Source organism: Mucilaginibacter agri (genome assembly GCF_009928685.1).
GTDB lineage: Bacteria > Bacteroidota > Bacteroidia > Sphingobacteriales > Sphingobacteriaceae > Mucilaginibacter > Mucilaginibacter agri.
In genome coordinates this window covers 1-57,671 of record NZ_WWEO01000040.1, presented here as the reverse complement: position 1 = coordinate 57,671, position 57,671 = coordinate 1, and the positions used below count along the sequence as shown (strand labels likewise).

The window sequence follows — 57,671 nt, the reverse complement described above, 5'->3', positions numbered from 1 at the left end:
TTATTGCCATTATGGCGGTATATAACCTTATGCTGTTATTGATAGTAAAAGACCGTAGCTACCTGTATTATGTGCTGTATATTATCTTTTTAGGGCTTAATCAGATGCTACTGAGGGGCTATGGCACCAATCTTATATCGGGCGATAAAACTATAATCAACACTATGGTTATACCAATATGCCGGGTTCTTTTTGGGTACTCTATATTGCTCTTTGTTTACGAGTTTTTGCAGATCAAACAAAATGGCAAAAAATCGCACAAATTTTACTGGTCGTTGTATTTGCTTTATACGGCGGCGCTAATCTGCATTATACTGGGCTACACACACATCGCTTATAACCTTATCAGCATAAGTGCTTTTGTTATTTCGATAGCGTTAATAAGTATTGGCATTGCACTTTATTTAAAGGGCTTTAAACCGGCAAAATACTTTCTAATCGGGTGGACGCTATTTTTCATTTCTATTATCCTTTCTATCGCCCGCAATCAGGGTTTAATTACTTACGATAACTTTACCGGCAATATCATACTGTACGCTTCGGCTCTTGAACTTATTTTATTTTCTGTGGCCCTGGCAGACAAGATCAACTTTTATCGTCAGCAGAAAAATGAGTCACAACTTGCGGCCCTCACCATTGCGCTGGAGAATGAGAAGCTGATAACCGAGCAAAACCTCATACTCGAAAACATGGTAAATGCCCGTACCCGCGAACTGATTGAAAGCAACCAAAACCTTTCTAAAAGCATTGAACATCAGAAAGCAGCGCAGAAACAGCTGGTAGAAACTGAAAAGATGGCTTCATTGGGTCAATTGACTGCAGGCATTGCCCACGAAATAAACAACCCCATTAACTTTGTAAGTTCTAATGTAAAGCCCCTCCGAATGGACTTTCTGGAAGTTTTTAACTTGATTGAGAAATACAGGGACTTTGAGCGAGATCCATTAAACAAAGCATTATTAGATCAGATAATAGAGTACCGCGAGCAAATAGATATCAAATATATACAAGAAGAGATATTAACCTTATTGGAAGGTATTGAAGAAGGTGCAAACAGAACATCAGAAATTGTAGATAGCCTACGCACCTTTAGCCGCACAGATTCGCAAAGCCTTAAAATGGCCGATATCAATAAAGCGATACTTAATGCACTGGTTATTTTACGAAACACAACCCCTACTTACATTTCGGTAACGCCGGTTTTAAACCGGCTCCCTCCTATCAACTGCTATCCGGGTAAAATTGGACAGGTACTTATTAACGTTATTACCAACGCCATACAAGCCATTAAGAGTAAGCCCGAACATTATAATGAGACTATCTCTATTATTACTAATGACCATGCAGAGTACATCAGCATAGAGATTACCGACACTGGCGGAGGGATGACCGACGATGTTAAACAACGCATTTTCGATCCGTTTTTTACCACCAAAGAAGTCGGCGAGGGCACTGGATTGGGGCTCTCCATTGTATTCGGTATTATCGAAAAACATGAAGGTAGTATCGAAGTGGTATCCAAACCATGCGAAGGAACCAGCTTTTTAATCAAACTACCTAAAAATCTGGCTTAATAACAAATGCGCTAATTACAGGTTCTCGGTAAGCAACTTATCCGGATTAGGGACAAAGTTTAAGAATGAATCGAAATTTTCGAGATACTCTGTTTGATTGAGGCGGTAATAAAATGCCCCTTTTTTTGAGGATTGTTTATCCTTTTCGGGCAGCTTAACAAGCAAGCCGGTAGACAGCACTTTGCGGCTAAAGTTGCGATCGTCAAATTCGGCCTGGAAAATACCTTCGTAAAGCGCCTGAAGCTGTGGTATGGTAAAACGCTCTGGGAGCAGGTGGAACAATATAGGATGCAAAGCGGCCTTATAACGCAATTGCTTTTTAGCCATACGCACCATATCACCATGGTCAAATATCAACTCGGGTAAGTCTTTGATCTCAATCCATTCGGCGTGGAACTCGTCGACCAGTTGTTGCTCGTACTTATTAATGTCAATTAGAGCAAAGTAGGCAATTGACAGGGTGCGTTCTACCGGGTCGCGATCTGGCGAGCCAAACACATGCAGTTGCTCCAGATATACATTTTTAAGGCCGGTACGGTATTCGAGCACCCGGTTAGCTGCGTCATCGGGCGTTTCATCGGGCTGCATAAAACCGCCCATCAGGCTCCATTTATTTTTATAAGGTTCGATAGACCGTTTTACCAGCAATAATTTGATACTCTGGCCGTCGAAGCCAAAAACAATACAATCTACAGCCACTAGTAATCTTTTCTGACCGGTATATCTCTGCATAAAAAAAGCCTTAATAATTAGTTTTACAAGTCTATAAATAAATACGAATTATAAAAACACATATTTAAGCTAATTACTGTAACATTTTGAACGTACTATGCCCAAAGCGTTACTCCCTGTTACACTGGGCAATAACATACACCCTTACTTATTTTAAAAGCAACTACGGGTTGTATACTAATAAATTTGCTGAGTATTTTATTTACTACTTACGCTCGAAACTATTAACCACCTTATTTTTTACAGGTGTTTTTTTGTCGGCGTATAAGTAAGCAACGGTTGGAGCTTTAACCATGTAGCCATGCTGCCATACCTCTTTGTAGGTACTATCTTGTGAGCGACGGAACCAGCCGTAAGAATAACGGGATAACTTAAGCTCTTTAAACCAGCATGCAACAGTATCTGCTTTGTTAACGGGATTAGTAGTGGCAACAGCGGTGCTGTCTGTCTTAGACTTTGCCTGGGCACAGAATGCGCCTAATAATAGAATGATAAGTAAAGGAGATTTCATAAAGTTTGGGCATTTAAAATAGTTGCTATAAAAATAATAATAAATACTATTAAGCACGAGAACAATATGTAACCTTTTATCCCAACTCCTCGTTAAAGTGCCTCATTTTAACACAGACCCAGAAATCACACCTTAATTTAGGACTAGTTTTTTGGCACTAACAGAAATTGGCACACATTACTGTGTAGAGAAATGTGTATCCGACCGTAATTGTCTCTGACTGATGTTACTATAATAAGGAAGATCTTGAAAAAACCAATCGATTGGCTTGCCGCAAGTTTCTACCGTTAAAACCTAAAAAAATCCCTGATATACCGGATCCGGAATCCGGGCCAATTTATCAGGGATTTGTATCAATAACGGTTTAGGCTATGTTGCGTAAACGCTTTAGATATTAGTCTACCGTTAACACACCATCAATATTTGACAGCGTTTTGCCAACAGGCAGATGCGTAATATCCAACGTTGAATATTGCCAGCTTTGGTCTCTCTTTTGGCAATTTGCCGATAAGATAACCACTTCGCCGCTTGAAGTAATGGTATAGCTGCCGCCCGGTACATAACCGTTGCTGCCACCGTTGCCAGGGTTATTTACCAGAAAACCATCCAGGTTTTCGATATTAGCCTGGCTAAGGCTGGTTAAATCCATACCGGCTGGGATGCTGGCCTGATCGCGTTTTTTTGAATTGCAGTACAGTGTACTTTTGATGTTGTTTGAGGTTTTGGTGTAACTTCCACCAGGAACAAATGCTGACATAGTTGTAGGTTTTTAAGGTTCATAAAATTATCCCCTCTAGTTCAGGAATTTGGGGTCTTTCCTTTGTCGGTTTAAACCTGAGCTGCTCAACCGGTTGTTTCGAACTGACAATACAAAGTTGCAGCAAACCAACACGCCAGGGAAGCGTAAAACTACCGGGATTTAATTATGCGTAATTGTACGGTGGAAGAAAGCTTTGTTGACAGGACTTGAGCACACGCGCCAGCGATGGGAGGCACTAGCAACGGTTCTTGCGCCTATACGATAAACAGTTAAATAAATATCGCTTATAAAGGCACAAGTACTCTGCCTTCAAACCTAACGCGGCATACTTGCGCCAGATTGGGGAGCGACCATGATGAGATCTTAAATTCTAGTCAGAATCATCGGTAATTCCTATTAACCACCATTTTCCACCTATCCTCAGACTTGGAAACAGCTTTTAAAGGGAATATAATCCAATTAAGTTGAACAGGCTTTTGAGTTTTAAACTTTTCAAGAAACAGATCAAAAGATTCGGTAGCATTAACCGTTGCATTCAGTTTTAATTTTTTACCACTATCACTTTTAACTTCCTTTATAGAATTGATTAATAACAAGTTAAGCAACAATAATGAGCAGAAATATATCATTGGTTTAATTTCTTATTATAGTTTCCTCAGGGTCTCTCGCAGAGGACTTTGAGCATGTTGTAAATTTAGGTTTCAAGCGAACTCTATCCAACTTATCGTCCCAAATGAGGTTTTGTCTATTTTTCTTATACCACTTCATCCAATTATTGTAATCGGAAGTTGTAGGATAAAAACGGCCATAATAATTGCCGGTTGATTGCGAATTTATACTCGTAAGTTCTTCGAAAAACATAATCGCCCCGTTCACTTTAGCAGCATTCACATTTTTGTCATGCTTTATACGCTGTTTAATAATGGTTAAATTGTCATTAAATACTTTACATGCTTTTTCATTATTGCCTTCTAAGTCAATCATCCAAATCGACAGTAACAATATTGTCTTATAAATCATAGCCATACTCCATTGTCTTTCAACTTTCTCAACACAGTTGTTATAGTTTTATCTCCCGGCTACCGCAAGCGTCCTACTTGTGGCCGATTACATGTTATAAGACCTACTCTTTTTCCACAAGGGAGCCTTATATCTTAGTCTTTGTTGAATGTGTAGTCGCTGTTAAAATTAATTGATGACAAAACTCCGTTTTTGAAATGATAATATTGCCATATTCCGTCTACCCCTGATATCAGTTGCACGGTGCTTATTTTTTGCGTATAACGATTTATATTTTTTTCAAAATATAAATCGAGAAAATCTTCAAGCGCCATTCCAATATGAACATAATTAGGAAGCGTTATTTCTTTATCAGACATTCTTGCTGACACTATTTCAAAAAAACCGGTATCGCTTCTTTTAAAGAATTTAATAAAGCTATTCTTATAGGCCAGTCTCATTAATTCGTACGAATTAAGCGACGGATCTTTAGCTATTTCTTTAGTCAAAGTCAATTGGGCGTTTAGCATTTTAAGACTATCTACATCCCTAATTTTTCCAAATGGATAATAAACAGTTCTGTTCATTATCACTAAACTTAAAGTGTCTCCTTTCCTTGTAATTTGAGATATTCGGAGGCTCTTCCTCGTAATCCATACAAGATTATCGAAAGAACCATTATAACTCAAGTTGCGTTCTGACAATGCCGGTTTAACCAATAGACTTTCTTTCTTTTTTATTCCTATCCGAACAGCTTAAAAAGAACAAACAGATAACGATATATAAGATATTGACTTTCATTCTTATTGATTATACCCTTCGAGCCCTTAAAAAAACCTCCTAATTAGCAAACGCATCTAACGCTATAGTTGGCCTGCCTAAATTACTATAAGCACCCATCGTGTACCCAGCCCAATTGGCATAGCTTTCTGGCTCCCAATATAAAACACCAAGGCCTTTGTTGTTGGGCAAACTATTTACTTTAGCAGCAAGATCACTTATAAAGAGCTTAGTGGTGGCAGGCTGGTTAACGTCCATACCTACTTCGCAAATCATTACCGGCGTATCGTAACGCGCTATCATATCCTTCATATTGGCCAGGCACATATTATTATAATCGGCCCAATCTACAGTTGTTGGGTATAATGACATGCCGATAACGTCCCACTTGGCACCATTTTTCTTTAAGCCATCAAACACCCAGCGGAACAGTGCATTATCATACCCGTTAGAAATATGTACAATTACTTTAGATGTGCTGCTTACCTCTTTAACAGCATTGTATCCTGCAGTAACTAACGTAGAAAAATTGACCATACTTTTAGATGCCTGCCCCTCGGGCCAAAGCATGCCATCATTCGTTTCATTGCCCACCTGTACGTATTCGGGTGTTATGCCTTTTACCTTGAGCGAATCCATCACGTTAACGGTATAATCGTGCATGGCGTTAACTACCCCGGCAAAATTGAGCCCAGCCCAGGCAAATGGTTTGGTTTGGTGGGCAGGATCGGCCCAACCATCGCTATAGTGAAAATCGACCATGATTTTGAGACCTAACTTTTTAGCACGTACCGCTTTAGCGATCATATCTTCAGTGTCGCACCAGCCATCTGTTGGGTTTACAAAAACACGTAAACGAATGGTGTTAATGCCTTTGTCTTTCAACACCTGGAAACAGTCTTTCTCTATGCCGATACTGTTGTAAAATTTAACACCCGACCCTTCCATTTGGGTAAGCCAGCTTACATCCGCCCCCTTCACAAAATCAGCCCGGATTTTGCCTGTCGAATCCTGATCTGATTTATCGGTGCCATCTCCCCCCTTTTTGCAGGCGCTGAACAAGGCTAGCAAAAAAGGTAGGCCCATTAATAATACTTTTTTTGTTGATGTCATTCTACACCTAAAAAGATTTCGTTATGCAAGCTGCTGCCATTACTTAACAAGTCTTTTTAATGACAAACGCATGTCAGCAAAAAGACTTATTAGTCATGAAAAGTGGAACATTAGCGTCTCTTCTCAAAACAGCAAATGCATGTAATTGATTAATTATCAGGCAACAAACACACAAAATATGGCAAAAATGACTTTTAAGTAGGAACACAGTGGTGCATGTGGAATATTGCACCATGCACCACTTCGGCTACTGAATTACAAATTCTTTTTTCAATTTGATATCTTCCGAAGAGCTTCCGATCATCACCTCAAACGCCCCTGGCTCTACCGTCCAGTTCATGTTTTTATCCAGCAAAGCCAAATCGTCGGGATGAAGCGTAAAGCTCACCTTTTTGGTCTCGCCCGGTGCCAGTTTCACACGCTCAAATCCACGTAAATCAAATTCGTAAGTGGTTACACTGCTTACCTTGTCTTTAAGGTAAAGCTGCACTACCTCGTCACCTTTTACCTTACCAGTGTTTGTTACTTCCACTGATACGTTAATATCGACCTGGTTGTTCGCTTTATCGGGGCTAACCTGCAAATTTTTATACTCAAAAGTGGTGTAACTTAAACCATAGCCAAAGGGGTATAGGGCGCCGTTAACACTGGTTTTTCCATAACCATTAGGTCCGGAAGTTGGTTGTTTTGCCTGCGAAGCCGGTTTAAAAGGAAAGTTTATTTCAATTTGCCCAACTGTTTTCGGGAAAGTGATGGGTAGTTTACCGCCCGGGTTGTTATCTCCAAACAAAGTTTCCGCAATAACCTTACCGCTCTCCGGCCCAGGAAACCAAGCCTCCAGGATTGCCGGCACATACCTGTTTTCCCAATTGATGGTAAGCGGCTGTCCGTTTACCATTACCATAACCACAGGTTTGCCCGTGGCCTGCAAAGCCTGTATCAGTTTAAGCTGGCGACCCGGCAAGTTAAGCCCGGTACGCGAAAGGCTTTCGCCTACCCGTTTGGCATCCTCGCCCACAACGGCAATCACCACATCAGCTTGTTTGGCTTTTTCGACTGCTTCGTTAATATCGGCCTGCTCTTTGTCTGTTAACGGCGTTTCAATGATCTCACTTTCGGGCCAGGTGGCATCAATAATATCGCAGCCCTTGGCGTAGGTAACAGTTGCGTTGTTCCCTACATAATTTTTTATTCCGTCAACCACGGTTGTAACCGGGTTATGCGATGGGCCATAACGGCTGATGGCGTAATTGGTTTCGGCTGCAAGCGGGCCTGTAACTAATATATTTTTTAATTTTTGTTTATCAAGCGGTAAAAGGTTGTTGGCATTTTTCAACAACACCATGCTCTCGCGGTTCATTTCTAAACCCATAGCGGTGGCATCCGTAGTGTGCACCAATTTATCGGCTGCCTTCGGATCACTTACATAAGGGTTATCAAACAAGCCTAGTTTAAACTTAACGCGTAGCACATCACCCACCCGCTCATCTATGGTCTTCATTGAAAGTTTACCTTCCCGTATCAATTCGCGAAGCGGCATAATATAAGTTTGCGGCATGGTGAAATTGGTACGCACGTTCAGGCCGGCTTCAACTACCTGCCTTACGGCTTCTTTATAATCTTCGGCCACGTGGTGTTTGCTGTACAAAAACTCGGCTGCTTCGCTATCAGAAACCACGTAACCTGTAAAACCAAATTTTTCGCGAAGCAACTCTGTTAAAAAGAAATGGCTACCCGTTACCGGCACACCATCCCAATCGTTATAACTACTCATTACGCCCAAGGGATGTGCTTCCTGAATTACCCTACGGAATGGGTAAAGATAGATCTGATACATTTCGCGTGGGGCCACATGCGGGTCTGTACGTGCATTACCGTCGCGTCCGCCCTTGGGCACGCTGTAAACGGCAAAGTGCTTCAAGGTAGAAGCTACGCCCTCGTCCTGGATGCCAAGTGTCATCTGCTTGCCTAATTCGGCAATGTGGAATGGGTCTTCGCCATAACACTCCACTACCCTGCCCCAACGCTGGTCGCGGGCGGGATCAAGTATAGGTGCATATACGTTGGTATAACCCAGAGCCTTAGCCTCGCGCCCAACCGTTTGGCCAGCTTTGCGTACGAGGTCTTTATCCCAGGTACTGCCAATACCTATTGGTGCCGGCAAAGAAGTTGCTCTATCGTGGTTTAAACCATGAATACCTTCATTAGTAAAATCAACCGGGATACCGATACGGGTTTGCTCTACAAACCAGTGCTGAATGGTATTGATGGCCTCCGCATGTTTGCTGTAAGGAAATGAGTATTGCGACTGTGCGTCATCAGTATAAGAAGTAAGGCTATTAAGTTCTTCGTCAATATTGGCGATGCCATCTTTCCAAACTTCGTTTCTCCATGATGGCACAGGCATCTCGTCTTTCAAAACGCGCTTATAGCCGTATAGCGTAGCCATTTGGCAGGTCTTCTCTTCTACGGTCATTTGCGACAGCAGGTCGGCTACACGCTTATCTATGGGTTGCTGCTGGTCTTCAAATATGTCTTTCTTTCCGTTCTTGTTGAAATCTATCCAGCCCTTGTGATATATATTGGTATTTTGGGCGGATACGCCTTGAACGGCACAAACGGCCAGCAGTAAAAGCAGGTTGTTTTTCTTTCTCATTGACTAGGTTTACAGGCAGAATTGCTACCCGCAATTAAATCAATTTATTAAAAACACACAACCGCCGCCGTGTAACTATTTTGATTTAGAAACCGTAATTATTCTCGATGGACTGATAACAATGGTATTACCGGCGGTAACATTCCAGGTGCTTTTGCTTTGAATGTAAGTGATAATCCGGAATGCTTTACCCGCCATGTCCGACGGAATCGTTAATTGTGCTGTGCCGCTGAGTTTTGCACTAACTGTTTTAAAAGCACGCACCACATTTACATGGCTGATGGTAGCACCGTTATTTTCGCCGCCTGTTATTTTATCCGTAGCGCGCTCCTGCACTAAGGCAACGTTCACAAGATCGTCATCGGTAACTGAATGCAAATCATATTTAATGTTCAGTTGATTATTGGCTATAGTAGCGCCAAAACTTATAGAATTGGATGGCCAGACCTTTAAGGAAGCTTTAATCAAAGCTCGTAATTTATCACCCTCCGAGCCAATAAGTTCCTGCTTGCCATTAAAAACAGCCTGAGGGGTATAAGTTTCGGCGTGAAATAATTGAGTATAATGGCGCTGGCGATCCGTATAATCATGGTCGCTATAAGGATCTTTCCAACTTTTATTATCCCAATAATCTACATGGAAGCTTAGAAAATAAACAGGCTTGGTGGCAAACTCTTTACTCAATTGCATCAGCGTTTGATCGGCGGGCGGGCAGCTAGAACACCCCTCCGAGGTAAACAATTCTACAACCGCAAACCCCATTAATACAACCTGCTTGTTATGGTCAGCGGTTTTAAAAGACGTTAAAAGCAATAGGCTAAGCAGCCCAAAACCAATAATTCTGTTTTTCATAGTACACAAATATATCGATTTGATATTGATGAGAGTGTTGCCTTCTATCTACATATCGCCATAATATTTAAGATAACAAGGTTCTTTTTGATACCTATTTATTACTACGACTCAATTACTGCCCAACAAACAAAAGGACTTCATTTTCATTGTAAGAAAATATATCACTAACGAAAATAACCATGACAACCATGACAACCCTGGCAATCCTAGGCGGCGGACCGAGTGCTATCTTTTTATATAAACGATTAATCGAAAATGCTTCCCGGGAAAATTTCGTAGTCGACATTTATGAAAAAGGTGATTGCATAGGCTGCGGCATGCCCTATAGTAATAATGGTGCGGCAGACGAACATATCACGAATGTTTCCGGCAATGAAATACCTGACCTGATTACCGGGGTGGCTGACTGGATTAAAACCGTTGAGAAAGATACCCTGAACAAATATCATATCGATCCGGAGCGTTTTAACGATTATAAAGTATTGCCGCGCCTTCTTTTCGGCAGGTATCTTTCCGAACAATTTAAATTGTTGCTGGAAAAGGCGAAACATGCTGGCATGGAAACCAACCTATACTTTAATACGCCGGTGATAGATATAGTCGATGATCCTAAAAAGGAAAACGTACGTGTTATTACAAACAAGAACGAGAAAGACTATGATCATGTTATTATCTGTACAGGGCACTTTTGGCCAAAAAAACACGAAGGCAAACTGCCGGGGTGGTTTGATTCGCCCTACCCTCCTGAAAAAATTGCCTTAAACGCCAATCATGCCGTTGCTATCCGAGGTTCTTCTCTTACGGCTATTGATGCCATACGTACCCTGGGGCGGCATAACGGTCGTTTCGAAAAAGATGAACGGGGCAAACTGTGTTTTTATGCCAATCCCGAAAGTCCTGATTTCCGAATCGTCCTGCATTCGCGCGACGGCCTTCTTCCTGCTGTGCGCTTCCATCTCGAAGACTCTCACCTTGGAAAAGACACTGTTCTGCCATCTGAAAAAATCTCAGCAAACCGTGCAGCCAATGATGGTTTTCTTTCATTGGACTATGTTTTTGAAGAAAACTTCAAGAATGGGATTAAGGAACATGATCCAGCCTGCTATGCCGAAATAAAAGACTTCAACATGGAGCAGTTTGTAGATTATATGATGGCTAAACGAGAAGAGAAAGATCCGTTTGAGCTGCTGAAAGCGGAGTATGCAGAGGCGGAACGCTCGATTAGGAAACATCAATCCATATACTGGAAAGAAATGTTAGCTATCCTAAGCTTTGCGATGAATTACCCGGCCAAATATTTCTCTGCGGAAGATATGCTCCGCCTACAGAAAACCCTGATGCCACTTATTTCGGTCGTCATCGCTTTCGTGCCTCAAAGCTCCGCCGAAACGCTAATGGCCCTACATGAGGCTGGCAGGCTAACTATGGTAAAGGTAGATGATGATGAACAACCCGAACCAAATAAAAATGGAGGAGCAAATTACGCAGGTAAACATTACGCTCTATTCATTGATTGCATTGGCCAGCTACACATTCCCTTTGAAGACATACCTTTCGAAGGATTGAAACGGAGCGGCAGTAAGGCACAGTTGGCATTTCGCGACCAAAAATCAGGACGACAATTATTTAATTCAAACAATAAAAATATTACTAAAGATATTGATGGAAATTATTATCTAACGGTTCCGGGCCTGGCAATCAATGATCATTTTCAATTGCTGGACGAATTCAACGCATTGAACGACAGGATCTACGTGATGGCGGTGCCCTTTATTGGCGGCTTCAATCCTGATTATTCCGGTCTTGATTTTAGCGAGGCCGCTTCCAAACTTGTGCTGGAGGGAATACTTGGCACACCTCTTGCAAAAGCTTCTTAAACAAATAAAACCATATACCTATGGCAACGTTAGAAAAATCATTAGAAGTATTGAATGATCTTATTGAGATCAACAACGACCGCGTAGCCGGTTTTGAAAAGGCAATCGCGGATATTAAAGACGAGAACGTAGATCTTAAAGCAGTGTTCCAGGAATATACTGCACAAAGTCGCCGTTTCAGCCAGGAGTTGACGCAGATTGTAGCCAATGAAGGCGGTGAGGCCGAAACCGGAACCAGCGCGGGCGGGAGCTTGCACCGTGCATGGATTGATGTGAAATCGATTTTTGGCGGTAACGACCGCGCCAGCATTTTAAGTGAAGCCGAACGTGGCGAAGACGCGATTAAAAAGGCTTACCAGCAGGCCCTATCAGAAAACGAGCTAAGCCCTGAAGCCCAAAGCAAAATAAGCGCGCAGGCTTCTGAGATCAACGCCGCGCATGATCGCATTAAAGCACTACGCGACGCCTCAAAATAAATCGTTAAACAATTTATCAAAATGACTGCCTCAGGGCGGTCATTTTTGTTAGATGAAGCTGTAAGTGTATCGAAATTCTTCCCCCGCTATTTCAAAGCCGACCAATTAATAAAACACTCCATAAATTATGAAAGCACTGATCATTAACTGCACACTTAAACGCAGTCCCCATTTTTCGAATACCGGCGCAATGGCCGAAAAAGCTGCACGGCAGCTTAAAGAACAGGATATTGAAACCGAGATCATTCGTCTTAACGATTTTAACGTGCTTACCGGTAACACCTCCGACGAAGGCGATGGTGACGAATGGCCGCAAATACTGGAAAAAATTAAAGCCTGCCAGATCTTTATTATCGCAACCCCGATTTGGATGGGCCATTTAGCCTCTACATCGCAAAAAGTAATTGAGCGCCTGGATGCCGTTTTCCGCGATGAAGACTTGATGGATAAAAATACTGGCCAATATATGCCTTACAATAAGGTAGGTGGCTGCCTAATTACCGGTAACGAGGACGGTGCACACAGCTGTGCGGCTCAGGTTTTGTGGTCGCTGCAGGAAGTGGGCTTTACCATACCGCCAAATGTGAACGCCTATTGGGTTGGCCTGGCAGGCGGCGAGAAGGACTATGTAGAAGCCGGCGGCGAGCGTTACCTTTATACAAATAAAAGCCTGCGCTATATGACCGCCAATCTGGCCTTTTTCGCAAAGTTGCTGGCGGCAAATCCGATTACAACAAATCTCAATGATGCTGCAAAAAAAGCAGAAGCGGAAAGTAACAACGAAGAAGCGTAACGAAATAATGGGCTAATGCGAACTTTTAGCCCCTTTTCTACCGATCGGCGACGCTTGTTCCATTTAGTGCTTTTGTTTCCATCGCAGTTTTTAAGACAGTTAATTGAAGCGATCTATATCGCCTAAGTATATAAAGGTAGGCCGACAGGTAACAAGAATCTAGGCTTTACAAGAGGTAAGTATGGAGATAATTAATAAAAAATCCCTTAAATCATCGATTTAAGGGATTTCAAGATGTAGAACTTGTCTACTTAGTGCGCCCACCTGGGCTCGAACCTATTTCCTTAAATCACTGTATTTCAATGATTTGCCTTTATTCTTGTTGTTTAAGGTAGTTACATAGGTAACACGCCCTATTGACTAAACAAATATACAAAAAACCATTAAATTACGTCAAATATATTTAAGCAGTTGCTTAAATGCTTATCTTTGACCCAATGGATAATTGCACCCGGATATTTGCAGACAGCAGGCAGATCAATATCTGCCGTAATGTGGTAAAAGAACATCAGCAGGCTTTTACGGATCTTTCACAAGTGGTGGCGTTAGCAGGTAATGAAGTTCGTTTGAAGATCTTATTCCTGTTGACACAAGAGAAGGAATTATGCCCCTGCGATCTGAGCGACATACTTGACATGACGATCCCGGCAGTGTCGCAGCACCTCCGCAAATTGAAGGATGGTGGCGTTATCCGATCACGCAAGTCGGGACAAACCGTTTTCTATTCAGTCGACCCTTCGCAGATTACCTTACTCCAACCATTCTTCCAGATTATACAAGAACCCTTAATCGAAGTCAGAGCGTGAAAAAAACAGATCATAAAGGCTGGATAGGTGGCTTGCTTGCTGCAATTGCCGGATCGCTTTGCTGTATCGCGCCTTTGTTATCCATCTTTGGCGGCTTAAGCAGCGCCGCTACTTATTTTAATTGGATAGCACCTTACCGGCCTTATCTGATCGGTATAACGATACTGGTATTCGCTTTTGCCTGGTACGAGCAATTGGTGTTTACGCCTATAAAAGAAAAAGACTGCTGCACACCAGCCAACCGTTCCTTTTGGCAATCTAAAAAGTTCCTGTTGATCGTTACCCTGTTCGCAGCGGTACTGACGGCCTTCCCTTATTATTTCCCAATGATCTATAAAGTGACCCCGAAGACAAAATTTGTTGATTTGCAAGGTAACTTAAAGTCCATTCGTATAGATATTAAAGGTATGGGTTGCGCGGATTGCACTAAACATATTGACGGTTCATTAATGGGCCTATACGGTGTGACGTCATCGAATACATCGTTTGAAAAAGCGCAAACTATTGTGCGATACGATCCGGCCAAAACCAATGCAGATAGTATCGATCATAAAATCAAAGCAATAGGCTATCAGCCAACGCTCATCAAAAACAATTAAATATGGCTGCTACCATCCAACTCAATTCGGTAATTATGTGTCCTAACTGTGGCTTTCAAAAAGAAGAAGAAATGCCGACAGATGCCTGTCAGTATTTTTACGAATGTGAAAGCTGTAAAGCCCGACTAAAGCCGCTGGCTGGTGATTGCTGTGTTTTTTGCAGCTATGGAACCGTAAAATGCCCGCCTATACAGCAAGGTACTTCCTGCTGCGGCTAAGTTAGTTTACGATCTCAAAAAAAGTGATCAGGTTACCATGCAGGTCAAGTGTGGGAAAATCACGGTTGCCCCAGGGCTGATCTTCTACTACTGTTTCGGCGTTATAGATTACGCCACTGGCTTTCATCTCCTCGTAAAGTTCATCGATCCCGGTTACTTCTATTCGGCAACTAGCAGTGCCTGCCAAAAAACTTTCCGCACCGGTACTGACGGGCCGTAAAACGAGCCAGAACTTATATCGCCAATCGTGGTCGCAAGCCGCCCAAAGGTGTATATCTAAACCATCACGCGTTAAAATAGCAAAGCGATCTTCTTGATGCCGCGCTTTAAAACCCATTTTACCTTCATAGAAAGCTACAGCTTCGGGAATGTTTACCACAGGTAAAGCCGGGATGCTTCCTTTTAATTTTGTCATCGTTTAAACCGCCGCTAAAGTATTAACATAAGCTATTGTATCCGCATCCAGTTTTGTTTTATCCGCACCCGCTTTCAACAGCAGTTGAATGCAATTGATCTGATGGTACTGGTTACCATTGTCACCGGAAGTTAATGTGTGTACTGCCCAGCCTATCGGTGTGGAGTTGAAGGTGATATCGGGTTGATCAATATTTGCTCCTTTTGCAATTAATACTTCAACTAATTGATCCCTTCCGCAAAAAGCCGCCCAATGCAAGGCCGTGGCCCCGTCATGATCGGTGTAAGAAAAATCCGCACCCTGCTCAATGTAGAATATTCCTAATTTCTCCGCGTGGAGGCTTGCTGCCGCGAGCAATGGGGTGTTGTTATCGCCTTTTGATTGATAACCATTAATGTCAGCATTAAACTCAAGTAAGATTTTTGCTATTTCAATAGCTTTTTCTTCAGTAATGATCTTAGCAAAAACCAAATCACATAGCCGATGCAAAGGATGGCCTTTCATCTCCGGCTGAGCATCGCTGCACGGAATACCCCCATTAGCCAGGCTTGGGTCGCCCTCAAGTACCGTTCTCAACGACACAAGATCCACCTGGTTAACTAATTTATATAATTCGCTGGCTTGCATTTTATATCATTATCCCAAAGCTAATTAAATTTTGATAATTTGTTTCTTGCTATTGAATATTAATCGTAATATTGCAATATAAACAATGGGCTTAACAAAAACAGAAATATTCACCGACGAACAAAACAGGTTAGCTGTGATGCTGAAAGCCATTGCGCATCCTGCACGTATCGCTATTTTACAGGAGATCATTAAATCGAATACCTGTATCTGCGGCGACCTGGTGGATGAACTGGGTTTAGCGCAGCCGACCATTTCACAGCATTTAAAAGAACTGAAGAACGCCGGTTTGATACAAGGCACCATTGAAGGCGTTAGCGTTTGTTACTGTATTAATCCACCGGTTTGGAACGAGCTAAAAGAACAGATGGGCAGTTTTTTTTCCGCCTTTGATGTGAAAGCGACCTGCTGTTAAAAAAATTTGAATACATCCATCGTAATATTACAATATTAAATAAATAGAAAGCCATGAATAAAGCAGAAGCGATTAACTGGAAAACCTTTAAAGATACCTTATTACAGCATCCTGATCTTGACCTGCAATTTCAATACGCAGAAGGCAAATTAGTTGATGCGGCCTACCATATCACCGAAATTAAGCAAGCGCCGATTACATCCGTTGACTGTGGTGGTGTAATGAATGCCTGGACAGAGATCATCGTCCAGCTATGGGTTCCTGAAGGCGAGCAACAGCTACGCTCCATGAAAGTTGCTAAGGCCTTATCAATCGTTGATATTGTTGAAAAAATGCTGCCGCTTAATCCGAACGGTACGGTGAAGATTGAATTCGGCAATTCCGAATTTGATACCCGCCAGATGTTTCCTAATGAAATGATCATTGATGGCAACGCTTTAACAGTTGACCTGCGCCCAGATGCAGTACAATGCAAAGCAATAAGCCGTGGTGGCAGTTGTGGTACGAACGATAACGGTGAAGAATGCTGTGCACCTGCCGTTGCCGAAAAACCGAAAATACAATTAGTGAACCTCGCTGCTGCTCCTGCTGAAGCTTGCTGCACACCAGGTGGCGGCTGCTGCTAATAAATTAAAGATGATACTCGACGAGGCCCAACCCTATAAAGATAAAGTGATCGAACTGCTGGCAGCTGAAAATCTGCCAGTAGCAGATCTGCCAAAAACACTCGACAACTTTATCGTAGCCATTCAAGATGGTTCAGTCGTAGGAGTTGGTGGCGTTGAAGTTTACGGGAAGTTCGGCTTGCTTCGGTCTTTAGCCACCCAATCAGACTATCGCGGAACAGGGATAGCAGCCAAAGTGCTGGCACGGCTGGATAAAGTGAGTAAACTTAAAGGCTTATCGGCTTTGTACCTCTTAACGGAAACCGCGCCTGATTACTTTGAACGGAAAGGCTTTGTTCGAATAACGAGGGTCGAAGTGCCCCAAGAAATACAGCAATCAACTGAATTTAGCCATGTTTGTCCGGTGTCGGCAATAGTGATGAAAAAAACATTATGAGCAAGAAAAATATATTAGTGCTTTGCACCGGTAACAGCTGCCGCAGTCAGTTAGCTGAAGGTTACCTTCGTTACTTTGCAGGCGATAAAGCCAACGTTTACAGTGCGGGTATCGAAACACATGGTGTCAATCCCAAAGCTGTGCAAGTAATGGCTGAGGATCATATCGATATTTCCGGGCATACCTCTAATCACGTGGATGAGTATCAGGCTATCTCATTCGATCAGGTGATCACCGTTTGTGATAATGCGAACGAAGCTTGTCCGTTCTTTCCCGGCAAGGTAGAACGTTTCCATGAGAATTTTCCTGATCCGGCCAAAGCAACCGGCACACCCGAACAAGTAATAAATGAGTTTCGCCGTGTGAGGGATATGATCAAAGTTTATGCTGCTGACTTTGTAAATGAACACGTTAACTAACTGTTTTTTTAACCAATTCTATCGTTAAATAGCAATAAACCAATTAATCTTAAAAACTAAATCATGAAACAATTTTCCTTTGTATTTTTAGCGGCTTTACTGGTAGTAAGTTCCGCTTTCGCCCCTGTGGGTGAACCTGTTTTTCCAGAACTGGCACAGTCATTCAAACTGCTCAAAAAGAGTAACGCTGTCACTTATGATCGTCAGGATGTACTTGGTGGCATACAACAGTTGGGAATAACGACCAGGGCCCGGAAACAGCCGGTGATCGTGGAATTTTTGGGCGATGACGGTTTTAGTGCGCCTGTAGCGATGGCGGTATTAAAAGCAGCACTGGCTTCTTACGGTATAAACGATGTTAAGATTGTCTTGGCAGGTTCGGCAACCTCTGCGAAAGTTGCACCCGCATTGGCAAAACTTGGCTTTAAAGTAAACGGCAATGAAATCAAATACAACGACCAGGGCGGTTCGGTAACATTAGAAACTACAGCATCTAATCCGCAAGTTATTCACGTACTGGCGCAGGAAAGTTCGGCATCGCTGCTGGCCAGCAAAGATAAGTTTGCGGTGAAATTACAATATGCGCCATTGGCTGCGGATGCAACTGATGAACAATACGAGGCACAGGCTAAATTGGTGACCGCAGAAATGCTTTTTGCCGCTTCTAAATTCAAAGAAAACTGGAAATAATTAATATTCAATTCACATTAAAACCCGATATACGCAATCAATTATGTCAGCAAACAATTGTGCCCCGGTGGCCGAACGTAAAAAACTAAGTTTCCTCGATAGCTATCTAACGCTTTGGATATTCCTGGCCATGGCCATTGGGGTAGCCGTAGGTTATTTCATTCCCTCGTCGTCCACTTTCATCAATTCGTTTTCCAGCGGAACGACCAATATTCCTTTGGCTATTGGTCTCATCCTGATGATGTATCCGCCACTGGCAAAAGTGAAATACGAGAACATGGGCGAAGTGTTTAAAGACACCAAAGTATTGAGCGCATCACTTATCCTCAACTGGATCATTGGGCCGGTTCTTATGTTTGTTCTGGCTATCACTTTGCTGCGCGACCATCCTGCCTATATGGTTGGGTTGATCCTGATCGGCCTTGCCCGCTGTATTGCGATGGTGGTGGTTTGGAATGAACTAGCCGAAGGTAACCGTGAATATGCTGCTGGCCTTATCGCTTTAAACAGTATCTTCCAGGTGCTATTGTATAGCGTTTATGCGTACTTGTTTATTACGGTATTACCGCCATTGTTCGGCCTGAAAGGTTTGGCTGTGAATATTACAATTGGGGAGATCGCCAAAAGCGTCGGTATCTACCTGGGCATCCCTTTCGCTGCGGGTGTCATCAGCCGTTATACGCTGATCAAACTAAAAGGTGAAGAATGGTTCCAAACCAAATATGTGCCTTTTATCTCACCGATCACCCTGATTGCTTTGCTGTTCACCATCGTTGTGATGTTCAGTTTGAAAGGTAACCTGATCGTGCAGATCCCTTTTGATGTGCTTCGTATAGCATTACCGCTCGTGATCTACTTTACGATTATGTTCGTGCTGAGCTTTTTTATTGGCAAGTCGTTCGGTGCGGATTACTCGCGTTCTACATCTATCGCCTTTACGGCAACCGGCAATAACTTTGAACTGGCTATTGCCGTAGCCATCGGCGTGTTCGGTATCAATTCAGGTGAAGCTTTTGCTGGCGTGATCGGCCCGCTCGTTGAAGTACCTGCCCTGATCGCTTTAGTGAACCTGGCCTTTTACTTCCGTAAGAAATATTATAACAAACCATTATCTGTAGCTAAATGAAAATAGCCCTTTTCTCTGATATACACGCCAACCTGCCTGCGCTGGAGGCGTTCTTTGCCGACGTAGAAAAACAACAACCTGATGCCATTTATTGCCTCGGTGATTTGGTAGGTTATAATATCTGGCCAAACGAAGTGATCGATGAAATACGTAAGCGTAATATTCCGTGCATAACCGGTAATTACGACTTTGGTATCGGCAGACATAGCGATGATTGTGGCTGCGCCTATAAAACAGACGAGGAGAAGGCTTTAGGTAAAGTATCAATCGCTTATACCAACGAAGTTATAAAAGATGAACAGCGCGCTTATTTGCGTACACTGCCAGCACATATCAGGTTAGAATACCAACTGAATGGCGACAAGCTTAATGTAATGTTCGTACATGGCAGTCCCCGTAAAGTGAACGAGTACTTGTTTGAAGACCGGGACGAAAAGAGCATGCTGCGCATTATGGAAACTGCGGATGCGGACGTGCTATGCTTTGGCCATACCCATCAGCCATACCACCGAATACTGACAGCGAATGACCAGTTTTATCACGCTATCAATATCGGTTCCGTAGGTAAGCCGAAAGATAAAGACCCGCGTGGCGGTTATGTGTTATTGCATATCAACGAGCATAGTTCTAAAACAACTAAGGATAGCATCCAGGTTGAGTTTATCCGCTTTGATTATGATATTGAAAAAGCAGCGAAAGCGGTTGAGGATAGCCCCCTACCTAACGAGTACGCAGACATGTTAAAGAACGGTTAAGATGAGGATTGCACTTTTTTCAGATATACACGCCAACCTACCGGCATTTGAAGCGTTTTTGACCGACCTGGGTAGCCGTAAAGTTGATGCGGTTTATTGCTTAGGCGATATGATTGGTTATAACATCTGGCCGAATGAAGTCATTGCGCAAATACGTAATCGTGGTATCGCTACTTTAGCAGGCAATCACGACCAAAAAATAAAAGGGCATGCCTATGAATTGGTGTCGTCTGATAACCGCGCTTACCTAAATACGTTACCGGCTCATATCAGGCTCGAATATTCAAACGTGAATATTGTACTGGCACACGGTAGCATTCGTAGCATTAATGAATACGTACTCGAAGACCTGGATGAAAGCTATGTGCTGGGGATGATGAGTGAAGCAAAAGCCGATGTGCTTTGCGTAGGCCATTCGCACTTACCATACCACCGGATCATTGGCGAAAAACATGTCGTTAATATCGGCTCGGTCGGCAAACCCAAAGATGGCAACCCCGACGGTTGTTACGTGCTATTAACTATAGAAGACAGTATCAAGGTTGAATTTATCAGATTTGCGTACGATATAGAAAGAGCCGCTAACGCTGTTGAAGCAAGCCCCTTACCGGACGAGTTGGCGGACAGGTTACGAAAAGCTTATTAGAGATCGACTTACATTTTCATGCCAGCCATGTTATCATTCCCGTTCTTGAAGGTCGCTTCGCTGTTCAATAAATAGGCTCCATTGGTAACGACAATGGCACCTGCATCTAAGCCGGATAGCACTTGCACATAGTTTTGATTGGCTTGGCCAGGTTTAATCATCCTTGGTGAAAAGCTGCCTTCTGCATTTTTTACCCATACCTTACTGCCTTTGCCGTCACTTAATACCGCAGATGTCGGAACAGCTAACGAACGTGCACCATTACCACCAAGTGAAATATAAGCCAGCATACCCGGCCGGATCAGCCCCTGTGGATTAGGAATGCTGACGCGGATCAGATCAACTTTGGACGCATCCGATAATTCAGGGTTAATGAACGCTACCTTGCCATTGATTACTTGTCCATTCAGATCAGGAAAGGAGACGCTTACCCGATCATTTAATTTATAGCTCCCGGCCTCACCGGCGTATAACTGGGCTTCCACCCATAAGCTGTTCAATGCCTGAGTTTTCAATACCATCATCCCCTCAGTCACATAATCTCCCTCGTGCACCGCTATTTCGCTTACAGTTCCACTGACTTGACTTAATACGGTGGTTGTAGCAGCTACTTTGTTTGAAGCGGCCAGCTTATTGATCTGTGCGGCGGTTAAACCCCATAATTTGAGTTTATTTTCAGCGGCGCTGATCAGTTGTAGGTAGTCTACATCAGGATTATGTAAAAGCTTTTGCTGCTGTTTAGCCAACAGGTATTCCTTTTCCGCTTCCTGCAAATCCTCGCTATATAAAGCATACACGGGTTGCCCGACGTCGACTTTTTCTCCAACGGTTCTTACGAATAGCTGCTGTACCCGGCCCGCTATTCTTGCACTCAATTCGGCAGCTGTGTTTTCATTAGTGGTTACTGTGCCAGTGAGCGTTTTTTCATTACCTGTATTTTGTTCGCGCACGGTATCGGTTCGGATTCCGGCCAATTCAATCTGCGTTGCTGTCAGGGTGAGTTTATCTGATGCGGTGTTACCTGAGCCGGTAAGTTCCACTTTGATCAGTTTCATGCCGCAAACCGGGCAATTACCAGGATGATCCTCATGTATCTGGGGGTGCATGGAACAGGTATAATAAGCTTTGGTTTGCTGCTGAACTACTTGCTGCGGTTTTTGCTTGCACGCAGTCGCTACTAAAATTAAGAGCAGCAATAAAATTTTCAATTTAGTCATGACTTTCCGTTTTAATAAAGCTTTCGCTGTCGGTTAAATATTGGGCGTTTGCTGCCAAGGTATCAGTAGCAGTTAAACCTTTTGTCACTTGTATTTGATTGTTAGTTATCGCACCGGTGCTTACCTGAATTGCCTGATATGCTGCTCCTTGTTTCAGCCATACGATCTGTGTCCGGCCCAGATCAATAACAGCAGAACGCGGTATCCACAAGCCGTTAGTCCGCCCGGTTTGGATTTCGGCTTTAAGTAGGCTGTTTATTTTTAGATTGTGATCCATGTTGTCGAGGTAAACCCGGATGCTTGTCGTCTTATCTCCATTCTGTAGAACAGGTTCAATGAAGTTCACCTTGCAGCTGATCTTTTTGCCCGGCAGATCGGGTAACGTGATCTTAACCGGCTGGTTCAATTTTAAAGCCGCCATATCCGAAGGGTCAATTTTGATGATCGCCCATAACTGATGCGGGTTAACCACATTGAACAAGGTTTGCCCCTTTTGGACATACATGCCCTCCTTGATGGCTAAAGGCAGGTTATTAGCAAACTCCGTTACTGGGCGCGTATCTGCCGTGCTGCCCATCTGGCCATGCGGCATATCATGTACATGGCCTTCATAAGGACTGTAAACCGGCAGGCTGTAATACGGCTTACCGCTTTTTATGACCTGCTTCACCTGTTCATAGGTCATGCCCTGTAACAATAGCTTTTGTTTGGCTGCATTCAGCAAGGCTGTTTCCGCAGGTGAATTTTTGCTGAGGTAGAGCAGGTCTTGTTGAGCCGTTACCATTTCCGGGCTGTAAATGTCGAAAATGCGCTGACCTTGGTGGATTTCCTGAAAGGCATATTTGATGTAAAGCTTTTCAATGCGCCCTGAAAAGCGAGAGGCGATATTATTGAACGTCCGCGTATCAAAATCAAGGTAACCGTCCGCCGAAATTGTGGTTGGTACTTCTTTTTGCTCGGGTGTAATCGTCTTAACCGAAGAAACGACCGTAGAATTGACCGGTTGCAACACGGTATTTAAACTAATGCCGGCACCTTCACTGGCCTGTCCAGATTTTTTAACCAGCGTCATGCCGCAGATCGGGCAACTACCGGGATGATCTTCGAGTACCTGCGGGTGCATCGGGCAGGTGTATTTGACTTCGCTTTTTGCCTGGTTCGCGACAGCAGTCGTTTTTGGATTCGTGCAGGCGCTCATGACGGCCACAAAAGCGATCAGGAGGATTTTAATTGCTTTCATATTCCCTTTCATAAGCTACCTGTAACGTTAACAATTCCTGTAATCGGTCTAAAGCCTCCATGCGTACGGTTTGCAGGCTTTTGATACCATCTAAAACCGACGGGAGATCGCCTGTATTTTGGTCATAGGCCAGCAGTGCCGTTTTATAGCTATTTTGCAAAGCGGGTATGATGTTCTGTTCATAGTTTTTCAACTGCCTTTTTTTGCTGCCCATATCCGTTCTTAATGCCGCGAGTTGACCTTGTGCCTGGTTGAGGATATCCAGTTTTTTCTGTTGCAGTTCCTCCACCTCATAGCGGATACCTTTAAGGTTCGCTTTGTATTCCTTAGCTGCCCAGGGCACAATTGGAATGGTTACGGTACCCATTAAAATATATTGATTCGCAAACCCGCCGTAACTTTGCATATGTCCCGCCTGAATGCCAAAATCGGGTTTGCGTTTGGCATACTCCATTTTTGCATTTAATTGTTGCAGGTCAATATTGCGGTTGATCCCTTTAATATCGCTCCGGCCGGCAGCAAGGCGGGCGGTGTCCGTTATGATGGTTTCGTAATCTTTTAAAATGATAGTAGTGTCCACCGAAAAAGCGGCTTGTTTATCCCGGTTCATCAAGGTATTGAGCATGATATTCTTCTGGCTGATATCGTTGGTCAACTGCTCACGGACGTTGTCCAGTTGAAAAAGCTCTGCCTTGGCCTTATAGATGTTCGGCAGCTTCTCCTTGCTATAGGTTAGCCGGATATTGGCATCTTTGAGCATATAATCCAGTAATTCTTTGGTGTGCTGTAACAGGGCCAGTTTCTTTTCCAAAACCACGCGTTCATAATAGTATTGTTTGGCCTGGGAAATGAGTTGATTTTTGAGAAAGCCCTTATCGGCTGCCGTTACCTGGGACTGGCCTTTCATATAATCTTCTTTGGCTTTTAGCTTGGCCGGGTTGGTAAACATTTGCTCTGCCTGTACCATAAATGAGCCGCCGCTGGGGTTCAGCTGGTAAGGCACCTGGTACTGGCCTGCGCTGATCTTAGGGGCATCCAAACTCCTTGCCCCCGTAGCATAAGCATTCTGTGCGCTGCCTTTGGCATCATAAGCCTGCAAGGCCGGGTTGGTGCTTACACGGGCGGTCACGCTGTCTAAAGGGAAGCGCTGTGCTTGTGCAAAGCCGGCCAGACCTAACAACGCCGTTAATATAATATAATACTTTTTCATTATTCCTTTACCTCCAATACTTCCAGTTTGCCATATTTCTTCAACTCATATTCCTTTACCATCAAAAAGATAAGCGGTGTGACGAGCAAGATATGTGTGGAAGAAGTTAATACCCCGCCGATCATCGGCAATACGATGGGTAACATGACATCGCTGCCTGTCCCGGTTGCCCACAGCACCGGTACTAAACCAAATAACGCCACGCAAACGGTCATCAATTTTGGCCGCAGGCGTTTTACTGCGCCGTTCATCACATATTCCCTTAAATCAGATTTAGTGATCGTTTCTTTACTGTTGCCCTTCAGGGCGACCATTTGTTGCATGGCATCGTTCAGGTATATGACCATCACGATGCCCGTTTCTACAGCGATGCCAAACAAGGCGATAAAGCCAACCGCAACTGCGACAGATAAATGCACGCCGAAGAAGTAAACCATATAAGCCCCGCCAATGAGGGCAAAAGGAATGGAGATCAGGCTAAAAAATGCTTCCCGGATAGAATGGAAAGCAAAGTACAGGCAGGCAAAAATGATAAGGAGGACAATCGGCAGTATCAGCTTCAAGGTATGCTCTGCCCGGATCAAATTCTCATACTGGCCGCTCCATTCGATATAATAGCCCTTTGGTAAAGTTTTAACCATCGCATTCAACCTGTCCTGGGCTTCTTTGACGGTACTGCCCAGGTCACGGTCACGTACGTTAAACAATACGGTGCCCCGTAATAAAGCATTTTCCGATTGGATCATGGCCGGGCCATTGCTGATCCTGATATCCGCCACGGATGATAGTGGTATGGGGCCATAGCCGGACGTTTGTACGAGCGTGCGTTTGATAGCATCCAGGTTGTTGCGGTAATCCTGCGCAAAGCGGACATTGACGCTAAATCGCTGCCTGCCTTCAATTGTCCTGGTCAGGTTCATGCCGCCTATGGCGCTTTCCACGACTTCATTGACATCATCCGCGCTTAAACCGTAACGACCGATTGCTTCTTTATTGACCTGGATATCCAGGTATTTGCCGCCGGTTATCGGGTCAACATAGAGGTCTTTGACGCCGTTCAAGCCGTTCAAAGCCTGCTTCATCTGATTTGCAAGTGTGTTGATGGTGTCCAGGTTCTGGCCGTAAACTTTTAGCCCCACATCCGTGCGGATACCCGTAGACAACATATTGATACGGTTGATGATAGGCTGTGTCCAGCCGTTCACCACACCGGGAATTTGCAGTTTGGCATTCAGCTCATTAATAATATCTTCCTTCTTAATCCCTTTTCGCCATGCTTCCCTTGGTTTCAACAGGATAATGGTTTCTGTCATGCTGATCGGTGAATTATCGGTAGCGGTATTCGCCCGCCCGGCTTTGCCCAAAACGTTAGCAACTTCAGGTACGCTTTTAATGATCTTGTCCTGTACCTGTAAAACCTGTTTGGCCTGGGCATTGGAGACGTCCGGCTGGGTAACCGGCATAAAGAGGATCGTTCCCTCATCCAGTGGCGGCATAAACTCGCTGCCTAAAGAAAGCAATAAGGGTATGCTAATTACTAAAGCAATGATATTGATACCTATGGTTGTTTTACGCCAGGTCACGCACCAATCCAGTACCGGGCGATAAACCCTTTCCAGGCCACGGTTCAGCGGGTTATGGTCGTCCGTCCTTAACTTCCCTTTCAGAAAGAAAGAGATGAGAACAGGCGCTAATGTCACTGCAAGTATGGCGTCAATGGCCAGTATAAATGTTTTTGTCCAGGCTAAAGGGCCGAACAATTTGCCTTCCTGTCCCTCCAGTAAAAAAACCGGCAGGAAGGACGCGACGATGATGAGCGTAGAGAAAAACACGCCACGGCCAACCTGCTTGCAGGAGGCTTCAATGATCTTTATTCTTTCTGCTGTGGTCATGATTTTTCTTGTTGTTGGGCGATGGATAAATTCCGGTGCGAGTTTTCGACCATGACGATGCCATTATCCACGATAACCCCGATAGCTAAAGCGATACCTGTTAAGGACATAATATTAGAACTGATACCAAAGAAGTTTAACAAAATGAAGCTGGCAGCAATGGTAATGGGTATCTGAATAATGATACTTAAAGCGCTTCGCCAGCTAAATAGGAACAGGATGACAATAATGGATACGGTGACCATTTCTTCTATCAGCGTATGTTTCACTGAATTAACCGCGCTTTCAATGAGTTCGCTGCGGTCATAAGCGATCTTGAACGTTACACCCGCAGGCAAGCCTTTTTGAATATCGGCCATCTTATCCTTAACGGCATGGATAACTTTGTCGGCATTTTCACCATAGCGCATCACGACGATACCACCTACGGCTTCTCCGTCGCCATTCCGGTCAAAGATACCCAGACGTTCATCGCCGCCCATTTGAACGGTGGCCACATCTTTGATCTTAACTGGTATAGCATTGATCACACCGATAGGCATGTTCTCGACATCCGCTAAGCTTTTAATATAGCCCAGGCCGCGAACGATATAGCCGGTGCCGTTCATTTCAAACTTACGCCCGCCCACATCATTGTTATTGCTTTTAACCGCTTTAAGCACCTGCGCTAAGGATATGTTGTAATAATTCAGCTTGTGCGGATCGATGCTGACCTGGTATTGCTTTTCAAAGCCGCCAAAAGAGGCCACTTCGCTTACACCGGATACGGTTTGCAGGCCTAATTTCACATACCAGTCCTGTAGGGCGCGCTGTTCGCCCAGATCCATGCCTTTGGCGTCGAGCGTGTACCAAAGCACATGGCCGACGCCTGTGCCATCCGGCCCCAATGTGGGTGTAATGCCTTCCGGCAATAAACGCTGTGCGTAGTTTAGTCTTTCCAATACCCGGCTACGCGCCCAGTACACATCGGCTTTATCCTCAAAAACGATGTACACAAAGCTCATCCCGAACATAGAGGTCGCACGAATGGCTTTTACTTTTGGGATACCTTGCAGGTTACTAACCAACGGATAGGTTACCTGGTCTTCCATGATCTGCGGGCTGCGCCCTTGCCATTCGGTAAAAACGATCACCTGGTTGTCCGACAGGTCGGGTATGGCGTCAATCGGATTTTGTTTGACCGCATAAGCCCCCCACGCAAACAGGGCAATGGCGATCAGCAGTACGATATACCTGTTTTTTAAGGACAGGCTGATCAATTGGTTTATCATCTTAATTGCTTTAATCAACCCTCCGCCAAACAGCGGAGGGTTGAATGAATTACATTTTCATTTTTTCTGCCGGTTTCTTTTTATCGGTCTTTTTAACCAGGGTCATACCACATTTCGGGCATTTGCCGGGTTTATCACTCAGCACTTCCGGGTGCATGGTGCAGGTGTACTGCACTTTTGGGGCAGGCTTTACCTTTTTAGTTTTAGTCGTGTCTGAAACAGCATTGGTGCCATTGGAAGCAAAAACGGTCGTGGCAGAAAACAGGATGGCAACAGCCATCAGCATTACTTTTTTCATGTGTTAAAAAATTGAAAATGAATAAATAGCACAGGCAAAGCCAATGCGTTAATTATGAATTAAGATGGATTCTAATTGAATTATAGCCGGTACAGGATTGTATGGCTATGAAAAGTACAGGTCAAATCCTGTAGGCGCAGTTGAGGGTATAGATGGGTATATCAGGGTCTCCCGGAGGAGCGTTCGCCTGGTAACCGGTACGAATGGCTGATTCCGAAAGGATGTTAACTGCAATCCCGTAAGCAGGCTCCGGCAATATAGCCGGTGTGATTGGGTTTAGCACCGTGGCGTTCACCGACACATGGCTATCCTTTATTTTAAAACTTTTGCTTTCATGTTTGCAGCAGTTATCCTTATCTGAATGATCGGCTGAAGCAAGGGTCAATGTTATGCCAGCAAGTTTACCGCAGCAATAAAAACGACTTATTCCGATACCCACAAGGGATAAAAGATAAATCGCCGTTAAAAATATGAGTGCGGTACGTTTCACAAATCGAAATTACAATTTTTTATTTAATTAAAGGCAGGTAACAAGAGCCGCCCGGCTAAGGGGCGGCTCTTGGTTTAGTTACACTTTACATTTAGTCTTGCATTCCCCGGAATCCTTACAGGTTTTACTGCAATAATCCTTGCAGTTTGGCCCGCAGCCTTTTGCGCATTTAGAACAGGTGAATTTGCTGTTGCAGCAAGGAGTATTGGCATAAGTAATCGATATAACAGATAATAGCATCACCATCGTGATGAAAAGAAACTTTTTCATGATTTGAATATTTAAGATTAATAATTAAACGATTTGTCAATCTAAGATTAACAGGGTTCGGATTTAACTATTAAACTTTCGGCGGGTTCCAGTCGTTGTCCTGGTAATCCGATAATTCACCTAAAGCAAAAAACCGGGTAGTCTGATCGTGCAAATCAATGATTGCTGGTGAAAGGGAAACAGATTGAATAATCCTAAACCCGCAGGCACTGCAAGATAGCATTGCATTACAGGTACCTTTGGAACAACTGTTATCTGAAGCCTGCTTTTGATGCTTACCGCAAGCCTTGTACGCACTTTTTTTGTAGCAGGACGCATGTACCTGAGTATGCAAAGTATTTGCCATCCGCGACATTGGGGATACCAACAAGATACATACGGTGAGGAAAACAGCGATCGCTTTCATTATGTGTTAAACTTTTATTTTTTAAAGATAGTGCAATAAATTTCACGTTATTACTGCGACAAGGTAAGGAAGTACGCTTTTATTATTTTATACTATTCGGACAAAAATTTATATCGTATTGTACTAAGTCTTTACTTTTAACAAGCTGGCATTAATAGCCACAACAACCGTGCTGACCGTCATTAATACGGCTCCCACTGCCGGGCTCAAAACAATCCCCTGATTATACAGCACGCCTGCCGCCAGCGGCAATGCGACCACATTATAACCCGTAGCCCAGGCCAGGTTTTGAATCATTTTACGATAAGTCGCTTTTCCGAATAATATCAGGCTAACAATATCCTTTGGATTACTGTTAACCAAAACAATACCTGCAGTTTCCGCTGCAATGTCACTGCCGGAGCCTACGGCTATCCCAATATCTGCCTGCGCCAGCGCGGGGGCGTCATTTACGCCATCGCCCGTCATGGCAACAAACTCACCTTTTTGCTGCAATTCTTTGATTTTATCCAGCTTCTGATGTGGCAGAACTTCAGCAAAAAAACCATCCATTTTTAACTGGTTGCTCACGCTTTCCGCCACCATTTGGTTATCTCCTGTTAACAGCAATGATTTAATGCCATTGTTATGCAGCGTCTGTATGGCGTCAGCTGATTCCGGGCGAATGGTATCCGATAATGCGATATAACCATATAATATCTCATTGATGATGACAAAGACAACTGTTTCGTTACCGTTAGCGACAAAGTCTTCAGGTTCGGAAAATTCGTGTTCTTTTAAATAGCCGGGGCTGACGACTTTGAGTTGCTTGCCTTCTACCAACGCCTCAATACCCTGACCGGTGATCGCCTTAAAATCTTTTACTTCGGGAATGCTTAATGAACGTTTTTTTATTTCGGCGAGGATTCCGGTGGCAATCGGGTGTTCTGAATTTTGTTCCAGCGCTGCTACGGTTCGCAACAGTTCGTTTTCATTTTGCTTTTTGTCATTACTTTGATGATCTATAACAACCACCCGGGCTACCTCGAATTTTCCAACGGTCAGCGTACCTGTTTTATCAAAAACAATGGTGCTGATCTTGCGGGAGTTTTCAAATGCTGTACGGTTTTTGATCAACAACCCGTGCTGGGCAGAAAGCGAAGTAGACTTGGCTACCACAAGCGGCACGGCGAGACCCAGAGCATGTGGACAACAGATCACGATCACTGTTACCATTCTTTCCATAGCAAAAGCCAGATCTTTGCCATCCGCAAGCCAAAAAGCAAAGGTACTAAGCCCCGCAATAAGGGCGATGACGGTTAGCCATTTGGCGGCCTTATCAGCCAGCAGTTGGGTGTTTGATTTGGCGTCCTGTGCATTTTTGACCAGGGTTATTACTTTGGACAGATATGAATCTGCGCCGCTATGCGTGACTTTAACCTTTAAAGAGCCGTTGCCATTGACCGACCCGGCAATCACGTCCTGTCCTTTAGTTTTCTGTACGGGTGTAGCCTCACCGGTAAGCATGGATTCATTCAGATAGCTTTCGCCATCCTCGATAATCCCGTCGGCGGGAATTTTTTCACCTGGCTTGATCAGGATCAGGTCTCCTGTCTTTAAGGTTTCTGTTTTAATCTCGGTCGTGTCTTTGCCTTTAATTAAGTGCGCCTCTGCCGGCATGAGTTGCACTAAAAGCTCCAATTCCCTGGAAGCTCCCGCTACCGACCGCATCTCGATCCAGTGCCCGAGCAGCATGATCAGGATCAGCGTGGTAAGTTCCCAAAAGAAGTCCATTCCTTTCAATCCGAAAACCGTTGCCGCGCTGTAAATGTAGGCTACTGTTATGGCAAAGCCGATCAGGGTCATCATGCCGGGGTTTTTAGCCTTTAATTCATTAAACCACCCACTCAAAAATGGCCAGCCGCCGTAAAGGAAAACGATGCTTGACAAGCCAAAAAGCAGGTAGCCTGAGCCGCCGAACCGAAAATCCAAATGCAGCCATTGCTGAATTTGCATAGACAGTAACATCACCGGAACCGTCAATACCAGTACCACATAAAAACGCTTTCTAAAATCAGCGATCATCATCGCATGATGATCATGACCAGCCATTCCCATATTTGGACCATGACCTTTAAGCATTTTACCATGATCCATTGATCCAGCTTCAGCGTTATAATTTGCCTGTGTACGGGCAGGTTGTTGGTGCCCTGTCATGGCGTGATGATCGTGTTGATTTTCCATTCCTCTAATGTTTTAATAAGTTAACGTCAAACCCCCGCCGAGACCCATATCACTGTCATAGTGCGTGGATAATGAAAAGTATTTAGTTAGAATATACCGAAATCCTGCTGAATACTCTTTATCCGTGTTGATCATTAATGACATACGCAGCCGTTGCGCAACCGGAATGTCTTCACGTCCTAACTGGAAACGCAGTTTGCCGTTCCCGTCAATCCGCATGTCCGCCACAAATAACATGGGCAAGGTATAGGCAACACCCGCGACTACCGTGTGGCGGTTTTCCTTGTTGCTCACCTGACCGAACAGGTTCTTATAATCGCTGCCAAAAATATTTTTTTCATCTGGGTTAAACTTCTTGTAGTGATAATCAAAACCAACATATGGAAAAAGCCATTGGTTCCGTCCGATATAACGGCCCACCGTCGTTTCACTTTCGTAACCCATCATGGCATCCGTGCCAAGATGCCACATGGTCATCGCTTTCCAGCGTGTACTGCCCAGCATTACCTGTCCGTCTGTTCCGTTGCTTTCCAATCCGACTTTTCCCATTAGGTGTGGCATCTGGTCGTCCCAAAAGAGCTTGCGCTGCGCCAGCTTCGGATCAGGCACATCAGGATTCGGCGGGGAGTTCTCATAGCTGAATACGCGTCCCATGCCGCTCATCATGTGGTAAAGGATATGGCAGTGGAAGAACCAGTCACCACCAGGCTCATTGGCCGCAAATTCTATCGTGTCCCTCTCCATCGGCATAATGTCAAGGACATTCTTCATAGGAGCATTCTCGCCCTGCCCGTTGAGCACCCTGAAGTCATGTCCGTGCAGGTGCATCGGGTGCCGCATCATGCTATTATTGTAGAGGATGATCCGCAGGTTCTCGCCTTTTTTGATCAGGATCTTATCAGACTCGGATACCGTCTTATTATCCAGTGTCCAGACATAACGGTTCATATTTCCTGTCAGGTCAAACTTTAGCTCCCGCCACGGCCCCGCAGGCAAGCTGGTCTTTCCAGGGTCGCGAAGCATGTTATAATTCAATGTTACGATGTCCGGGTTTTCAGCGGCCATATTCATGCCTGACATGCTTTGGTCATTTGCCATTTGCATTCCAGCCATGGTAGCTTTTGTTTTTTTAGCGGCTGGTTTTTCCTCGCCGGTAATCTCCGGGTACATGACGGTGTTCATATCCATGATCTGGTTTTGCATGGTCATGCCATCCATCTGTACCATATTACCATTCATGTCCATCATATCATTCATCATTTTCATACCGGCAAAGTATTTCAGCTTTGGCATTTTACCGGCATAAACTTTATCGCCTTTGCCCAGCCAAAGTGACGCGGACTTCGTACGGTCTTCGGGGGTGACCAGGAATTCATAGCTTTTATTTTCCGGTATGGTCACCACCACATCGTAGGTTTCGGAAACTGCAACGATCAGCCGGTCGACTTCAACAGGCGCTACGTCATTGCCATCCGTTGCAACCACGGTCATTTTACCACCTGCATACTTCAACCAAAAATAAGAGGAAGCACCACCGTTGGCGATGCGCAATCTCACTTTATCACCGGCTTTGAATTGTGGTTGTTCATTTTGATTTTTTCCATTGATGAGAAAATTATCATAGTATACATCGCTCACATCCATGGCGGTCATACGCTTCCATTCATTGGCAACCTTCGTTTTGAAGTTGCCTGATCTTATCGCTTCGAGGTAGCTTTGCGTTGTTCCCTTTTTGATGGCGAACCAATCCGTAGCGGCATGAAGGCTCCGCTGAACCTCCTTGGGATTCATATTCGTCCAGTCACTTAATACCAGCGGAATGGTCGGAATGTCCCATTCCTGGCGTTTATTCATGATAAATGCACCGTACATGCCGATCTGTTCCTGTAAACCGGTATGACTGTGATACCAATGGGTGCCATGTTGTTTGATGGGAAACTTATATAAATGCGTTTCACCCGGCTTGATCGGCATCTGGGTCATGTTAGGCACTCCGTCGTAACGGTTGGGTAGAAACAGTCCGTGCCAGTGCAGCGAGGTTTCTTCTTTCAGTTTGTTGTGAACATAGATTTCCGCAGTATCGCCTTCCGTAAATGTCAATGTCGGCATGGGAATACTGCCGTTTACGGCAATGGCACGCTTTGGTTTTCCACCATAGGTAACGGTAGTGTCGGCTATAAAAAGGTCATACCGAACCGTACGGGGCGGATATTTAGCGCTAATGGTTTTGATAGACCCTAAATGGTCTTTTGCAGCTTGAATATCGGCCGGTCCGCTGCTCATTTTCATACCATCCATCTTCATACCCTCCATTTTTCCACCTGTTTTCGCACTGTCCGTTGCGGGCATGTTCAGTCCAGACATATTCATAGCTTTTGGTTGCTCTTTGACCAGTTTCATCCCGCACTTGGGGCAGTTGCCTGGTTGGGCCGAATGAATATCAGGATGCATCGGGCATGTATAACTGACAGCACTTGCCGCAGGCGCTTTTTCCATCGGCTTGTTATCCGCCTTCAGGTTTTTTCCCTTTAGTGTCATGTTTTTAGCGGCTGTCTTTGGGGCAACTGCCTTTGGTTTTTCTTTAACCAGCTTCATGCCGCATTTGGGGCAATTACCAGGTTTTGCGTCATGGATTTCCGGATGCATAGGGCAGGTATAAGTGACCTGCTGCTGTTTCTGCATTCCCGGCATACCCTGCATATCGGTTTGAGCCTTCGCTATCTGCCCGAATAAAAGTATCAGCACCATAAGTGTTATATTTTTCATCTTTTAACTTTTACGGCAGTGTGCTGCTGGTCTCTTTAGCCCAATTCAGCAACGTTGCCTTATCTTCTTTTGTAAGTATTGCATCACGGTGTATCATTGTATAGGAACCCAAGGGCATAGCGCCTTCCTCCAGGCTTTCGCCGATTGCCCTTATGCGGCTTCGCTGCCGCCTGGCAGCGTAATCACCGAATTCGTCAAAATTCAGTTCATCTTTGCCGCGCCTGATATGACCATCCAGTATATATCGGACTGGCTGCAGTTGCGCGTACCAGGGATAGTTGGTATGATCGCTATGACAATCATAACATGACCGTTTCAATATGACCTGAGCGTTTGATGGAACCTGGATAACCTCTGCCATCGTTTTACCGGCAGGAGCTTTTCCTTGGTTATGGTCGCGCGGGAAAAATTGCATAGCAGCAAGCAGCAGCGCCCCTGATCCGATGATCTTAACCGTCCTGTTCATGGTCATTTATTTTAATTCTTCCTTCACATTTCCGCAGGTTGACATGCCTGAACCCATATAGGGGTTTTTGATCTCTTTACTTTCACTTAGCCAGATCGCCCCTTTTTTATCATTATACATGGGGCAATGATCGACGAATAATGACCGTCCCGCACCGAAAAGCTTGACCAGATCATACATATCTTTGCTCAGCATATCAAAGTGTTCACGCTGATGCGGCAGTTTTCCCGCGCTTTCGCCAATGTGCTCGGCCATTTCATGCGCGTCGTCGGCAATGTCCTCGAAAGATTTTTTCTGGGTGGCTGAAAGTGCGGACTTATCAAACTTTCCAAAACCATCAGCGAGGGCTTTACCAGCCGTTGCAGCGTCCTTACTGTTGTCTTGCGCCAGCGCATTTTTCAATTCCAAATAACTGCCAACGAGGCCATTTACCGCTGTAGCAGGCTTTGAAGAAGTAGCGGATTGTCCTGGCGTATTTGCCGTTTTGGTTGAATCAGTAGCCGTGGAGGTTGATGTGGATTTATTGTTATTGCAAGCTGTGAATGAAACTGCGGTGATGGCTAAGCTAACTATGATTAAATTTTTCATGATGTCTAAATTTTGTAATGAGCAATGACCGGCAAATGATCAACATTTGCCGGTTAAGCTTTATGGATAAACTTATTTATTAAGGGTTTCGGTAACCTTGCCACAGGTGAGCATTTGGTTTCCGTAGTATGGGTTCTTGATCGCAGCTTCAGCAGAAAGCCAATAGCTTTTCTTCATCGGGCAATAAGCATAATAAACCGGCTTATCCGATAATTTTACTGCTTTTGCCAGTTTGAAGAAGTTCAACGAGAAATTGGCAAAGTGTTCCCGCTGATGGGCGATATCCTTGCTCTCCGAAATATGCCGCGCATCAAAGGCAAGCTTTTCCTGTAAAAGCATAAAAGTGTCCATCTCCGGCTTGTCCAGCGTCTTCATATCGACCCCATTGATCGCTTTCAGGAACTCGGTAGCATGAGTGGCTGCGTCCGGGCTGTTTGAGGTGACAAGCGCGTCTTTGACGCCGTAATAAGAGGACAATAAAGAAGAAAGGGATGATGTTTTCGCATCCTGGGCAAAAAGTTGTTGTGTAAACGCAGTTGCAATGAAGGCAACCAGTAAAAATGTCTTTTTCATGATCTGAGAATTAAAATAAAGTATAAAATTCGGGCATGGCTACGCCATGTAACGGTTTAAACTTAATCGTAATCAGATCAACAGGCTGCGATGAATGATATAAATATTTCTTGTCGGGGGACGCTGTCGCTCGTCAATAACGATACGGGGTATAATAATAACGCCAGGATCAGGCACCAACGAAAATATGAGGTTGTCGCTGGTATATAACAGTGGCGCTTTTAAGACCAGGTGGTCGGTCGACGGGACAAGCTTGGCCAATGAAATAAAGTTATTTACCGCGCTTTGGCAGCAAGGTTCATCAGTGCCTATCGTAGTTTGTCCGGGAAGCAGTTGACGATGCGTGTGTTTAACGGCAGCATGATGGTGTTCATGACTTTCGACAGCTTCGTGATGGTTATCGTGGGACATATGTAAAGCGCAGCTAAACCCGGCAACGGTATTCAGCATAAATATAAAGAGTAACAAAAGCGCTTTACTTTTCATCCTATACAAAACTAAAAAACCATTAGCAATAACATTTATATAATTCCGTCAATATTTTATAGGCTACGAACATTACACTGCTTCCTTTGCAATCTTCTGCATAATGGAATGATCGTCGCCAAATTTGCACAGCGCGTCACAATGCTGCCGAAGGTCAGAAAAGCAAATGTATTTCATTTCCATATTCCCTTGCCGGATCGATGGCCTGGTAAGCTGCATAACAACATCTTTTTCGCGTTGGTCAGGCACCACGAGATATAATACTTCCTCCTTGCTATTCAGGCTGCAACTCAGATCGGTCAGCCGCAGTATCCCGGAATAGATACTTGTGCTTTTCTCCACTTCAAACGCGGCGATGACTTTAGGGGTGCCTTTTTGGAACCAAAGAACGTCGATCAACTTAACGGTGTTCAGTACCTCTTTGTCCAAAACTAACGGGGGGAAGTTGGCCAGCGAAATAAAGGTGAACTTATTTCCGTTCCACTCTTTAGAGCGGTCGTTAGAGGCGGCGATCACATCGTAGCCGAGTGCATGCCCGATCTTTAGCAGATGGAACTGCATTTCATTGTGAAGATGTTCATCGGCAGTTTCCGCACGCTTTTCTTTATGACGTTTTTCAATGAGTTTTTCCAACCGGTTACGCTCGGTCTCTGAAAGGTATTCATCTTTTCCTAAAAGCAGTTTTTGGGTGCCGATCTCAAATAGCAATCCAGAGAACGCACCGGTGTCAAGCGATAATTCATTGCAATGTTGGCGGTTCATGTCCATAATGACCTCCCTGATCTTCAGGTATTCGCCCCAACTGCCTAATTTTTTTTTGTCCTTAAAAAGGTAATTGAACCCATTGATGATCGCGGTATTGAACGGCGGTATCCAGGTGGGGTGCAGGAAATACAGGATACTCGCTACCGCAGGCCCCAGGCCTTTGATCTTAAGCGCATCCAATTTTTCAATCTCTTTAACCACCTGCTCTTCATTTTTTGCATGGATGCAATTTTCCAGGAATTGCCCGAAAGCGATCTTATTCGACTGATTTTCGTAGATATCAGGAATTCTCAATTTGGGCTTCCAGTAAAAGGGATGCGAAGCGCCCTCGAAAACCTGCTTTTGTTCCGTAATGCAGGACAGCACAAATTCCAGGGAACTGCCTTTAAAATCGTTCCCGAAACGCTTGCTTTTGATGTCTTCGATCACTTGCAATACACCCCGCCGGATCGAGCGGAAGGCTTTTAAGCGTTCTTCATTATTGATAAACCAGGTATTGTAAACTGATTCCTGATCATTTTTATACTGATGAATTATAGATAATAAGTGATCGCTCATGTATTAAAAAAAACTAATATACTATAAAAGCGAGAAGATGTTATCTACAGCATTTTTTTACGAAAAGCACTTTAAAAAGCCAGACCAATGTTTTCTTCACTCGACTCATATTCCTATTGATAATTTCCTTTGCGGATATTTATTTTTCCATTCTACTTAGAATCTGCTTCATTTCAGCAATCTCCTTTTCCTGTGCATCAATAATGTCACGGGATAGTTTTTTCACTTCCGGATCTTTGATGTTGGCATGTTTACTGGTCATAATGGCAATGGAATGGTGCGGGATCATCCCTTTCATGTATTGTACGTCACCAATACCGGCCTGTGTACGAACGCCTGTCAGTGCTAACCCAAAAACAGCGACGCTGGAAATAACAATGATCGCATTGAGCTTTTTATTCTGGTACATCATCCGCATCATGGCAAGCATGATGAGAGCCATCGCGCTGATCATGATGAGCGTCATATAAAACCGCGTCATATTAAGATAAATATGGTCAATTTGGTCATCGTCCAGGTACATGATGGCGTACATGACGATGTAGGATGCCAACAGCATCAAGACGAATTTTTTATAATTTCCTTTTTCCATTTTTTGGTAAATTTTGATTAAAGAATTAAATAGCCATTGCCCCGAAACGGGGCAATGGCTGAATTTGTTGATTAAGCGGCAGTTGCCATCTCCTCACAAGCTTCGGCGCATTTGCGGCAAGCTTCCGCACAAGCCTGACAATGCTCCATATCGTGCTTGGCGCATTCATCTCCGCACGCTTTACAAACATCTGCACAGACCCTGCACAAGTGTGCACTGAACCCGCTTCCCAAACTCATGACCTCTGCTGCAGCCCGGCATATTGCCGCGCATTCTAAATCCAATTGGATACAACGGGACATCATCTTAATATCCTCTTCCTGAAGGCATGAAGTTGCACAATGGCTGCAAGCCACTGCACAGGCAACACACTCATCGATACAATCCTGAAATTTTTGATGTGACATAATCATTTGTTTTATAGTTATAAACTTAGTGAATTACATTATTTATTGCCCCTGGCCAATAGCCAGTCCTGGAACTGATCTATTTCCTTCATTTGTGCATCGATAATATTGGTAGCCATCGTTTTCATACGCTGTTCCTGCCCATGCAGAAGTTCGAGACGAGCGTTTTCAATTGCACTTTGATGGTGGCCGATCATTAGAATAGCAAAGTCGTGGTCGATGTCCCCGTTTATGATCTGCAAATCCGCCTGTTTTCCTGCTTTTTTCATGTTATCCATCTGCATGGTATCAAAATCAGGATCGTTGGTATGAGGTGGATGTGAGGCGAGAAAGGCGGTAAGCTGCGTTATTTCTGCTTGTTGGCTGGTCATAATAGATTGGGCCATTTGTTTCATTGTTGCATCGCTGCCACTTTTCAGTTCGAGATTGGCCATATCAATTGCGCCCTGATGGTGCATGCGCATCATCATAGCAAAATCGTTGTCGGGATCTTTCGTCATCTTCATGGTATCCATTTTCGACATCATTTGATGCATAATGCTCATCATCTGATCCTGATCGTGATTCTGAATTTTGATTTCATTGTTGTCTTTCGTACAGGCAGCAAAAAAGCCTGCGATAACCAGTAGCCAGGTCAATTTTATTACGTTTTTCATGGTTTCAGTTTTTAGTTATCCCCTTATTTATTTATGTGATTGCATCCAATGTTCCATTTTACTGATATCACTGGTTTGTTCAGGAATGGATTTTTGAGCCATCGATCGGAGCTTGCCATTTTTTGCATTTGCTAAGATGCTTTTCGCCATTATCAACCCGTCTTTGTGGTGCTTGGTCATCATATCTGCAAATTCATGATCTATGGAAGACATGGACATGTTCCCAGTTTTCATCATCGCCATCATATTGTCACTCATAGCCTTACCCGCACCTGAATTTTTATTGGCCGGATCATAATTTTTATTTCCGCTTTGTAGGGTAGGGATTAATTGATCAAGCTCTGTAACCTCCTTAGTTTGCGCGTCCACTATTTTTTGTGCCAAACTTTTCATTACGGCATCTTTACCCTGCTGCACTTCCACCTTGGCCATGTCAATTGCGCCCATGTGGTGAATTCTGAGCATAGTTGCAAAATCAAGGTCGATATTACCCTTCATCTGCTGAGCATGCATCTCCTTCATCATTTTATTCATTGCTTCCATAAGCGGGTCGCCTTGCATTTGAGCTAACATTGATACATCCGTCGTTGGATAGTAGTGGCTGCTCATTAATCGGCCGTTCATTGCCATTTCGGCGTTCATTCCTGTTGCGCCTAGCGCAAAAAGTGGAATCATTACAATTGATGTTTTCATAGATATTATTGATTATTAAAATTTAATGCGTTTGAATTAGTAAATGACAGTAAGGCCCCCTCCAAAGCCGTACTGGTTATCGTAACTGAGTGATAACGCAAAATATTTGGTGAGCACATACCGCGTATCCATTTGGAATTCCTTGTCAGTATTATAAGACGCACCAAGATAAAGCCTGCTGGAAAGCGGGATGTCTTCCCTGCTCAAAGCAAATCGGAACTTTCCTTTTGAGCTGACGCGTGCATCCGTTTGTATAAATAGCGGCAACAAGTATCTTAAGCCTACAACTGCACTATTTTCACTATACTGTGTGAACCGGCCACCCTTCGTGTTTTTTTCAAAGCTTCCACCGATATAAGCCGCAAGGTATTGCGGGTTATCCAGGTAACGTTCCGCGCGCGGTTCAAATTCGTATCTTCCATCGTAGCTCGCACGGTAGTTTGCATTGAACTCATAACGGGTATTGGAGACAAAGATGCTTCCGGTGTTGGTCTGAGAATGAAAGGACAGCTGCGCCCAGGTGTAAAACTGCCGGTCATCATTAATTACCGGGTTGTTCGGCTGATATTTCGCTACATCAGGGTTACTTGGCGAATCTTCATAACGTACCACCCTTGCCATACCTGACATCATGTGATAAAGTGTGTGGCAATGGAAAAACCAGTCGTGTGCTTCGTCGGCCAGATACTCTATCGTTTGTACCTTCATCGGTTCAATACTCACCGTATGTTTAAGTGGTGCGGAATCGCCTTTAGCATTCAGTACACGAAAAAAATGTCCGTGCAGGTGCATCGGGTGTTCCATCATCGTCGTATTATGAAACACAAAGCGGACAATTTCTCCTTTCCTGATTAGTAACCTGTCTGCTTCTGATAGCGGTTTATTATTGATAAACCAGGTGTAACGTAGCATGCTGCCAGTAAGATATAAATGATAGGTTCGAACAGTGTGTTTTCCTTCAATGGCTGTAGTAGAATTAGCCTCCAGCATATCATAGCTTAGAATTTTTCCTTTCCCGCCTAAACCCAGCAGCATGGATTGGCCGGGCCCCATAGGCGTTCCTTTCCCATCATCTTTCATTTTCATAGCCATCCCACCCATGTTCATATCGTCCATTCCCGGCTGCATGGCCATACCCGGCGTTTTTTCCTTATCTTGCTTTCCATTCTTTGAACTATCGGAGGCCATTCCGGACATTTGATCCATCTTCATTCCGGGCATGTTCATTTTCTGCATATTTTGACGACTGGGATCTTGTCCATTCATCTTCATATTTCCCATCTTCATCATCCCATCACTTTTTGAAAACTCGAGACCGTCGTTTTTTACTTTGGAATTCGGAACGGAGTTCATGGGCATATTCATCATGCCCATCATTTGATTGAAAGTATGGGTAAACCGGTAATAGGGCACTTTTGGAATGTCCGTGGTTTTAAATTCTTTGCCGCTACCAAACCATGCCGAAACTTTTCCGGTAATATCCTGCGCCGTGGCCCGGAATTCATATTTACCGGAGGCAGGTATCTTAATGAGCACGTCATAAGTCTCAGCTGTTCCAATTAAAATTTTATCGACCTGAACTGGCTTTACAGCTAAGCCATCCGCAGCTATCACGGTCATTGACCCGCCTGCATAATTAAGCCAGAAGTAACTGGACGCTGAACCATTAATGATGCGCATCTTCACGGTTTCCCCAGCCTTGAACCGTGTAAAATCCTGATTGCCTTGCCCGTTGGCCAGAAAACGGTCATATTTTACATCCACAAGGTCCATCGCTGGCATACGCATCCAGTCCAGCTTCAATTTGTCGCTCAGGTAACCCTTTTCTATAGCTCCGCCATAGCTCAGTACGCTGCCCCGCTGGATAGAGAACCAGTCGCTGCCCCGCTTAAGCATTCTTAAAACCTCTTTTGGCCGGTAATCGGTCCAATCGGACAACATAAAGACCTGTTCCGGGTAATTATCTTTGCGAACCTGCGGCTGTATCACAATAGGGCCGTATAGGCCAGCCTGCTCGTCTAACTCGGTGTGAGTATGATACCAGTAGGTACCGGTCTGACGGATGGGTATGACGTTCGTAAACGTCGTGCCTGGTTCTATGGGCACGGTACTGATGTAAGGTACGCCATCGTATTTATTGGGTACGAGCAAGCCGTGCCAGTGGATAGATGTTGTAGTTTTTCGGTGGTTATGGATACGGATATAAGCCGTGTCACCTTCCGTAAATCTTAAAACAGGGCCTGGTATCTGGCCGTTAATAGCCAGGGCTTTGACGCGCTTACCGGTGTAGTTAACTATGGTATCGCCGATATTAAGATCATAATATACCCGTTTGCCTGCATGAATAAGGTGATCATTTAGTGTGGATGACGTACTTTTAATGGTATCGCCTGGATTCGCCGGCTGTGCGGTCATCTTCATGCCCGGCATGCTGCCTGTTCCCATACTCATTCCATGTGCTGGCTCAGACATGTCCATATTTTGCATGCTATTTGCAGCGGACTTTTCCGGCATTTTTCTTCCGGGCATTATACCACTATCGGAATGGTTCATTTTCATTCCAATCATGCTACCCACACCTTTCCTGTTCGCCGTTCTTTTCCTCGATCGCTTTTGCGCCGTACTCGCTTTCGTTTTCGGGTTTGTTTGCGAAATTTTTGATTTTTCAGGCTGATTTTTCTGCGATGAATTCATGTTCATACCGGGCATTTCATGTTGTTGGGCATGGGCAACCAAAGTCACGCAGAGATAACTTATTAGGAGTACTGTCTTCAGGTTTTTCATAACAAATGCTTTATACCTTATCTAATGATTTTCTGGGCAGCTGATCGGAGGATTTATACTGGCTCGGCGTTAACCCGGTTATGGTTTTGAACTGTGTGGACAAATGGGCGCTGCTGCTGTAGCCCATTTTCCAGGCGATCTCATTCATGTTGAGTTCACCGTACTCCAGCAGTTCTTTCACTTTTTCGATCTTTTGCTGAATAATGAATTTTTCTATGGTGGTATCCTCGGATTCCGAGAACATCCGGCTGAGGTAGGTATAATCCTTATGAACCTGATCGGACAGGTAATCTGAAAAACTAAGGCGATTGTCGGCAAGGTCGCTGTGATGGACCTTTTCAATGATCAGGTCTTTGATGCGCTGCACAACGCGGTCTTTTTCATTGTCAATCAGTTCGAAGCCAAGCAGCTTCAGAGCGGAGGAAACAGCACTTAATTGAACGGCATCCGGCTCAGGCTGTACATCCGCGCTGCCTAGAGCAATTGCAGTGACGCGGAAACCTAAATTTTCCAGTTGTTGTTTAACGACCATAATGCAGCGGTCGCAAACCATATTTTTAATATATAATGTCATGTTTTAATTCAAGCTAAAGAAAGTGAAGGCAATACTACTTCAGGCCGCAGAAATGCGGCAATGCTTGAATCAGATCAGAAGAGAACGGTATTTAAGAAATAAAGGCTGTACAGCCGACCGCGGCGGCCCCGTGGCGTTTAACCAGGATACTTTAGCCTCATAAATGCCCCGAACAGGCGCTGCTGAATCATAAGGTAAAAAAATCACGGCGACCTGTAATGCGCTCAGTTGAAATTCCAGCGAAGCGGAAGAGTTTTCTTTGATCACATAATTGCCGTGCTGGTTACAGCAACTGCAATCTTTACCTTCACCACAAGATTTTTTGTGTCCATGTTCTTTGTCCTCATGATGGTCGCTATCATGTCCGGCAAGAGATTCTTCATCGTGGCCATCGCCCATATGGTCATCAAGCGCAAGCGCCGTTAATTCGTGGCCCGACTTTTCCAATAAAAATTCGGCACCGCAGTGAACCAGGCATACGAACATACCCGTTGTCAGCAACAGGTAAAACGCAGCCAAGCCGAAGGCACCGAATTTTCTCATTATATTAGATACACAAAAAAGTTACATTTGTTTAAAAGCTACCGTTTTTTCTTAATAGTCAAAGCGCTATTCCTGCCTTTCAGTGCGGCTCTTACAAATATCGGTTTATTTGATGACTTCTGCCTGAAAGCCTTTGGCCTTCAATGCGCTAATCACTTCATTAGGATTCAAACCTTTATTTGTATCTACAGTCAGTACCTTATCAGGGTTAGCCGTATCGACCTCCCATTTTTGTACGCCGTCCAAATTATTAAGTACCGGGGTTACCGTTGCTATGCAGCCACCACATTTGATGGTGGTCTTGAATTTTAGAGTTTCCATTGTTTTTATGCTATATGTTAATTTTTGAATATTTAAGCCGAAGGCTGTTGCTGACCACCGATACAGAACTAAGGGCCATAGCTGCACCCGCGATCATGGGATTAAGCAGGAAGCCGTTGAACGGATACAATATGCCGGCAGCCAGCGGAATGCCGATGAGGTTATAGATAAATGCCCAGAACAGATTTTGCCGAATTGTACGAACAGTGAGCCGGGACAGTTTAAGTGCTTTGGGTATCTGTAAGAGATCGGAAGAGACGAGCGTGATCTTAGCTACATCCATGGCGATGTCCGAACCATGGCCCATTGCTATAGAAAGGTTAGCCTGTGCCAGCGCCTGGCTGTCATTGATGCCATCACCTACCATCGCGACTATTTTGCCCTGGCTTTGCAAGGTCTTCACAAACTCCGCTTTGTCGGCCGGTAAAGCACCTGCAATAATTTCAGTGATACCGGCCTCTTTACCGATATGTGCAGCAGTAACCGCGTGGTCACCGGTGAGCATATAGACCGTGATACCACTGCCTTGTAATTCGGCAATCGCTTGGGCAGAAGTAATTTTCACCCGGTCTTGCAGGGCAACAATCGCCAGTACAGAAAGATGTGAAGCGAAATAGATGACCGTTTTACCCCAACCAGATAGTGCTTCTGCCGCAACACGAAGTTCATCAGGCAAGTTGGTTTTACAGGAATCTACGAGTTTCAGGTTACCGGCATAGAACGGCTGTCCGTCGAACATGCCTTCAATTCCCTGACCGGTGAGACTGTGAAAATAGTTCGACGCTACAGTTCCCGTGTTTTGCTCCTTTAAGTAGGCTACAACTGCTGTCGCAAGTGGATGTTCCGATTGCTGTTCGAGTGATAACAGTATTGCAGCTAAGGGATTTTCTTTACCAGCCGCCTGATTCGCCCAGATCAGGTCTGTTACTACTGGTTTGCCTTCCGTGATCGTCCCTGTCTTATCCAGCACGACTGCATTCACCTGATAACCGATTTCAAGTGCTTCCGCGTCTTTGATCAGGATGCCATTTTCAGCGCCCTTGCCAATACCGACCATTACAGCGGTGGGCGTAGCCAGGCCAAGCGCACAAGGACAGGCGATCACCAGCACCGTCACCATTGCCAAAAGCCCTTGCGTTAAGGCTTGCTGACCGCCGAATAGCAGCCAGGCACCTAATGTTATCAGCGCGATCAGCATTACGACCGGCACGAATATACCTGCAATTTTATCGACCAGTTTTTGAACCGGCGCTTTAGAGCCCTGCGCCTCCTGTACAAGGTTAATGATCTGTCCGAGGAGCGTTTCACTGCCGACTTTTTCAGCACGGAACTGAAAACTGCCTTTTTGATTGATCGTGCCCGCGAAAACCGGGTCGCCGCTTTGCTTTGCTACAGCGACAGGTTCGCCACTGATCATGCTTTCATCGACATAGGAATGACCCTCCTGTACCGTACCATCGACGGGGATCTTTTCACCAGGGCGTACCAGCAACAAGTCACCAACCCTGACTTCTTCTACCGGCATAACCTTTTCACCTGCCGGAGTGATCAGTAAAACAGTCTTTGGCTGGAGTCCGATTAGCTTTTTGATAGCGGAAGACGTGTTGGATTTTGCCCGTTCTTCGAGCAATTTTCCCAGCATGATAAAGACAATGACAACCGAGGCCGCCTCGTAATATACATGCGGGTGCAAGGCCTGCCTGTGCCAGAAATCCGGGTAAACGGTATTGAAGACGCTGAAAAGGAAAGCAATGCCCGTACTCATAGCTACCAGCGTATCCATATTGGCGCGTCCATGCTTTGCCTGTTTCCAGGCCCCGATAAAAAAGTTACGTCCTGCAACAAAAAGCACGGGCGCGGTCAGCAATAACATGATGTAATTGGCATAAGGCATGTCCATATAGAACATACCGATGATCACTACGGGTAAGGTAAGGGCACCAGCCCATAGGATATTTCTCTTTAATGCACGGTAGTGAGTTTCCCGGATTTGTTCCTGCTGTTCTTTACCGTTAGCTGTATCTATGAGCAGGTCGTAACCTACCGACTGTAATGAACGTTTTAACACTTCTGGTGCAACGATTTCAGGGTGAAATTCGACCTTTACGGTTTGCGTTGCAAAGTTCACAGCCGCTTGCTCAACACCGTTTTGTGCGCCGAGCATTGATTCAACGCTTGATGCGCAGCCTGCACAGGTCATGCCGGTAACGGGAAAAGTAATTGTGGTGATCGATTGCGCTGCCATTATTCTTTATTTATGGTACAAAATTACGGGGCCACCGAAAATTTGCGTTACAGGATTATGCGGAAATTTTACAGAATACCGTTTAAGTTTCAGCGTTTGCCACAATTTTACTATTATTGAATATTGGTTGATAGTTTAAACTATTGTCTAAACACCTTGTAAACTTATAACCTCATGGACAATTACTTCCTGGTCAAACAGCCGTATGCCGTAAATGAATTGAAACGGTCAGCGTTGGTAGATTTCGTTAACAAAGGACTGCGGTTCATGCGTACCGGTTACCAGGTTAAACAATTGGATACCAATGTAGATATGAATACGCCTGAACAGCGCATCAATTATTATCACTTATTAGATTCCGTGATCTTCAACGGAGTTGCGGGTGATGTTGTAGAGTTAGGTTGCTTCACAGGTCAATGCGCGCTTATTTTTGAAAAAGTGATTGAATTAAACGCTTCTTCAAAACAGCTTCATTTGTACGACAGCTTTTTCGCCACCTTCACTGTTAAAGGAAGTGTTGAGGAACAACTGAAAGCCAATTTTGAAAAGGCCAAACTGAAGCAGCCCATTGTTCATAAGGGTGATTTTAAAACCACGTTACCGAACGAGTTACCTGCGGAGATCGCGTTTGTTCATATTGATTGCGGTTTTGGTGGCGACAAGTTGGAACACAAAGCGGTGATGCTCCATTGTTTCGAAAGCATTTATCCACGCATGAGCAAGAATGCTATTTGTATCCTGATGGATTATTATGATGCCGAAGCAGGTGCTGAAGGCCTTGATATCAATCCCGGTGTTAAATTGGCCTATGATGAATTTTTTGCGGACAAGCCGGAAAAGATCGTTTGCCTCTGGGGTAACCAATATAACCATGCCTATTTCCGAAAGGCTTAAAGAAAGAACTTTAAGCGAACGCCAATAGCGCTGTGAAACTTTGCTTTGTTCGCCTGCATTCACTCATGCAACGTCATCCGCTGAATCCGCACCGCATTTAAAATGGCCAGCAAAGCGACACCTACATCTGCGATCACTGCTTCCCACAGATTAGCGACACCACCAGCACCAAGAACCAAAACGATGACCTTTACCACCATGGCAATGGTTATGTTTTGCCATACGATCCGTTTAGTAATCCTGCCGATCTCAATCGCGGAGGTAAGTTTAGAAGGCTGATCGTTCTGAATTACAATATCCGCTGTCTCTATCGTCGCATCACTGCCTAAGCCGCCCATCGCAATGCCGGCATCAGCAAGCGCAACTACCGGCGCATCATTCACTCCATCACCGACAAAAGCGATACGACTGCCCGCATTTTTGAACCCTTGTACTTTTTCCACTTTTCCGTCTGGTAACAGATCACCAAAAGCTTTATCGATGCCAAGTGCCTTAGCAACTTTATCTACTACCGCCTGTTTGTCCCCTGATAACATGACGGTCTGCAATTTTAAAGCATGCATTCGCTCAATTGCCTCTTTTGCATCTTCCTTAATTTCGTCAGCAATCGTGATATAACCCGCATATTTATCATCAACGGCCAGTACCACAACGGTGTCAACCAAATTATCTACGTCAGCAGGATAACTTATATTAAACTTTTTGAGCAGCTTGGCATTCCCGGCAAGTACCGTTTTGCCGTTAACTGTTCCCTTCAAACCATGACCTGATATTTCTTCGACGTTTTCTGCCTTTAATTGACCTTCCTGCTGACCTGCATATTCAACGACGGCTTTGGCAATAGGGTGTGTAGAATTGGCTTCGATAGCAGCGGCGGTTCTGATCAGTTCATTCTTATCAAAATTCTCGGTAACAACTTCCTGTACTTTAAACACGCCTTTAGTAAGTGTGCCGGTCTTGTCCATAATGACGGTGTTGATCTTGGTCATTACGTCCAGGAAGTTCGAGCCTTTGAATAAAATACCATTTCTTGAAGCCAGCCCAATGCCTCCAAAATAGCCCAATGGGATGGAAACCACCAGCGCACAAGGGCAGCTGATCACTAAAAACACCAATGCCCGATAAAACCATTGATGAAAGTTATAAGGGTCTGTAAAAAAGTAGGGTGCAAAGCATACCAACAAGGCCAGTGCAAAGACTATCGGTGTATAAATTTTAGCAAAGCGGCTGATAAAAAGCTGCGTTTGAGATTTACGGGCGGTCGCATCCTGCACCATTTCCAGTATCTGGCTGAGCTTACTGTCTTTAAACAGCGCCTTGACCTGTACCTCGCTCACTTTGTCCAAATTGATCATACCCGCAAGTACCTTTTCGCCCTTACGTTTAGTATCCGGTTTACTCTCACCGGTCAAGGCTGCGGTGTTGAAACTGGCGGCATCTGAATAAAGTTCACCATCCAGCGCAACTTTTTCACCTGCTTTCACTTGAATGACCTCATCCACCTTAACAGTTTTCGGGTCTGTTTCAGTTGGCTTACCGCCACGCATAACAGTTACCTTATCCGGCCTGATATCCAACAACGCCTTAATGCTTTTCTTTGCTTTATTCACGGCAGCATCCTGAAACCATTCGCCTATGGAATAGAAAACCATTACGGCAACGCCCTCACTGTAGGAACCAATGCTGAAAGCACCGATGGTCGCTACGCTCATTAAGAAAAACTCATTGAAAAAATCAAAATGCTTTGCCTTGCGCCAGGCCATAGCCAAAACATTGTAGCCAGCCAACCCGAATGCAATCAAAAAAATGATCAGATTGACGGGAAATGGCGGTTGGTACTTAAACCCATATTCGAGCGTCAGCATGACGATCAAAATAAGCAGCGCGGTAAGCAGCGGCCAATGGCTCAGCCAGGTTTCTTCCTCTGCCGGTGCTTTCGTAAGATCTAAAGATTCATCTTCGTCATCATGATCGTGTTCAGACGCGGCATGTTGGTCAGCCTCATGGGCCTCTTTTTCAGCGCCCGAGGTATTGGCTAAATGTTCATCCGATTTGAATTGTTCTTGCCGTACCTGGTTTTCTTGTTCTTCTTTCATGATATGGTAGTTAAGCGTTTTGCACCGCTGTTTGTTTCGACAGGAACGTATGATAAGCGTACTTGACCTCTTTTAGCGGTAATTCGAGCCTGAATGCGATGTTCTTAAAACTGAAACCTTTTTGTTTCAGGTGAGCGGTCATTGTTGGGAGCCATTCTTCCAGGGGCTTCAATTTAAAATACTTCTTACAGGCTTCCGCTGCGAACCCGTAGATGATCCAGTCGAGTTCATCCAATAGTTTTAATGCACTAACGTTTCTATAGATCGTCAGAAATACGTCCTGTGTGACCTCGTCAGTATCCTCGTGATCCAGGCCCTGGTGACGGATAAAGAAGTAAATCTGCTGCTGATATTTAGCGAGCAACTGGCCGAAAGCCTTCCGGCGTGTTTTCTCGTTTACTAAATCCTTCAATATGACATCATCTGCAATTACAATCGTTTCCATGATCTTTTCCTTCGTGCAGACTAATTGCCTGCGTTTTTAAGTTCAATTCTATTCTTCGTCTTCCCCTGTGGCGCTTTCTGATGAAAGGATATAAAAGGCACCCTTTGTTACGATCTTCACATCTTTTGGCAGCGACGTCACCAGCCTGACTTCGGTATAGCCCAGGTCCGTTACGCCCGTCACGACCTCTGCTTTTTCAAACACATACTTTCTTCCCGGCTTTGGCTTATCGTCTTTATCCTTTGCGGTTTCGTCTTTATCTTTCTCCATTACCTTGACTAAGTAATAGATATATTCCTTACCACCGGTTTTTATGACGGCTTCAGTTGGAACGGCAGTCGCCAATTGCTGGCCAACGTCAATTAAGGCGGAGACATACATTCCCTGGATAAGATTACTTTTGGCAGCCTGTTCGATCACTGCATGGGCGATGATCGCCTTGCTTTCATTTTCGAAAGATTGGTTCACCCCGTAGATCTTTCCTGTGATCTCCCTGTTATTCTGGTTGGTCAAGGTGAAATAAACATGCTGACCAGCCTTAACCTTAAACAGGTCTTTTTCATACACGACCAAATCGCAATGCACTTTTGAGTTATCAATGATGTTCATCAGCGGTCTTGCAGGTTCGGCATAAGAGCCGGTCTGAATAACGATCTTCCCGATAGTACCGCTGATCGGCGCGTATACCGGAATCTGTGTGATAAAACGGCCATGTGATGCACTCTCAGGACTTACGCCTACCTGCCGAAGCTGACGGCTTAATGCAGCTACCTTAGCTTGTTCGGTCTGTAACGCGCTTTGTGATTGCTGATACACCTTTCCCGTACCGGCGTTTGCCTCATTCAGTTCTTTTTGCCGTTCATATTCTTTGGTAGCATACATCAGACTGCTTTGTGCAGCCATATAATCCTGCTGTAATTGGATCAGTTGGTTATTTTCTATAGCAGCCAATTTTTGACCTTTGTTGACATGCTGTCCTTCCAGAACGAACACCTGATTGACAACGCCGCCCATCAGCAAGGTAACTTCTGCTTTATTCTGTGGTGGCACCTCCAACTGGCCGCTGGCCTTAACGACCGACTTTAAATTCTTTTGCTCCAAATAGCCTAATTGAATACCAACGGCATCCAACTGGCTTCGAGAAATGGTTATACCGACAGTTTTGTTTTTAGGTTTTTCCTTCTCCGCTGCTTCTTTTTCTTCTGTCTTGGGTTGCTGTGTGCAGGACGCCAAAATGATAGTTGCGACAAGTGTCAGCGCGAACGCTGTTTTATATTTTTTTAAACGGAATAGTCTCATTTTGATTTCGATGTTGTAGTGAGGTAAGTAAGTTCAATAACCGCCTGGTTGTAATCACGAAGTGCTGAAAGATAGGACAGGCGGATGTTCATGGCCTGTGTCATATTCTGAATAAATTCGACATAGCCGATCTCACCCTTGCTATAAGCAAACTGGGCGATCCGTATTTGCTCGGCTGCCTGCTTTAAACCACCTTCGTCGTAATAGCGGACTGCCGCCTCATATTTAGCGAGTTGCTGCAGTGCCTGATTATATTGCTTGTTGAGTAAAAGGCTGGCGTTCTGCTGTTCAGCCTGAGCGATCTGCTGTCCCACCTGGGCGGCTTTAACCCTGCTCTTTTGAGCACCGAAAAATAATGGCACCGAAACACCGACTTCAAAACCACCAACCCTGGTGCCGGGAAAATAGTTGCGGCTGATATTGGCAGGATTAAACGCGCCGACTAAAAGTTGTTGGCGATAACCAATGGTCAGGTCAGGGAAATAACGGCTTTTTTCCGCTTTCAGTTGTGCATCAGCTAAAGCATTTCGTTGTTCATAATAAGCTACTTGTGGGTGATTGCTGGTCACAATACTATCGGCAGCAATAAAAGAAAGCTTTTCTAAAGGCCCATCAGTTATTGCAGGCAAATAGTTAATGCTCAATAACTGCTGTAATTCCTGCCTGCCGATCAGTACATCCGCTTCCGCCTGTCGCCTGGAAACGCTGATCTCTTTGTAAGCGTTCGTAGCCGAAAGCTGTTCAAGGTAGGAGGTTTCACCTGTTTTATAGCGCAAAGCCGCCCGCTCTGAAAAGCGTTTATATAAGCTATCCTGGCTGGTAAGCTGCCGTAACTTATTCTGCGCATATTGAACCTCGTAATAGGCTGCTGTGACCTGTTTGACGACTTCGTTTTCGGTAATAGCTTTTGAGCGTTCGCTCAATGCGGTCTGTGCTTTGAGTACTTTTGCCTGAGCGCTGTAAACGGTCGGAAAAGCAAAGCTTTGGGTGATCCCCAAACTATTATCGATATTCCCACCGGATGTAGGGTCTTGTGTAAGGGTGATGTCGGTTTTGGCGGGGTCGAATGCCGTACCTTGTAAAGTTCGGTTCTGACCGATCTCCAGCGTTGCTCTGCGCAATTGCGGATTATTTCGGATTGCGGTCTCAATGCTCTCTGATAAGGTAAGCGGTTTATCACTCTGCGCGTTGACCGACGAAGCAATTAAGCTGCCTGTAAGAAACAATAAGATAGCTCCGATCTTGGGTGATAATGGCATTGTCTTGTCTGTTTTTGGCGGATGATTTTTGGTAAAAAGAATATAAAGCACCGGAAGAACCAGTAAGGTAAGCAAGGTCGCTGATATTAGCCCGCCGATCACAACCGTTGCCAAGGGCCTTTGCACTTCGGCACCAGCGGTAGACGATATAGCCATCGGCAGGAAACCTAACGAAGCTACAGAGGCCGTCATCAACACGGGCCTTAACCTGACCTGCGTTCCTTTCTTTACACGCTCGATGATATCGGTAATGCCTTCAGCTTGAAGCTGGTTGAAATAACCGATCAGAACGATCCCGTTCAAAACGGCAACACCAAAAAGGGCGATAAAACCGACGCCTGCGCTGATACTAAAAGGCATTCCTCGTAAGTACAAGGCAGCAACACCACCAATTGCTGATAGCGGTACGGCAGAAAAGATCAGGAGGGTCTCTCTAACGGAACGGAAGGTAAAATACAGCAACACGAGGATCAGCAGCAGTGCTACCGGCACAGCTATAGCTAAACGGCCTTTGGCTTCCTGCAAATTTTGGAACTGTCCGCCATAGGTCGTGTAATAACCGGCAGGCATTTTTAATTTTTGATTTAAGAGCTCCTGTATCTCCTTAACCGTACTTTCCACATCACGGCCGCGGACGTTAAAGCCAACGTAGATCCGGCGTTTACCATCCTCACGGCTGATCTGTGAGGGTGCATCCTCGGTTCTGATCGATGCCACCTGGCTTAACGGAACCTTGCTGCCGCTTGGAAGCGGGATATAAAGGTTTTCGATGTTCACTATATCGGAACGCAGTTCACGGCTTAGGCGCAAAACGATCTCAAAACGTTTCTCACCCTCGAACACCGCACCAGCCACCCGACCGGCAAAAGCGGTACTTAACGCCGTGTTGACATCTTCAATGTTCAAACCATATTGGGCGATCTTATGGCGGTCATAAACAACCGCTACCTGGGGCAAGCCGCTTACCTTTTCTACCATTGGTTCACTTACCCCCTTAACGCCGCTGATCAGTTTTGCAGTTTGATACGCCTGGGAAGCCAATACGTCCAGATCATCGCCAAAAATTTTAATGGCAACATCCTGCCGTATACCTGTCATCAGCTCATTGAATCGCATCTGCATAGGTTGGGTAACTTCTACATTAATGCCGGGAATATCTTTTAGTGTTTCTTCGATCTTCTCCATTATTTCAGCGCGATCACCGGCAGAAGTCCATTCATCTTTCGGTTTCATAGATAGCATCATATCACCACGCTCGAACGGCATCGGGTCTGTAGGCACTTCCGCGCTTCCTATACGGGTTACTGCCTGCTTGATCTCCGGGAACTTCTGCTTTAAGAGCTTCTCTGCTTTTCCAAAGGTCTGCACTACCTGCGATAGTGAGGTGCCTTGCATCATGGCAATTTCAACCGTCAGATCACCTTCTTCTAAAGTCGGGATGAACTCACCGCCCATTTTAGCAAAAGCCCACAGGGCGATGGCTAATAAAACGACAGACAAAAAAACGGTAAACTTTTTAGCCTTCAGCACGGCGTTTAACGCCGGCGTATAAATGCGGTGCATGGCATCAACCAGCCGGTCAGAAATATTCCGCTTATGGTGGGTTTTCTTACTTAAAAATAAGGCACTTGCCATAGGCACATAGGTCAGCGAAAGGATAAAAGCACCCAGGATGGCGAAAGCTACCGTTTCTGCCATTGGCCGGAACATCTTTCCTTCGATACCTACCAGTGCGAAAAGCGGCAGATAAACGATAAGGATGATGATCTCGCCAAAAGCGGCGCTGTCCCTGATCTTGGATGCTGCTTCGTAAACTTCGCCATCCATTTCAGATTGATCAAGTGTTTCTTTGCCTGCGAAGCGGTTGCTTTCTGTGATCCGGTGAACGATGGCTTCGACAATAATAACCGCCCCATCCACGATCAGTCCAAAGTCAATTGCACCCAGGCTCATCAAATTTCCGGATACCCCAAAGAGATACATCAGCGTTACGGCGAACAGCATGGCCAGGGGAATAACGGAAGCAACTACTAAACCTGCACGCCAGTTACCCAACAGCAGGACCAATACAAAAACGACGATAAGGCCGCCTTCTATAAGGTTCCGTTCTACCGTACCCATAGCCCTGCCAACAAGTTCCGTACGGTCAATGAACGGCTCAATGACCACACCCTCGGGCAATGACTTTTGTACCTGGGCCATGCGTTCCTTAACGCGCTCGATAACATCACTGAAATTCTCACCTTTTAGCATCAGGGCGACACCGGCAACGACTTCGCCTTGTCCGTTACGGGTAACTGCGCCATAGCGGTTAGCACTGCCATATTGCACCTTGGCAATATCACCGATAACCACAGGTGCATCTTCACGGTTCTTAACCACGATATGTTCAATATCATCCAGTGTTTTAACCTGACCCAGCCCCCTGATAAAATAGGCGTTACTTCGCTGTTCAATGTACGATCCACCTGTGTTTTGGTTATTCTTTTCAAGTGCAGTATAAATATCGCTGATCGTAATATTAAGGCTGTTCAGCCTTTCGTTGTCAATAGCGATCTCGTATTGCTTCACATAGCCGCCCCAACCGCTGATTTCGGCAATTCCAGGGGTTCCGGCCAGTTGTCTGCGGACGATCCAATCCTGCATGGTACGCAGGTCTGTAGCGGAATATTTGTTTTCATAGCCGGGTTTTGTATGTATGACATACTGGTAGATCTCCCCGAGGCCGGTCGTGATAGGTGCCAACATAGGTTCGCCGGTGTCTTTGGGAATCTGACTTTCAGCTTCCTTTAAACCTTCGCTGATCTGCTGCCTCGCCCAATAGATATCTGCATTGTCCTCAAATACTACCGTTATCACCGACAGTCCGGAACGGGAAATTGACCGTTTTTCAATTACTTTAGGCACGTTGGCAATCGCCAGTTCTATCGGCGCGGTAATATATTGCTCCACTTCCTGAGCGCCCAAAGTAGGTGCCTGGGTAATAATTTGAACCTGGTTATTGGTAATGTCAGGCTGTGCATCAATTGGCAGGCGTGTAAGCGAAAAAATACCGGCCGCTACTAATAATATTATAAATGCCCCTACGACCAGCTTATTGCTGATCGAGAACGCAATGATCTTATCAAACATGGATTTATGGTTAATACGTAAACGTGCTTGTGGCATAGCGCAGACGCTATCCCATCACGAACAAAATTGAAGCGAATGTATTAACCGATCTGAGGCGGCTGCCAGATAGAAATGGATTGTTCAAGAAGCGCCGGAACTGTCGGCTCACCGAAAGTTTTTTTAACTTCTTGTATGAAAACGCTCCCCACGTGATGGTAGGGTGTTAGCGTCCGAACAGTAGAACAGCAGGAACAGGTGCAGAACGGCGTGCAGGTTTCTTTGCCTGCTTTTTCGTCACCTGAATGGCTTTTAGTAAAAGTAGTATAAGATTTCACCATATCCCCAAAGTCGTCACTGTCCCTGCATGGCAACACTGCCAGTAAGGTCATGTAAACGCTGAATATGATTCCTACATACTTCATTTGATACAAACATATGATTTACAGGTCAATTATTACAAAATTAAACTTCATAGAAATGTTAATTTATGTTAAACCTGTTAAGGGGCATAGAACACCAAGAGAAGTGTGGTCAGGTTAAAACAAAAAAAGTACAGCAAAGCTTTACCCGCAATTCGTAGAATTCATATATCCGCAAAAGACTACGGCATAACGAGCCGCCTTCTTAGCGCGGCGCGCTCGCCCTACGGGACTTATTCCGTTTCCATTTGCCTTATTGCGGGTAATTTATTATGCTTTCTTTTTTTCCTTTTTCTTTTAAACCGTTATACAACATATTGTTTAGTATCTTCAATCATGTATATAGACCAAATATATTTTCAAAAATTGCACCTCCAGTTTGGTGATCTGATTTATCTAATGATCGAAACAGGCGAAGGATTTACTGGCTCGTTTCAGGATGGCTTCGATGGCTCGGCGTTTTTGTTCACTAACTTTTCCAATGGTAAGACACAAAAGGTAGCGCTAAATAACTTACAACAACTGGAAAAGATTAAGCAGTAGTAAATCGAACGATGACTGAGGAGTTAATACAGAAATATAACAACCATCGCCAGAAAGCGGACGGTTATAATGTCGATACGATTAGCGGATTGTATGATAAATATTCGACAACCTATACCGGATATAACATGCTGTATAATGAAGTCCCGGCTTCACTTGCAAAGCAAAATGTTAAATTAAGGGCTAAAGACGATGACAATCATAAAGCAACTGATCTTGTAGCACAGTATTTAGGGGAAGAAAATATTTACAACCAATTTTTGGAATGGGGTAATGAAAAAGATATTCATTCTTTAATATGGATCATTGAAGAAGGTTATTTTAACATCGTGCTTGACCGGGCTGGAAATTCTAAATCAGAACGAGATAAAGAACTGCTTCTCGGGTTAAAATCCGAATCTTCAGACGTTAAAATAATGGCAATCCTAAAAATCATATATGCAGTCAGAAACAATATGGTTCATGGTAATAAAGACATTCAAGAATACCAGCGCTTTTTGTTAGAGCCCCTTCTCAGCCTCCTGCAAACACTATGTTCGCAATTATTTGAAAAACTTGGAGCCTAAGTTTGAATGATTCATCAAAAAATGCGGTTTATAACAAAAGTCCCTTAACACTCGCTGCAAGGGACTTTCAACCTAAACCTTATCACAAGGCAAGCAAGGATGCCTGCCATTAAGGGTGGCAATCTACAATTTTTGATGGAAAATAAATGAATGATATTTCAGGTCGGTTTATGGTAAATCAAGGCGCACCCTGTTTTCACCGAAAATCATTTAACACTATGAAAACAGGGGGCGTTCTTCGGGCGGGCGATAGCCCGCCGCCGGGCAATTTTAGAAACAAGGGGGATTGCTCCCCCTAACAATTAATTATAAATCAATGCTTCGCTTCCCTGTGTCGCAAAATCCCGACACAGATTAAAGGCGGTTTGTGCCCGTTGTTTCGCTGTACCGTCCATGATGGATTTAAATTTGGCTTCATCACTTTTAAAACCGCGCACATTTTGGAAATAACCCGTAACGCTTATGCAAAGCTTTGCATAACCATCATTATGGAAAGTAAAAGATTATGTAAAGCAACATCATAAAAGGGGTTAAACCTGTGCGTTTAGCCGTCTACTTTACAATATCACTTTACATAATAATGCGGCTATTTTTTAAGGTT

56 protein-coding genes (1 of these 56 running past the window's edge) are annotated in these 57,671 nt (G+C 44.5%); 18 read left to right on the top strand and 38 right to left on the bottom strand.

The features are described 5' to 3' along the window. On the top strand, positions 1-1,574 hold the 3' portion of the coding sequence (locus GSY63_RS06035; protein ID WP_166584893.1) for a sensor histidine kinase. 562 nt of this gene lie to the left of the window's left edge; only the last 1,574 of its 2,136 coding nucleotides appear in the window; the start codon falls outside the window, past its left edge; the stop codon is at positions 1,572-1,574. 15 nt (positions 1,575-1,589) lie between these two features. On the opposite strand, the gene GSY63_RS06030 is transcribed toward GSY63_RS06035, so the two are convergent. From GSY63_RS06030 to GSY63_RS05995, 8 genes are all read right to left on the bottom strand, one after another. Beyond that, a complete protein-coding gene (locus GSY63_RS06030; protein ID WP_166584892.1) occupies positions 1,590-2,306 on the bottom strand; it encodes an NUDIX hydrolase in 717 nt (238 codons plus the stop codon). A 205-nt stretch (positions 2,307-2,511) separates the two neighbouring features. Then, positions 2,512-2,817 carry a hypothetical protein gene (locus GSY63_RS06025; protein ID WP_166584891.1) on the bottom strand — a complete coding sequence of 102 codons (306 nt, stop codon included), beginning with the start codon at positions 2,815-2,817 and terminating at the stop codon, positions 2,512-2,514. Between the two features lie 394 nt (positions 2,818-3,211). Next, the gene (locus GSY63_RS06020; RefSeq protein WP_166584890.1) at positions 3,212-3,574 is read right to left on the bottom strand and encodes a cyanovirin; all 363 of its coding nucleotides are present in this window, start codon (positions 3,572-3,574) and stop codon (positions 3,212-3,214) included. A gap of 636 nt (positions 3,575-4,210) precedes the next feature. Next, a complete protein-coding gene (locus GSY63_RS06015) occupies positions 4,211-4,603 on the bottom strand; it encodes a hypothetical protein (RefSeq protein ID WP_166584889.1) in 393 nt (130 codons plus the stop codon). 128 nt (positions 4,604-4,731) lie between these two features. Further along, positions 4,732-5,163, bottom strand: a complete 432-nt coding sequence (locus GSY63_RS06010) for a hypothetical protein (RefSeq protein ID WP_166584888.1) — start codon at positions 5,161-5,163, stop codon at positions 4,732-4,734. A gap of 253 nt (positions 5,164-5,416) precedes the next feature. Beyond that, positions 5,417-6,469 carry a glycoside hydrolase family 53 protein gene (locus tag GSY63_RS06005; protein WP_208094472.1) on the bottom strand — a complete coding sequence of 351 codons (1,053 nt, stop codon included), beginning with the start codon at positions 6,467-6,469 and terminating at the stop codon, positions 5,417-5,419. Positions 6,470-6,716: 247 nt separating this feature from the next. Further along, positions 6,717-9,125: a glycoside hydrolase family 3 C-terminal domain-containing protein gene (locus tag GSY63_RS06000; protein ID WP_166584887.1), complete on the bottom strand. Its 2,409-nt coding sequence runs from the start codon at positions 9,123-9,125 to the stop codon at positions 6,717-6,719. Positions 9,126-9,200: 75 nt separating this feature from the next. After that, positions 9,201-9,977 carry a DUF1223 domain-containing protein gene (locus GSY63_RS05995; RefSeq protein WP_166584886.1) on the bottom strand — a complete coding sequence of 259 codons (777 nt, stop codon included), beginning with the start codon at positions 9,975-9,977 and terminating at the stop codon, positions 9,201-9,203. Between the two features lie 182 nt (positions 9,978-10,159). Between GSY63_RS05995 and GSY63_RS05990 the strand changes: the two genes are divergently transcribed. The 6 genes from GSY63_RS05990 to GSY63_RS05965 all read left to right on the top strand — a co-directional run bounded on the left by GSY63_RS05990 (position 10,160) and on the right by GSY63_RS05965 (position 14,749). Continuing rightward, on the top strand, positions 10,160-11,857 hold the full coding sequence (locus GSY63_RS05990; protein WP_166584885.1) for an FAD/NAD(P)-binding protein: 1,698 nt from the start codon (positions 10,160-10,162) through the stop codon (positions 11,855-11,857). A 20-nt stretch (positions 11,858-11,877) separates the two neighbouring features. Beyond that, complete coding sequence (locus GSY63_RS05985; protein WP_166584884.1) at positions 11,878-12,333, top strand: ferritin-like domain-containing protein; 456 nt, start codon at positions 11,878-11,880, stop codon at positions 12,331-12,333. A gap of 127 nt (positions 12,334-12,460) precedes the next feature. Continuing rightward, on the top strand, positions 12,461-13,126 hold the full coding sequence (locus GSY63_RS05980) for a flavodoxin family protein (RefSeq protein ID WP_166584883.1): 666 nt from the start codon (positions 12,461-12,463) through the stop codon (positions 13,124-13,126). A 419-nt stretch (positions 13,127-13,545) separates the two neighbouring features. Next, positions 13,546-13,932: an ArsR/SmtB family transcription factor gene (locus tag GSY63_RS05975; RefSeq protein WP_394367170.1), complete on the top strand. Its 387-nt coding sequence runs from the start codon at positions 13,546-13,548 to the stop codon at positions 13,930-13,932. Further along, positions 13,929-14,531 carry a mercuric transport protein MerTP gene (gene merTP / locus GSY63_RS05970; protein ID WP_157526365.1) on the top strand — a complete coding sequence of 201 codons (603 nt, stop codon included), beginning with the start codon at positions 13,929-13,931 and terminating at the stop codon, positions 14,529-14,531. Before GSY63_RS05975 ends, merTP begins: the two co-directional genes overlap by 4 nt. A 2-nt stretch (positions 14,532-14,533) precedes the next feature. Beyond that, the gene (locus GSY63_RS05965) at positions 14,534-14,749 is read left to right on the top strand and encodes a GDCCVxC domain-containing (seleno)protein (protein WP_166584882.1); all 216 of its coding nucleotides are present in this window, start codon (positions 14,534-14,536) and stop codon (positions 14,747-14,749) included. A 1-nt stretch (position 14,750) separates the two neighbouring features. Here the strand turns inward: GSY63_RS05965 and GSY63_RS05960 are convergent, their stop codons facing one another. After that, positions 14,751-15,164 carry a bleomycin resistance protein gene (locus tag GSY63_RS05960; RefSeq protein WP_157526367.1) on the bottom strand — a complete coding sequence of 138 codons (414 nt, stop codon included), beginning with the start codon at positions 15,162-15,164 and terminating at the stop codon, positions 14,751-14,753. A 3-nt stretch (positions 15,165-15,167) separates the two neighbouring features. Continuing rightward, a complete protein-coding gene (locus tag GSY63_RS05955) occupies positions 15,168-15,791 on the bottom strand; it encodes an ankyrin repeat domain-containing protein (RefSeq protein ID WP_157526369.1) in 624 nt (207 codons plus the stop codon). An 85-nt stretch (positions 15,792-15,876) separates the two neighbouring features. On the opposite strand from GSY63_RS05955, the gene GSY63_RS05950 reads away from it, so the two are divergent. From GSY63_RS05950 to GSY63_RS05915, 8 genes are all read left to right on the top strand, one after another. Then, the gene (locus GSY63_RS05950; protein ID WP_157526371.1) at positions 15,877-16,206 is read left to right on the top strand and encodes an ArsR/SmtB family transcription factor; all 330 of its coding nucleotides are present in this window, start codon (positions 15,877-15,879) and stop codon (positions 16,204-16,206) included. A 53-nt stretch (positions 16,207-16,259) separates the two neighbouring features. Continuing rightward, complete coding sequence (locus GSY63_RS05945; protein ID WP_157526373.1) at positions 16,260-16,832, top strand: DUF6428 family protein; 573 nt, start codon at positions 16,260-16,262, stop codon at positions 16,830-16,832. Between the two features lie 10 nt (positions 16,833-16,842). Beyond that, a complete protein-coding gene (gene arsN2 / locus GSY63_RS05940) occupies positions 16,843-17,268 on the top strand; it encodes an arsenic resistance N-acetyltransferase ArsN2 (protein ID WP_157526375.1) in 426 nt (141 codons plus the stop codon). Next, entirely contained in the window at positions 17,265-17,687 is a 423-nt protein-coding gene (locus GSY63_RS05935) for an arsenate reductase ArsC (protein WP_157526377.1), read from the top strand. Before arsN2 ends, GSY63_RS05935 begins: the two co-directional genes overlap by 4 nt. Before the next feature lie 63 nt (positions 17,688-17,750). Then, complete coding sequence (locus GSY63_RS05930; protein WP_157526379.1) at positions 17,751-18,377, top strand: hypothetical protein; 627 nt, start codon at positions 17,751-17,753, stop codon at positions 18,375-18,377. A 43-nt stretch (positions 18,378-18,420) separates the two neighbouring features. Continuing rightward, positions 18,421-19,503 carry an ACR3 family arsenite efflux transporter gene (gene arsB / locus GSY63_RS05925; protein WP_157526381.1) on the top strand — a complete coding sequence of 361 codons (1,083 nt, stop codon included), beginning with the start codon at positions 18,421-18,423 and terminating at the stop codon, positions 19,501-19,503. Next, positions 19,500-20,258, top strand: a complete 759-nt coding sequence (locus GSY63_RS05920) for a metallophosphoesterase family protein (RefSeq protein WP_157526383.1) — start codon at positions 19,500-19,502, stop codon at positions 20,256-20,258. Before arsB ends, GSY63_RS05920 begins: the two co-directional genes overlap by 4 nt. A gap of 1 nt (position 20,259) precedes the next feature. Continuing rightward, positions 20,260-20,904: a metallophosphoesterase family protein gene (locus GSY63_RS05915; protein WP_157526385.1), complete on the top strand. Its 645-nt coding sequence runs from the start codon at positions 20,260-20,262 to the stop codon at positions 20,902-20,904. Between the two features lie 8 nt (positions 20,905-20,912). On the opposite strand, the gene GSY63_RS05910 is transcribed toward GSY63_RS05915, so the two are convergent. From GSY63_RS05910 to GSY63_RS05800, 23 genes are all read right to left on the bottom strand, one after another. Next, complete coding sequence (locus GSY63_RS05910; RefSeq protein ID WP_157526387.1) at positions 20,913-22,121, bottom strand: efflux RND transporter periplasmic adaptor subunit; 1,209 nt, start codon at positions 22,119-22,121, stop codon at positions 20,913-20,915. Continuing rightward, positions 22,114-23,361: an HlyD family efflux transporter periplasmic adaptor subunit gene (locus tag GSY63_RS05905; RefSeq protein WP_166584881.1), complete on the bottom strand. Its 1,248-nt coding sequence runs from the start codon at positions 23,359-23,361 to the stop codon at positions 22,114-22,116. The genes GSY63_RS05910 and GSY63_RS05905 overlap by 8 nt, the downstream gene beginning before the upstream one ends. Continuing rightward, positions 23,348-24,571: a TolC family protein gene (locus tag GSY63_RS05900; protein WP_157526391.1), complete on the bottom strand. Its 1,224-nt coding sequence runs from the start codon at positions 24,569-24,571 to the stop codon at positions 23,348-23,350. The genes GSY63_RS05905 and GSY63_RS05900 overlap by 14 nt, the downstream gene beginning before the upstream one ends. Continuing rightward, entirely contained in the window at positions 24,571-26,463 is a 1,893-nt protein-coding gene (locus GSY63_RS24970; protein ID WP_157526393.1) for an efflux RND transporter permease subunit, read from the bottom strand. Before GSY63_RS24970 ends, GSY63_RS05900 begins: the two co-directional genes overlap by 1 nt. Next, positions 26,460-27,734 carry an efflux RND transporter permease subunit gene (locus GSY63_RS24965; protein WP_157526395.1) on the bottom strand — a complete coding sequence of 425 codons (1,275 nt, stop codon included), beginning with the start codon at positions 27,732-27,734 and terminating at the stop codon, positions 26,460-26,462. The genes GSY63_RS24970 and GSY63_RS24965 overlap by 4 nt, the downstream gene beginning before the upstream one ends. Positions 27,735-27,783: 49 nt before the next feature. After that, positions 27,784-28,032, bottom strand: a complete 249-nt coding sequence (locus GSY63_RS05885) for a heavy metal-binding domain-containing protein (RefSeq protein WP_157526397.1) — start codon at positions 28,030-28,032, stop codon at positions 27,784-27,786. A gap of 121 nt (positions 28,033-28,153) precedes the next feature. Continuing rightward, entirely contained in the window at positions 28,154-28,417 is a 264-nt protein-coding gene (locus GSY63_RS05880) for a hypothetical protein (RefSeq protein ID WP_166584880.1), read from the bottom strand. A 904-nt stretch (positions 28,418-29,321) separates the two neighbouring features. Next, the gene (locus GSY63_RS05875; protein WP_243749165.1) at positions 29,322-31,421 is read right to left on the bottom strand and encodes a heavy metal translocating P-type ATPase; all 2,100 of its coding nucleotides are present in this window, start codon (positions 31,419-31,421) and stop codon (positions 29,322-29,324) included. A gap of 12 nt (positions 31,422-31,433) precedes the next feature. Further along, positions 31,434-34,187 carry a multicopper oxidase domain-containing protein gene (locus tag GSY63_RS05870; RefSeq protein ID WP_166584879.1) on the bottom strand — a complete coding sequence of 918 codons (2,754 nt, stop codon included), beginning with the start codon at positions 34,185-34,187 and terminating at the stop codon, positions 31,434-31,436. 10 nt (positions 34,188-34,197) lie between these two features. Beyond that, entirely contained in the window at positions 34,198-34,653 is a 456-nt protein-coding gene (locus GSY63_RS05865) for a heme-binding domain-containing protein (protein ID WP_166584878.1), read from the bottom strand. A gap of 6 nt (positions 34,654-34,659) precedes the next feature. Further along, complete coding sequence (locus tag GSY63_RS05860; RefSeq protein ID WP_157526407.1) at positions 34,660-35,241, bottom strand: DUF3347 domain-containing protein; 582 nt, start codon at positions 35,239-35,241, stop codon at positions 34,660-34,662. A gap of 72 nt (positions 35,242-35,313) precedes the next feature. Continuing rightward, on the bottom strand, positions 35,314-35,814 hold the full coding sequence (locus GSY63_RS05855; protein WP_157526409.1) for a DUF3347 domain-containing protein: 501 nt from the start codon (positions 35,812-35,814) through the stop codon (positions 35,314-35,316). A 72-nt stretch (positions 35,815-35,886) separates the two neighbouring features. Beyond that, complete coding sequence (locus GSY63_RS05850; RefSeq protein ID WP_157526410.1) at positions 35,887-36,300, bottom strand: hypothetical protein; 414 nt, start codon at positions 36,298-36,300, stop codon at positions 35,887-35,889. Positions 36,301-36,372: 72 nt separating this feature from the next. Further along, complete coding sequence (locus GSY63_RS05845) at positions 36,373-37,623, bottom strand: hypothetical protein (RefSeq protein ID WP_157526412.1); 1,251 nt, start codon at positions 37,621-37,623, stop codon at positions 36,373-36,375. Between the two features lie 139 nt (positions 37,624-37,762). After that, a complete protein-coding gene (locus GSY63_RS05840) occupies positions 37,763-38,215 on the bottom strand; it encodes a DUF305 domain-containing protein (RefSeq protein WP_157526414.1) in 453 nt (150 codons plus the stop codon). Positions 38,216-38,286: 71 nt separating this feature from the next. Next, on the bottom strand, positions 38,287-38,454 hold the full coding sequence (locus GSY63_RS24795; protein WP_243749164.1) for a four-helix bundle copper-binding protein: 168 nt from the start codon (positions 38,452-38,454) through the stop codon (positions 38,287-38,289). Positions 38,455-38,660: 206 nt separating this feature from the next. Next, entirely contained in the window at positions 38,661-39,278 is a 618-nt protein-coding gene (locus GSY63_RS05830) for a DUF305 domain-containing protein (RefSeq protein WP_157526418.1), read from the bottom strand. A gap of 27 nt (positions 39,279-39,305) precedes the next feature. Next, entirely contained in the window at positions 39,306-39,971 is a 666-nt protein-coding gene (locus GSY63_RS05825) for a DUF305 domain-containing protein (RefSeq protein ID WP_157526420.1), read from the bottom strand. Positions 39,972-40,007: 36 nt separating this feature from the next. After that, positions 40,008-42,671 carry a multicopper oxidase domain-containing protein gene (locus GSY63_RS05820; protein WP_208094471.1) on the bottom strand — a complete coding sequence of 888 codons (2,664 nt, stop codon included), beginning with the start codon at positions 42,669-42,671 and terminating at the stop codon, positions 40,008-40,010. Positions 42,672-42,765: 94 nt separating this feature from the next. Continuing rightward, positions 42,766-43,329 (bottom strand): helix-turn-helix domain-containing protein, encoded by a 564-nt coding sequence (locus GSY63_RS05815; RefSeq protein ID WP_157526424.1) that lies wholly within the window; start codon positions 43,327-43,329, stop codon positions 42,766-42,768. Positions 43,330-43,398: 69 nt separating this feature from the next. Next, a complete protein-coding gene (locus tag GSY63_RS05810; RefSeq protein WP_157526426.1) occupies positions 43,399-43,872 on the bottom strand; it encodes a hypothetical protein in 474 nt (157 codons plus the stop codon). Between the two features lie 105 nt (positions 43,873-43,977). Continuing rightward, positions 43,978-44,193 (bottom strand): heavy-metal-associated domain-containing protein, encoded by a 216-nt coding sequence (locus GSY63_RS05805; protein WP_157526428.1) that lies wholly within the window; start codon positions 44,191-44,193, stop codon positions 43,978-43,980. A gap of 10 nt (positions 44,194-44,203) precedes the next feature. Continuing rightward, the gene (locus GSY63_RS05800; RefSeq protein ID WP_157526430.1) at positions 44,204-46,438 is read right to left on the bottom strand and encodes a heavy metal translocating P-type ATPase; all 2,235 of its coding nucleotides are present in this window, start codon (positions 46,436-46,438) and stop codon (positions 44,204-44,206) included. 174 nt (positions 46,439-46,612) lie between these two features. Here GSY63_RS05800 and GSY63_RS05795 point away from each other — a divergent pair, with 174 nt between their 5' ends. Beyond that, positions 46,613-47,332: a TylF/MycF/NovP-related O-methyltransferase gene (locus GSY63_RS05795; RefSeq protein WP_157526432.1), complete on the top strand. Its 720-nt coding sequence runs from the start codon at positions 46,613-46,615 to the stop codon at positions 47,330-47,332. Positions 47,333-47,391: 59 nt separating this feature from the next. On the opposite strand, the gene GSY63_RS05790 is transcribed toward GSY63_RS05795, so the two are convergent. Genes GSY63_RS05790 through GSY63_RS05770 form a run of 5 tightly spaced genes read right to left on the bottom strand, consistent with a single transcriptional unit; the run spans position 47,392 to position 55,964 of the window. Further along, positions 47,392-49,428 carry a heavy metal translocating P-type ATPase gene (locus GSY63_RS05790; protein WP_183549007.1) on the bottom strand — a complete coding sequence of 679 codons (2,037 nt, stop codon included), beginning with the start codon at positions 49,426-49,428 and terminating at the stop codon, positions 47,392-47,394. A gap of 10 nt (positions 49,429-49,438) precedes the next feature. Then, entirely contained in the window at positions 49,439-49,873 is a 435-nt protein-coding gene (locus GSY63_RS05785) for an RNA polymerase sigma factor (RefSeq protein ID WP_157526434.1), read from the bottom strand. Positions 49,874-49,921: 48 nt separating this feature from the next. Beyond that, positions 49,922-51,172: an efflux RND transporter periplasmic adaptor subunit gene (locus GSY63_RS05780; protein WP_157526436.1), complete on the bottom strand. Its 1,251-nt coding sequence runs from the start codon at positions 51,170-51,172 to the stop codon at positions 49,922-49,924. Continuing rightward, positions 51,169-55,599, bottom strand: coding sequence for a CusA/CzcA family heavy metal efflux RND transporter (locus GSY63_RS05775; RefSeq protein WP_317168547.1), 4,431 nt, complete (start codon positions 55,597-55,599; stop codon positions 51,169-51,171). The genes GSY63_RS05780 and GSY63_RS05775 overlap by 4 nt, the downstream gene beginning before the upstream one ends. Before the next feature lie 44 nt (positions 55,600-55,643). Beyond that, positions 55,644-55,964 carry a DUF6660 family protein gene (locus GSY63_RS05770; RefSeq protein ID WP_157526440.1) on the bottom strand — a complete coding sequence of 107 codons (321 nt, stop codon included), beginning with the start codon at positions 55,962-55,964 and terminating at the stop codon, positions 55,644-55,646. A gap of 396 nt (positions 55,965-56,360) precedes the next feature. On the opposite strand from GSY63_RS05770, the gene GSY63_RS05765 reads away from it, so the two are divergent. After that, positions 56,361-56,504, top strand: coding sequence for a hypothetical protein (locus GSY63_RS05765; protein WP_157526442.1), 144 nt, complete (start codon positions 56,361-56,363; stop codon positions 56,502-56,504). Between the two features lie 11 nt (positions 56,505-56,515). Next, positions 56,516-57,070, top strand: a complete 555-nt coding sequence (locus tag GSY63_RS05760) for a hypothetical protein (protein ID WP_157526444.1) — start codon at positions 56,516-56,518, stop codon at positions 57,068-57,070. The last annotated feature ends 601 nt before the right edge of the window (positions 57,071-57,671 follow it).

What these genes read in the sequence shown, in the direction of transcription:
- GSY63_RS05780 (WP_157526436.1), bottom strand. Translation starts at nt 51,172, where the DNA reads ATGAGACTATTCCGTTTAAAAAAATATAAAACAGCGTTCGCGCTGACA.
- GSY63_RS05905 (WP_166584881.1), bottom strand. Translation starts at nt 23,361, where the DNA reads ATGAAAGCAATTAAAATCCTCCTGATCGCTTTTGTGGCCGTCATGAGC.
- GSY63_RS05995 (WP_166584886.1), bottom strand. Translation starts at nt 9,977, where the DNA reads ATGAAAAACAGAATTATTGGTTTTGGGCTGCTTAGCCTATTGCTTTTA.
- GSY63_RS06025 (WP_166584891.1), bottom strand. Translation starts at nt 2,817, where the DNA reads ATGAAATCTCCTTTACTTATCATTCTATTATTAGGCGCATTCTGTGCC.
- GSY63_RS05775 (WP_317168547.1), bottom strand. Translation starts at nt 55,599, where the DNA reads ATGCCACAAGCACGTTTACGTATTAACCATAAATCCATGTTTGATAAG.
- GSY63_RS05770 (WP_157526440.1), bottom strand. Translation starts at nt 55,964, where the DNA reads ATGAAGTATGTAGGAATCATATTCAGCGTTTACATGACCTTACTGGCA.
- GSY63_RS05990 (WP_166584885.1), top strand. Translation starts at nt 10,160, where the DNA reads ATGACAACCATGACAACCCTGGCAATCCTAGGCGGCGGACCGAGTGCT.
- GSY63_RS05935 (WP_157526377.1), top strand. Translation starts at nt 17,265, where the DNA reads ATGAGCAAGAAAAATATATTAGTGCTTTGCACCGGTAACAGCTGCCGC.
- arsB (WP_157526381.1), top strand. Translation starts at nt 18,421, where the DNA reads ATGTCAGCAAACAATTGTGCCCCGGTGGCCGAACGTAAAAAACTAAGT.
- GSY63_RS05875 (WP_243749165.1), bottom strand. Translation starts at nt 31,421, where the DNA reads ATGGAAAATCAACACGATCATCACGCCATGACAGGGCACCAACAACCT.
- GSY63_RS05840 (WP_157526414.1), bottom strand. Translation starts at nt 38,215, where the DNA reads ATGGAAAAAGGAAATTATAAAAAATTCGTCTTGATGCTGTTGGCATCC.
- GSY63_RS06010 (WP_166584888.1), bottom strand. Translation starts at nt 5,163, where the DNA reads ATGAACAGAACTGTTTATTATCCATTTGGAAAAATTAGGGATGTAGAT.
- GSY63_RS05980 (WP_166584883.1), top strand. Translation starts at nt 12,461, where the DNA reads ATGAAAGCACTGATCATTAACTGCACACTTAAACGCAGTCCCCATTTT.
- GSY63_RS05800 (WP_157526430.1), bottom strand. Translation starts at nt 46,438, where the DNA reads ATGGCAGCGCAATCGATCACCACAATTACTTTTCCCGTTACCGGCATG.
- GSY63_RS05910 (WP_157526387.1), bottom strand. Translation starts at nt 22,121, where the DNA reads ATGACTAAATTGAAAATTTTATTGCTGCTCTTAATTTTAGTAGCGACT.
- GSY63_RS05830 (WP_157526418.1), bottom strand. Translation starts at nt 39,278, where the DNA reads ATGAAAAACGTAATAAAATTGACCTGGCTACTGGTTATCGCAGGCTTT.
- GSY63_RS05785 (WP_157526434.1), bottom strand. Translation starts at nt 49,873, where the DNA reads ATGGAAACGATTGTAATTGCAGATGATGTCATATTGAAGGATTTAGTA.
- GSY63_RS05860 (WP_157526407.1), bottom strand. Translation starts at nt 35,241, where the DNA reads ATGAAAAATTTAATCATAGTTAGCTTAGCCATCACCGCAGTTTCATTC.
- GSY63_RS05870 (WP_166584879.1), bottom strand. Translation starts at nt 34,187, where the DNA reads ATGAAAAATATAACACTTATGGTGCTGATACTTTTATTCGGGCAGATA.
- GSY63_RS06005 (WP_208094472.1), bottom strand. Translation starts at nt 6,469, where the DNA reads ATGACATCAACAAAAAAAGTATTATTAATGGGCCTACCTTTTTTGCTA.
- GSY63_RS24795 (WP_243749164.1), bottom strand. Translation starts at nt 38,454, where the DNA reads ATGAGTTTGGGAAGCGGGTTCAGTGCACACTTGTGCAGGGTCTGTGCA.
- GSY63_RS05945 (WP_157526373.1), top strand. Translation starts at nt 16,260, where the DNA reads ATGAATAAAGCAGAAGCGATTAACTGGAAAACCTTTAAAGATACCTTA.
- GSY63_RS05985 (WP_166584884.1), top strand. Translation starts at nt 11,878, where the DNA reads ATGGCAACGTTAGAAAAATCATTAGAAGTATTGAATGATCTTATTGAG.
- GSY63_RS05795 (WP_157526432.1), top strand. Translation starts at nt 46,613, where the DNA reads ATGGACAATTACTTCCTGGTCAAACAGCCGTATGCCGTAAATGAATTG.
- GSY63_RS06015 (WP_166584889.1), bottom strand. Translation starts at nt 4,603, where the DNA reads ATGGCTATGATTTATAAGACAATATTGTTACTGTCGATTTGGATGATT.
- GSY63_RS05915 (WP_157526385.1), top strand. Translation starts at nt 20,260, where the DNA reads ATGAGGATTGCACTTTTTTCAGATATACACGCCAACCTACCGGCATTT.
- GSY63_RS05955 (WP_157526369.1), bottom strand. Translation starts at nt 15,791, where the DNA reads ATGCAAGCCAGCGAATTATATAAATTAGTTAACCAGGTGGATCTTGTG.
- GSY63_RS05850 (WP_157526410.1), bottom strand. Translation starts at nt 36,300, where the DNA reads ATGAAAAGTAAAGCGCTTTTGTTACTCTTTATATTTATGCTGAATACC.
- GSY63_RS05790 (WP_183549007.1), bottom strand. Translation starts at nt 49,428, where the DNA reads ATGAAAGAAGAACAAGAAAACCAGGTACGGCAAGAACAATTCAAATCG.
- GSY63_RS05845 (WP_157526412.1), bottom strand. Translation starts at nt 37,623, where the DNA reads ATGAGCGATCACTTATTATCTATAATTCATCAGTATAAAAATGATCAG.
- GSY63_RS24965 (WP_157526395.1), bottom strand. Translation starts at nt 27,734, where the DNA reads ATGATAAACCAATTGATCAGCCTGTCCTTAAAAAACAGGTATATCGTA.
- GSY63_RS06030 (WP_166584892.1), bottom strand. Translation starts at nt 2,306, where the DNA reads ATGCAGAGATATACCGGTCAGAAAAGATTACTAGTGGCTGTAGATTGT.
- GSY63_RS05765 (WP_157526442.1), top strand. Translation starts at nt 56,361, where the DNA reads ATGATCGAAACAGGCGAAGGATTTACTGGCTCGTTTCAGGATGGCTTC.
- GSY63_RS05820 (WP_208094471.1), bottom strand. Translation starts at nt 42,671, where the DNA reads ATGAACATGAATTCATCGCAGAAAAATCAGCCTGAAAAATCAAAAATT.
- GSY63_RS24970 (WP_157526393.1), bottom strand. Translation starts at nt 26,463, where the DNA reads ATGACCACAGCAGAAAGAATAAAGATCATTGAAGCCTCCTGCAAGCAG.
- GSY63_RS05965 (WP_166584882.1), top strand. Translation starts at nt 14,534, where the DNA reads ATGGCTGCTACCATCCAACTCAATTCGGTAATTATGTGTCCTAACTGT.
- GSY63_RS05885 (WP_157526397.1), bottom strand. Translation starts at nt 28,032, where the DNA reads ATGAAAAAAGTAATGCTGATGGCTGTTGCCATCCTGTTTTCTGCCACG.
- GSY63_RS05760 (WP_157526444.1), top strand. Translation starts at nt 56,516, where the DNA reads ATGACTGAGGAGTTAATACAGAAATATAACAACCATCGCCAGAAAGCG.
- GSY63_RS06020 (WP_166584890.1), bottom strand. Translation starts at nt 3,574, where the DNA reads ATGTCAGCATTTGTTCCTGGTGGAAGTTACACCAAAACCTCAAACAAC.
- GSY63_RS05865 (WP_166584878.1), bottom strand. Translation starts at nt 34,653, where the DNA reads ATGAACAGGACGGTTAAGATCATCGGATCAGGGGCGCTGCTGCTTGCT.
- GSY63_RS05960 (WP_157526367.1), bottom strand. Translation starts at nt 15,164, where the DNA reads ATGACAAAATTAAAAGGAAGCATCCCGGCTTTACCTGTGGTAAACATT.
- GSY63_RS05950 (WP_157526371.1), top strand. Translation starts at nt 15,877, where the DNA reads ATGGGCTTAACAAAAACAGAAATATTCACCGACGAACAAAACAGGTTA.
- GSY63_RS05810 (WP_157526426.1), bottom strand. Translation starts at nt 43,872, where the DNA reads ATGAGAAAATTCGGTGCCTTCGGCTTGGCTGCGTTTTACCTGTTGCTG.
- GSY63_RS05975 (WP_394367170.1), top strand. Translation starts at nt 13,546, where the DNA reads ATGCTTATCTTTGACCCAATGGATAATTGCACCCGGATATTTGCAGAC.
- GSY63_RS05825 (WP_157526420.1), bottom strand. Translation starts at nt 39,971, where the DNA reads ATGAAAACATCAATTGTAATGATTCCACTTTTTGCGCTAGGCGCAACA.
- GSY63_RS05815 (WP_157526424.1), bottom strand. Translation starts at nt 43,329, where the DNA reads ATGACATTATATATTAAAAATATGGTTTGCGACCGCTGCATTATGGTC.
- GSY63_RS05805 (WP_157526428.1), bottom strand. Translation starts at nt 44,193, where the DNA reads ATGGAAACTCTAAAATTCAAGACCACCATCAAATGTGGTGGCTGCATA.
- GSY63_RS06000 (WP_166584887.1), bottom strand. Translation starts at nt 9,125, where the DNA reads ATGAGAAAGAAAAACAACCTGCTTTTACTGCTGGCCGTTTGTGCCGTT.
- GSY63_RS05855 (WP_157526409.1), bottom strand. Translation starts at nt 35,814, where the DNA reads ATGAAAAAGACATTTTTACTGGTTGCCTTCATTGCAACTGCGTTTACA.
- arsN2 (WP_157526375.1), top strand. Translation starts at nt 16,843, where the DNA reads ATGATACTCGACGAGGCCCAACCCTATAAAGATAAAGTGATCGAACTG.
- GSY63_RS05920 (WP_157526383.1), top strand. Translation starts at nt 19,500, where the DNA reads ATGAAAATAGCCCTTTTCTCTGATATACACGCCAACCTGCCTGCGCTG.
- GSY63_RS05900 (WP_157526391.1), bottom strand. Translation starts at nt 24,571, where the DNA reads ATGAAAAAGTATTATATTATATTAACGGCGTTGTTAGGTCTGGCCGGC.
- GSY63_RS05930 (WP_157526379.1), top strand. Translation starts at nt 17,751, where the DNA reads ATGAAACAATTTTCCTTTGTATTTTTAGCGGCTTTACTGGTAGTAAGT.